The organism is Streptomyces sp. NPDC000075 (assembly GCF_040301925.1).
Lineage (GTDB): Bacteria > Actinomycetota > Actinomycetes > Streptomycetales > Streptomycetaceae > Streptomyces > Streptomyces polychromogenes.
Window position 1 is genome coordinate 56,049 of the sequence record NZ_JBEPFL010000026.1, and the last position, 55,434, is coordinate 111,482.

Here is a 55,434-nt window from a genome sequence, read left to right on the forward strand (position 1 = left end):
CCCTGCTGGGTCAGGCCCACGCGCTCGGCGACGGAGCCCAGGGAGGCGCCCCGGTAGCCGCGTTCCGCGATCACCTCGACCGCCGCGCGGACGATCTCGCCGCGCCGCTCCTCGCTCTTCGCCCTGGCCATCGCCCCGCCGCACCCCTTTCGACCGGACCCGTCCGCCGGTCGTACGACCGTACGCCATCCGTACATTACGAAAACATCACAACACCTACCGTCTTACAAGGAGAAGGTCCACCATGGGCCCACCGCACCGCCACCCACAGAGCGAGGAGGCACGGCCGTGACCGCTGCCGATCAGGTCCCCGACGAGCGCGCGAGCGAGCAGCTCCGCGAAGACGCCGTCGAGGCCGCCCTGGACAAGCTGGACCTCGACGCCAAGACCCGGCTCCTGGCCGGCCGGGACATGTGGTCCCTGCCGGCCCTCCCGGAGATCGGGCTGGGCTCCCTGGTCATGTCCGACGGCCCCATCGGCGTCCGGGGCGTGCGCTGGACCGCCGACGACCCCTCCGTCGCCCTGCCCTCGCCGACCGCCCTCGCCGCCTCCTGGGACCCGGCCCTGGCCCGCCGGGCCGGCCGGCTGCTGGCCCAGGAGGCCCGCCGCAAGGGCGTCCACGTCCTCCTCGCGCCCACCGTCAACCTGCACCGCTCCCCGCTCGGCGGCCGCCACTTCGAGTGCTACTCCGAGGACCCCTACCTGACCGGGGCCATCGGCACCGGCTACGTCCAGGGCGTCCAGGACGGCGGCGTCGGCACCACCGTCAAGCACTTCGTCGGCAACGACGCCGAGACCGAACGTTTCACCGTCGACTGCGCCATCGCCCCGCGCCCGCTGCGCGAGCTCTACCTGGCGCCCTTCGAGGCCATCGTCAAGGGCGCCCGCCCCTGGGGCGTGATGACCGCCTACAACCGGGTCAACGGCATCACCATGACCGAGCACGCGCAGCTGGTGAACGGGGTGCTGCGCGGCGAGTGGGGCTTCGACGGCTACAACGTCTCCGACTGGATGGCCGCCCGCTCCACCACCGGCTGTCTCGACGGCGGCCTCGACGTGGCCATGCCCGGCCCCCAGACCGTCTACGGGCCCGCCCTCGCCGCCGCCGTCCGCGCCGGGGAGGCCGACGGCGCCGCCGTCGACGGGGCCGTGCGCAACGTCCTGCGCCTCGCCGCCCGCGCCGGCCTCCTGGAGGGCGCCCCCGCCGTGGTCACCGAGCCGCCCGCGCCGGTCGACGGCCAGGCCCTGGCCCGCGAGCTCGCCGCCCGCGGCTTCGTCCTCGTGCGCAACGAGGACGGCGCCCTGCCGCTCGACCGCACCGCCGGCCGCACGGTCGCCCTGCTCGGCGCCGCCGCCCGCGACGCCCGCGTCCTGGGCGGAGGCAGCGCCACCGTCTTCCCCGAACGGGTGGTCTCCCCGCTCGACGGGCTCACCGCCGCACTGCCCGAGGGCACCCTGACCTACGCCGTCGGCGCCGACCCCAGCGAGGAGCCCGTCCCCGCCGGAGCCGGCTTCGAGCTGCGCGCCGTCTGCCGCGACGCCTCCGGGGCGGTCCTCGGCGAGGGCGGCCTGCCGTCCGGGCAGGTCCAGTGGATCGGCGACGACCTCCCCGAGGGGGTCACGTACGAGACGATGGCCAGCATCGAGGTCACCGGGACGTTCCTGCCGCGCGAGAGCGGCGAGCACGTCTTCGGCACCCGCGGGCTCGGCGGCTTCCGCCTCGCCGTCGGCGGGCGCACCCGCTGGGAGGGCGTCCAGGAGCTGGGCTCCGAGGCCGACCCCTTCGAGGCCTTCTTCGGCGCCCCCAGCGAGCGGGCGACGGTGGCGCTGACCGCCGGTGAGCCCGTCGAGGTCTCGCTGACCTACCAGGTGCCCGACATGGCCGCGATGCCGCTCAAGGCGGTCATGTTCTCCCTGCTCCACCTCGGCCCGCGCCGCGACCCCGACGAGCTGATCGCCGAGGCCGTACGGGCCGCCCGCGCCGCCGACACCGCCGTCGTGGTCGTCGCCACCACCGAGCGGGTGGAGTCGGAGGGCTTCGACCGCACCGACCTCGCGCTGCCCGGCCGCCAGGACGACCTGGTGCGGGCCGTCGCCGCCGCCAACCCGAACACCGTGGTCGTCGTCAACGCGGGCTCCCCGGTGGAACTCCCCTGGCGCGAGGACGTCGCCGCCGTCCTGCTGACCTGGTTCCCGGGGCAGGAGGGCGGGGCCGCGCTGGCCGACGTCCTCCTCGGGGACGCCGAGCCCGGCGGCCGGCTGCCCACCACCTGGCCCGCCGCCCTCGCCGACGCGCCCGTCACCGGGGTCGTCCCCGAGGAGGGGTGCCTGGAGTACCGCGAGGGGCTGCTCGTCGGCTACCGGGCCTACGAGGCCCACGGCGTCCGGCCCGCCTACCCCTTCGGGCACGGCCTCGGCTACACCGACTGGGCCTACGAGTCCCTGGAGGCCGGCGCCGAGTCCGTCCGCGTCCGCCTCACCAACACCGGCACCCGGCCCGGCCGCGAGGTCGTCCAGGTCTACCTGGCCCCCCTCGCCGACCCGGTGGAGCGCCCCGCGAGCTGGCTCGCCGGCTTCGCGGCCGTCGCCGCCGGGGCGGGCGAGAGCGTCGAGGTGGAGATCCCGCTGCCCGCCCGCGCCTTCGAGGTCTGGGACGAGGAGGCGTACGGCTGGCGCCGCGTCGGCGGCACCTACGAGGTCCGCGCGAGCCACTCGCACGCCGACACCCGGCTGACGGCGACCCTCGCCCTGTAGCCGCCGGGGCGCCACGACACGCCGGGGCGGGGCATTGGCCGGAATTCACCCCCGTCGCGGCCGGAAGACCGGGCCGGGAGCAGCCCCTGACAGCGGCTCCCGGCCCTCTCCCGTACCCGCGCGGCGGCCCGCGTCAACGCGGCGGCTGCGCCGCCGTCACCTGCCGGTGGGCCAGTTCCGCGAGCCGCGCCTGACCGTCCCTGCCGGGGTGGAACCAGTCCCAGTGGCTCAGCTGGTCCGCCCCGAAGGGGTACTGGAAGACGGCCCCGCCGTCGTAGCGGCACAGCTCGTCCGCCGCGCAGACCTGGCGCAGCGCCTCGTTGTACTCCACCACGCGCGCCCGTACCTTCTCCCGCCGGGCCGTCGCCCCGGCGTCGGCGGCCAGCGGCTCGGCCAGCATGGACTGGCAGATCCCCAGCTTCCAGATCTGCCGCACCATCGGATTGTCCTTGCCCTGCTCCCACAGCCGTTGCAGGTCCGGCACGGAGGACACGTACACCTGGGAGGCGGGCGAGACCGACCGCAGCTCCTTGAGGGCCTGTTCGAACCCGGCCCGGAAGTCCGCCACCGAGGTCATCGACGAAGCCGTGGGCCGGCAGGCGTCGTTCGAGCCCACCATCACCGTGACCAGGCCCGGCTTGTGCTGCGCCGCCTCCGCCAACTGCCCCGGCAGGTCCGCCATCCGCGAGCCCGTCACCGCGTAGTTCCAGCTGCGCCCGGCCACCTCCGCCCCGCCCAGCAGCCGGGCGGCCAGGGAGTTGACGGCGGGATCGCTGCCGGTCGCCCAGGAGACCTCGGGGCAGTCGGCCAGTACCGAACAGGCGTCGAAACCACGGGTGATGGAGTCCCCGACGGCGGCGACCGAGGCCGGCGCCGGGTTCCAGCGCGGCTTGGCCTGCGCCCCGCGCTCGCCCGGCTTCGCGGGCGGGGTGCCGTCGTCACAGCCGGTGACCGTCGCCGCCAGGACGGCCACCGCCACGCCCGCGCCGGTGACGGTCCGGCGTACGCGGCGGCGCGCGGCGGTGGTGCGCATCGGGTGGTCCCTCCCTCGTCGCCCCGCGTCCTTCCCGGGGCGTCCTGCTGAGTGAATGCTCTGTGTTTACGGGCTTTGGAGCGACCGTACGTCACACCATGACCCCTGGCGCACGGTAGCTTTTTCCCGTGGCGTTTCGGCCGCAGGTGCCGCTACGCAATGTCCATTATTTTCCGTTACATTACATCACGTCGCATACTGTCCGTTTTCTGGAGTTTATTCCCGACCTCGTCCCACACTGGAGGTCCCGGTGACGACACGTGGAGTTCTGTACGTGCATTCCGCACCGCGCGCGCTCTGCCCGCATGTGGAATGGGCTGTTGCGGGCGTGCTCGGGGTGCGGGTGAACCTCGACTGGATCCGGCAGCCCGCCTCCCCCGGCACCTGGAGAGCCGAGTTCTCCTGGCAGGCCGAGGCGGGTACCGCCTCGAGACTCGCCTCCGCCCTGCGCGGCTGGCACCAGCTCCGCTTCGAGGTGACCGCCGAACCCTGCCCGACCGCCGAGGGCGAGCGCTACAGCTCCACGCCGGAGCTCGGCATCTTCCACGCCGTCACCGGCATGCACGGCGACATCCTGGTCCCCGAGGACCGGCTCCGCGCCGCCCTGGCCCGCTCCGCGCGCGGCGAGACCGAGCTGGAGGCGGAGATCGCCAAGCTGCTCGGCAAGCCCTGGGACGACGAGCTGGAGCCCTTCCGCTACGCAGGCGAGGGCGCGCCGGTCCGCTGGCTCCACCAGGTGGTCTGAACCCGCGGGACATGTGAGAGGCCCCCTTCCGGCACTGCCGGGAGGGGGCCTCTCACATGTCCCGCGGGTCCTGCGGGTCCCTACGCTCAGACGGTGCGGAACGCCAGGGAGACGTTGTGGCCGCCGAAGCCGAAGGAGTTGTTGATCGCGGAGATCGGACCGTCGACCGGGAGCTTGCGGGGCTCGCCGCGCACGATGTCCGCGTCGACGTCCTCGTCCAGCTCGTCGACGTTGATCGTCGGCGGGGCGATCCGGTGGTACAGCGCCAGCACGGTCGCCACGGTCTCGATGCCGCCCGCGCCGCCCAGCAGGTGACCGGTCATCGACTTGGTCGCGGAGATCGCGATGTGGTCGAGGTCGTCACCGAGGACCTTGCGCAGCGCCTTCAGCTCGGCCGTGTCACCCTGCGGGGTGGACGTGGCGTGCGCGTTGACGTGGACGAGCTCGGCCGGGTCCAGCTCCGTGTTGTCGAGCAGGTTCTGCAGGGCCGCGGCGACACCGCGCCCCGTCGGCTCCGGCTGCGCGATGTGGTGGCTGTCCGCGGACAGGCCCTGGCCCAGCACCTCGCAGTAGACCCGGGCGCCGCGCTTGGCGGCGTGCTCGGCGGACTCCAGGACCACGACACCGGCGCCCTCGCCGAGGACGAAGCCGTCGCGGGCCTTGTCGTACGGGCGGGAGGCCGTGGTCGGGCTCTCGTTGTTCTTGGACATCGCCATCATGTTGGCGAACGCGGCGATCGGCAGCGGGTGGATCGCCGCCTCGGTGCCGCCCGCGACGACCACGTCGGCACGGCCGGTACGGATCATCTCGACGGCGTAGCCGATGGCCTCGGCGCCCGACGCGCACGCGCTGACGGGGGTGTGCACACCGGCGCGGGCGTTGACCTCCAGGCCGACGTTGGCGGAGGGGCCGTTCGGCATGAGCATGGGGACGGTGTGCGGGGAGACCCGGCGCACACCCTTTTCCTTCAGTACGTCGTACTGGTCGAGCAGGGTGGTGACACCGCCGATACCGGAGGCGATCACCGTGCCCAGACGCTCGGGGACGACCGTCTCGTCGTCGCCGGCCGGGGCGGTGTAACCCGCGTCGGCCCAGGCCTCACGGGCCGCGATGAGGGCGAACTGCGCCGAGCGGTCGAGCTTGCGGGCCAGCGGGCGGGGGAGTACCTCGCTCGGGTCCACGGCGGCCTGGGCGGCGATACGGACCGGCAGTTCGGCGAAGCGCTCGCCTTCCAGGGGCGAGACGCCGGACCGGCCGGCGAGCAGACCTTCCCAGGTCGAAGCGCTGTCGCCACCCAGCGGAGTGGTTGCGCCGATACCGGTGACGACCACGGTGCGATTGGTCGGGCTCACAGGAATTCTTTCTCCACGTCTAAGGGGGTGCTGAATTGTCACGGCGCCACCGCCGGGTGGCGACAAACGCTCGTCAGGCTCAGGCCTGGTGCTTCAGGATGTAAGACGCGGCGTCGCCGACCGTCTTGAGGTTCTTGACGTCCTCGTCGGGGATCTTGACGTCGAAGCGCTCTTCGGCGGCGACGACGACCTCGACCATGGACAGCGAGTCGACGTCCAGGTCGTCGGTGAAGGACTTGTCGATCTCGACGTCCTCGACCGGGATGCCCGCGATCTCGTTGACGATCTCCGCGAGACCCTCGACGATTTCTTCCTGCGTGGCGGCCATGTGGCGCTCCTTCTGTAGCTAGCTAGCTGGTGGTTCAGGTCCGGAACTGATCCCGGGCCCTAGGGGAGGGTAACGACCGTCGCGGCGTAGACGAGCCCCGCCCCGAAGCCGATGACGAGGGCGGTGTCGCCGCTCTTCGCCGCTCCGGTCGCCAGGAGCCGCTCCATGGCGAGCGGGATCGAGGCGGCCGACGTGTTGCCGGTGGTTTCCACGTCACGGGCGACCGTGACGTGCTCCGGCAGCTTGAGAGTCTTCACCATCGAGTCGATGATCCGCATGTTGGCCTGGTGCGGGATGAAGACGTCCAGGTCATCCGGGGTGATCCCGGCGGCGTCGAGCGCCTGCTGGGCGACCTTGGCCATCTCGAAGACGGCCCAGCGGAAGACCGCCTGACCCTCCTGGGTGATGGCCGGGAACTTCTGTGCGGCGTCCGTGCTGCGGAACTCGTCCCACGGCACGGTCTGCTTGATGGTCTCGGACTTGTCGCCCTCCGAACCCCACACCGTGGGGCCGATGGCCGGCTCGTCCGAGGGGCCGACGACCACGGCGCCGGCGCCGTCGCCGAACAGGAAGGCCGTCGCCCGGTCCTCCAGGTCCGTCAGGTCCGACAGCCGCTCGACCCCGATGACCAGGACGTACTCGGCGGAACCTTCCACCACCATGCCCTTGGCCAGGGTCAGGCCGTAGCCGAAGCCGGCACAGCCCGCGGAGATGTCGAAGGCGGCGGGCTTGACCGCGCCGATCCGGTGCGCGATCTCGGTCGCGACGGCCGGGGTCTGCTTGAAGTGCGAGACCGTCGAGACGATCACGGCGCCGATCTGCTCGGGGGAGATCCCGGCGTCGGCGAGCGCCTTGCCGGAGGCCTCCACCGACATCGCGGCGACGGTCTCCTGGGGCGAGGCCCAGTGCCGGGTCGCGATGCCGGAGCGGGAGCGGATCCACTCGTCCGAGGAGTCGATCTTCTCGAGGATGACCTCGTTGGGCACCACACGGGTCGGGCGGTAGCCGCCGACGCCGAGGATGCGGGCGTACGGGGAGCCCTTGGCCGGCTTGATCTTGGACATGCTGTGTGGGCTCCTACTCTCAGGCCGTCAGCTCGGCGATGAGCTTCGCGGCCTTGTCGAGGTCGTCCGGCGTCTTCAGCGCCACGTTCGGCACGCCCTTGAGCGCGCGCTTGGCCAGACCCGTCAGGGTGCCGCCGGGGCTCAGCTCGACGATCCCGGTGACGCCCAGCTTGGAGAAGGTCTCCATGCACAGGTCCCAGCGCACCGGGTTCGCCACCTGGCCGACCAGGCGGGCGACGACGTCGGCGCCCGACTCGACCACGAGTCCGTCCTTGTTGGACACGTACTTCAGCGCCGGGTCGGCCGGGGCGAGGGCCTGGGCGGCCTCCGCCAGCGTGGCGACGGCGGGCGCCATGTGGTGCGTGTGGAAGGCGCCCGCGACCTTGAGGGCCACGACCTTCATCGAGCCCTCGGGCTTGTCGGCGACCAGGGCCTCGATCTGCTCCGCCGTGCCGGCGGCCACGATCTGGCCCGCACCGTTGATGTTGGCCGGGGTGAGCCCCAGCTTCTCCAGGTGCGCGACGACCACGTCCTGGTCACCGCCCAGGACCGCGGCCATGCCCGTCTTCGTGACGGCGGCGGCCTCGGCCATGGCCAGCCCGCGGGTGCGGACGAACGACAGCGCCTCGCCCTCGCCCAGCACGCCGGCGTAGGCGGCGGCGGTGATCTCACCGACGCTGTGGCCGGCGACGGCGCCGAAGGCCGAGGTGTTCAGTGCGGAGGCGGACAGCAGGCCGGCCGCGACCAGCAGGGGCTGGGCCACCGCCGTGTCGCGGATCTCGTCCTCGTCGGCCTTGGTGCCGTAGTGGACGAGGTCGAGCCCGATGGCGTCGGACCACCCCGCGACGCGCTCGGCGGCGCCGGGGAGTTCGAGCCAGGGAGTCAGGAAGCCGGGCGTCTGAGCGCCTTGGCCGGGAGCGACGAGTACGAGCACCCTCACACTCTCTCTTGTGGGTGGTCTCCGCCGCCCGTGGGGACAGGGACGAAGAACCGTCGGGGTAATTGTTGATGTCCGACAAAAGTCTAGGGCTGCTGATCTCCGTCGGCCAGACGCCCGAGGATCAGGGCGATCCGCAGCGTGAACGCCGAACGGACATCGGAGGGTGACCAACCGGTGACGTCGGTCACACGTCGGAGCCGGTAGCGCACCGTGTTGGGGTGCACGAACAGCATCCGCGCCGCCCCCTCCAGGCTGCTCGCCTGCTCCAGGTAGACGCTCAGCGTCTCCAGCAGCGCCGAGCCCGCCTCCTCCAGCGGTCTGTAGATCTCCTCCACCAGCTGCTCCCTGGCCGAGGGATCCGAGGCGATCGCGCGCTCGGGCAGGAGATCGTCCGCCAGAACCGGGCGGGGCGCGTCCTGCCAGGCCGTGCAGGCCTTCAGCCCGGCGGCCGCCGCCTGCGCCGACTTCGTCGCGTTCAGCAGGTCCGGGACCACCGGCCCCGCCACCACCGGACCGGCCGCGAACGGGCCGATCAGCGACTTCGCCACCTGGAGCGGGTTGTCGCTGCCGCCCGCGATCACCACCAGCCGGTCGCCCAGCACCCCGGTGAGTACCTGGAGCTTGTGGTGACGGGCCGCGCGGCGGATCGCCTCGACCGTCAGCTCGCTGTCCCCCTCCGGGGCGGTGCCCAGGACCACGCACACGTGCTCCGGGGAGTTCCAGCCGAGGGCGGCGGCCCGCGACAGGGCGCCCTCGTCCGCCTCGCCCGACAGGACGGCGTTGACGACGAGGGACTCCAGCCGGGCGTCCCACGCGCCGCGCGCCTCGGCGGCCTGCGCGTACACCTGGGCCGTCGCGAAGGCGATCTCCCGGGCGTACACCAGCAGCGCCTCGCGCAGGATCGACTCGTCGCCGGGGGCCGCCACCTCGTCGATCGCGGCCTCCATGACCTCGATCGTCGTCCGGACCATCTCCACCGTCTGGCGCAGGGTGATCGCCCGGGTCAGCTCCCGGGGGGCCGTGCCGAAGACGTCGGTGGAGATCGCCTGCGGGGTCTCCGGGTGCCGGAACCACTCCGTGAACGCGGCGATGCCGGCCTGGGCGACCAGACCGATCCACGACCGGTTCTCCGGAGGCATCGCCCGGTACCACGGCAGGGCCTCGTCCATGCGCGCGATGGCGTTGGCGGCGAGCCGGCCGGAGGACTTCTCCAGCCGGCGCAGCGTCGCGGCGTGTGGATGGGCCGGATGCGCGGGACGGGTCTCGGGGGAATGCTCACGTTCGGGTTGGGGCACGGGACAAGACTGCCTTATCGACGGCCCGGCGCGGACTCGGGTCCCGGGCCCGGCCCACCGGGGGGCGGCTACGGTGGCTCCCATGATCGATGTACGCCGCGCGGCCGACCGGTACGCGGGAGGGGATCCGGACGCCGGGATCACCACCCGGCACGCCTTCTCCTTCGGGTCCTTCTACGACCCGGACAACATCCGCTTCGGCCCGGTGCTCGCCTGCAACGAGGAGCTCCTCGCCCCCGGCTCCGGCTTCGACGAGCACCCGCACAGCCACACCGAGATCGTGACCTGGGTGGTGGAGGGCGAGCTCACCCACCGCGACAGCACCACCGGGCACACCGCCGCCGTCCGCCCCGGGGACGTCCAGCGGCTGGGCTCCGGCTCCGGGGCCCGGCACGTGGAGCGCAACGACGCCGGGCGGCCCCTGCGGTTCGTGCAGATGTGGCTCGCGCCGCTGGCCGCGGGCGGGGAGCCCTCGTACGAGGTCGTACGGGACCTCGCGGACGGCACCCCGTACGAGGTCCCGGCGGCGGGCGCGGTCCTGCACGTCCGGCGCCCGGGCGCGGGCGAGCGGGTCCCCGTACCGGACGCGGAACGGGTCTACCTGCACGTGGTCCACGGGGACCTGCGGCTCGACGGGGCCGAGCTGGGGCCCGGGGACTCGGCCCGGATCACCGGCGAGAAGGGCCTGGAGATCACGGCCGGTTCCCCGGGCGAACTGCTGATCTGGGAACTGCCGGCCTAGGCGGAGCGCAGTTCGGCGAGGACCGCGTCGGTGAAGGGGGTCCAGGCCTCCACGGCCCAGGGGCCGAAGGCGCGGTCCGTCAGCGCCACGCAGGCGGCGCGGACGTCGGGGTCCACCCACAGGAAGGTGCCGGACTGGCCGAAGTGCCCGAAGGTGCGCGGGGAGGAGCTGAGCCCCGTCCAGTGCGGGGACTTGCCGTCGCGGATCTCCAGGCCGAGCCCCCAGTCGTTGGGGGACTGGTGCCCGTAGCCCGGCAGGACGCCCTTGAGCCCGGGGTGGACCACCGCGGTGGCCTCGGCGACCGTGCGGACGTCCAGCAGCCGGGGCGCCTGGAGTTCGGCGGCGAAACGCACCAGGTCGGAGACGGTGGACACGCCGTCCTTGGCCGGGGAGCCCTCCAGGCTGGAGGAATTCATGCCCAGCGGCTCGAAGACGGCCTCGCGCAGGTAGTCCGCGAAGGGGATCCCGGTGGCCTTCGCCAGGTGGTCGCCGAGCACCTCGAAGCCGGCGTTCGAGTACAGCCGGCGCTGCCCGGGCGGGGCCGTCGCGCGGTGCTCGTCGAAGGCCAGCCCGCTGGTGTGCGCGAGGAGGTGACGGACCGTCGAGCCCTCGGGGCCGGCCGGTTCGTCGAGCTCGACGGCCCCCTCCTCGTACGCGACGAGGACCGCGTACGCCGCGAGCGGCTTGGTGACCGAGGCCAGCGGGAAACGGTGGTCCACCGGCCCGTGGGAGCCGGCCAGGCTCCCGTCGGCGCGCACGACGGCCGCCGCGGCGGTGGGCACCGGCCAGTTCTCCACGGCCCGCAGGCTCTCCAGGCTGTTGACGCCCTCCATGCTCTCCATGGCCCCGAGCCTACTTGCTTGGAGTGCACTCCAGGGTTCTAGCGTTGAGGGCATGAACCTGACGGAGACGCGGTACACGATCAGCGAGGTCGAGGCCCGGACCGGTCTGACCCAGCACACGCTGCGCTGGTACGAGCGGATCGGCCTGATGCCGCACGTGGACCGCTCCCATTCGGGACAGCGGCGGTTCAGCGACAAGGACCTCGGCTGGCTCGCCTTCGTGGGCAAGCTGCGCGCCACCGGCATGTCGGTGGCGGACATGGTCCGCTACGCCGAACTGGTCCGCGAGGGTGACCACACGGTCGACGAGCGCCGCGCGCTGCTGGAGCGGACGCGCCGGGAGGTACTGGCGCGGGTCGCCGAGCTGACGGACGCGCTCGACGTCCTGGACTGCAAGATCGCGATGTACGCGGGAACGGGGAAGGCACAGTCATGACGGAGCAGACCACCATCGCACGCGCCGAGCTGGGCAAGGGCGGCCCGGTCGTCGGGATCCAGGGCCTCGGCTGCATGGGCATGAGCGAGTTCTACGGGGACACCGACGAGACGGCGGCCCGCGCGACCCTGGACGCGGCGCTGGCCGCCGGCGTCACCCTCTTCGACACGGCCGACGTCTACGGGCGCGGGGCGAACGAGGAGTTCCTGGCACCGTTCGTGGCCGCCCACCGGGACGAGATCACCCTCGCCACGAAGTTCGCCATCGAGCGCAGCGACGACCCGGCGTACCGGGGGATCCGCAACGACCCCGCGTACGTCCGGCAGGCCGTCGAAGGAAGCCTGCGGCGGCTCGGCGTGGACGTCATCGACCTCTACTACATGCACCGGCGCGACCCGGCCGTGCCGCTGGCCGAGTCGGTGGGCGCGATGGCCGAGCTGGTGCGGGAGGGGAAGGTGCGCCACCTGGGGCTCAGCGAGGTCACCGGCGCCGAGCTGCGCGAGGCGCACGCGGTGCACCCGATCGCGGCGCTGCAGTCGGAGTGGTCGCTGTTCAGCCGGGACGTGGAGCGCAGCGCGGTGGGCGCGGCGGCGGAGCTCGGCGTGGCCTTCGTGCCGTACTCGCCGCTGGGGCGCGGGTTCCTGACGGGGTCCTTCGCGGACGCGGACTCCGAGCTGCCGGCCGGTGACTTCCGGCGCGCCCAGCCCCGCTTCACGGGGGAGAACGCCAAGGCCAACGCGGCCCTGCTGGCGCCGGTTCGGGAGATCGCCGCCGCGCACGGGGTGAGCGCGGCGCAGGTGGCGCTGGCGTGGGTGCACCAGCGGGCGGCGGTGCACGGGCTGACGGTGGTGCCGATTCCGGGGACGCGGCGGCCGGGGCGGCTCGCGGAGAACACGGCGGCGAGCCGGATCACCCTCACGGAGGCGGAGCTGGCCCTGCTGGAGCCGATCGCCTCCCAGGTCGCGGGCGCCCGCTACCCGGACATGACGTCCACGTCGGCGGCGCGCGAGGCCTGACCCCGGCGGGGGGCCGCTGCGCGGGGCGGAGGTCCCCTACCCGCCCTTCGCCCGTTCCCCGGGGGCTCCGCCCCCGGCCCCCGCGCCTCAAACGCCGGCGGGGCTGGGATGTCGCTGCGCGAAATCCAGCCCGCGCGGCGATTGAGCGCACGGACCGGGTCCCGGGCTCCGGCGGGACCTGCGGCCCCGGTCGGGCTACGCCCCGGCGGTGAAGCGGGCCCGGAGGGTTTCGTACTCCGCGTCCGTCAGCAGCCCCGTGCTGTGCAGCTCGCTGAGGTGCTGGAGCCGCTCCCCGGACACCCGTGCCCGTGGGACGGCCCCCACCGGCGCCCGCTCCCGCAGCGCGGCCAGCACCGCCGCCGCGAACGGCAGTGACTCGTGCACCGCCCCGTAGCCCACGCCGAACACCGCCGCCGCGAGGTCGTGGTCGGGGGCCGTGACGGCCTCGGCGGCGTCCCGCCGCACCAGCCGCAGGTGCCCGCCGCCCGGCCGGTCCGGGGAGACCCACTCCACCCCCGTCAGCGCCCCCAGCGCGAAGCTCTGGTCCCCGGCCCGCCACTTCGCGCTGCTGGCGCCCGTCCGCGACCAGTGGAACGTCACGGCCGAGCCGTCGAAGCCCACCCGCGCGTCGTACGCCTTCAGCTGGAGCGGCGGCCGCGGGACCGCCACGAGGAACCGTTCCGCCGGAGCGGACCCGCCCGGCCCCAGCCGCTCGCGCAGCGCCTCCGCGAAGGCCTCCGCCTGATCCGCCCGGTCCCCGGGCAGCACCAGGCGGTACGGATCGCAGGCCTCCTTCAGCTGCCCGGCGGCAGCCTCCATCAGCGGATCGGCCCCGGGCCGCGGCGTGGCGCGCAGCACCACGGTCTCCCGCCGCCCGACTCCGGCCGCGGCGGTGCCCACCGTCACCCCGGACAACGCTTCGAGGGGGATCCGGCGCTCGCCCAGCGCGTGCCAGAGCCTCGGCGTCCGTATCCCCCGTGCGAAGCGGATGAGCATCGAGTCCGAGTCGGCGTCGAACTCCCAGACGGCATGATTTCCGGCCAGTACGTCACCCATGCGGCACATGGTAAAGGGACGCGCCCCCGCGCGTCCCCCTCGTCATCGGGCCCGATTTTTCGACTTGCTACGGGTCTGCGGTGGATCAGCCCCCGTCAGTCACCGTCCGTGCCGGAAATTCCGGCCCGGCAGTCGTCGCTGCCGTTCGCGCACGCGACGGAACCGAAACCGCCGGTTCCGATCTTGGCGAAGTTCTCCAGCGAGGCGGTGCCTGGCTCGAAATAGCCGGTGTGGCTGTGGGCCCCTGCGGAGGAGAACAGCCGGGCGCCGAACCCGGGCGACACCGGGTCCGCGCCGTGGCCGACCCCGCCGACCTCCACGTGCGGCACGTCGGCGATCCAGTCGCCCTCGGCGCGCGTGGCCCACACCCGCGCGGAGGTGCGCAGCTCTCCGGCGCTGCCCACGCGCATCCCGGGGCTGCCCGCCACCACGACGTCGGTCACCCGCTGCGGCAGCCCGTGCGCGGCCACCCCGCAGACCACCGAGCCGTAGCTGTGGCAGAACAGGGCCACGCTCGCGTTCCCGGGCAGGGCCGCCGCCAGGGACTGGAGCCGTACGGCGCCCTGGACGGCGAGGCGGCCGGTGGCGGCGTCCACCCCGACCCCCGCGGGGGCGACGTAGCCGGCCCAGGCGATGACGGCGGTACGGGAGTCGGGCGCGGCCGCGCGCTCGGCCCGGTACAGGGACTCGGCCATGCCGGCGGGCGCGGTCAGCCGGCGCTGGCTGCGCTCGAAGGTGAGGGCGTCGGTGTCCACGCCGGGGATGATCACCGAGACCCGGCGGGCCGTGTCGAGGTCGCCGAAGACCTCGGCGACCAGGCCGTCGCCGGTGGGGTCGAAGAGGAGGATCTGCCGGCCGGGCTCGGCGAGCGACTCGAAGCGGTGCGCGCGGCGTATGGCGCCGGCGCGGTCGGCCGGGGTGAGCGCGACGTCCCTGCCCCGGGCCTCCTCCATCCGCGCGGTCTGGGCGAGCGCGTTGTGGTTGGCCCGGTAGCGGGTCGCGGAGGGGACCCCGTCGAGGTTGCCGACCACGAGCGGGTAGCCGTCGGCGAGGTGGGCCCGCTGGGCGGCGTCGAGGCCGGCGAAGAAGCGGGCGACCGTCCGTACGGGGGCGTCGGCGGCCGGTACCGGCCGGCCGTCCATCCGTGCCGTGGCCCACGCGGCGAGCGCGGCGGCCCGAGCCGGAACCACCGTCTCCGGGCGGTGCACGGCGGTCCAGCCGGTCGTCGCCAGCATCAGGAAGACGACGCCGAGCGCGAGCAGCATGCGCAGGACGGCCGGGCGCGCGGGCGCGTCGGCGGCGGGGTGGGCGAGGGGGCCGGGCAGGTTCACTGGAGCCAGACTAGGAGACCTCTGGAGTCAGTGGTGTCAGGGGTGACGGGACTCACGGCCGACCGTGGTACCCCTCGACCCGCACGGTCACGCTCCGTCGCCACGAGGGTGGTTGGGCTCACATCGGGGGTGGCCGGAACTCGTCGTCGCTTACTCCGGACTGCGCCAGTCCGTGGCCAGGGCGGGGCCGATCTGGTCGAGGTAGGCCTCGGTCATCCGGCGGATCGCGGTCACGCTGACGTCCTCGCCCTGCCCCCACAGCCGCCCGGTGACCCGCATCACCCCGCAGAAGGCGGCGACGGCCACGCGGGGCCGGGGGTCGGCGTCCAGGTCGAGCCCCTCGCGGCCGGCGATCAGCCGCGCGATCCGCTCCTCCATCTCGGTGGAGCGCCGCAGGTGGACGGCGAGCAGGGCCGGGGTGGACTCGATCAGCCGGTAGGACCGCATGTAGAGGTCGACGGGGACCACCTCGGAAAGGGCCTCGTCGAGGGTGTCCCAGGCGGCGAGCACGGCGCCCCGCATGGCCTCCAGCGGCGGCTCCCCGGCCGGGCGCGCGGCCAGCGCCGCGAGGAAGTGCGACTCCACCAGGTCCTGGACGGCGAAGGCGACCTCCTCCTTGTTCGCGAAGTAACGGAAGAAGGTGCGCTGGGAGACCTCGACCGTCTCGGTGATCTCGTCGACGGTCGTCCGCTCGTAGCCCTGCTCGACGAACAGGAGCAGCGCGGCGCGCAGCAGCGCGTCCCGGGTGCGCCGCTTCTTTCGCTCGCGCAGTCCGGCCGCCGGGGCGGGCCGCTCGTCGGTCATCACCGCGAGGTCCTCTCTGCCGCTCAATCTGACGCTGAGTGAGCGGTCAGGGTACCTGTGACCGAGCTGACAGCCGCTGTCGCGTTAAGCCGTTTGTGAAGTGTCAGTCGCTGTCACTAATCTGCCGGGCATGACTGGTCAGATCACCCTCGCCAAGGAATCGAGTCCGTCACCGGTCCGCGCCGGCCTGCGCGGCCATCCGTGGCTCACGCTGTTCGCCGTGGCGATCGGCGTCATGATGGTCACCCTCGACGGCACGATCGTCGCCGTCGCCAACCCCGCGATCCAGAAGGACCTCGGCGCCAGCCTGGCCGAGGTGCAGTGGATCACCAACGGCTACCTGCTGGCCCTCGCCGTCTCCCTGATCACCGCCGGCAAGCTCGGCGACCGCTTCGGGCACCGCCAGACCTTCCTCATAGGCATCGCCGGCTTCGGGCTCTCCTCGGCGGTGATCGGCCTGTCCACCGGCGTCGGGCTCGTCATCGGCTTCCGCGTCGCCCAGGGACTCTTCGGCGCCCTGCTCATGCCCGCGGCCCTCGGCCTGCTGCGCGCCACCTTCCCCGCCGAGAAGCTCAACATGGCCATCGGCATCTGGGGCATGGTCATCGGCGCCTCGACCGCCGCCGGGCCCATCGTCGGAGGCCTGCTCGTGGAGCACGTCAACTGGCAGTCGGTCTTCTTCATCAACGTGCCGGTCGGCGTCATCGCCCTGGTCTTCGGCCTGTTCATCCTGCTGGACCACCGCGCGGAGAACGCCCCGCGCTCCTTCGACCTGCCGGGCATCGTGCTGCTGTCGGCCGCGATGTTCTCCCTGATCTGGGCGCTGATCAAGGCGGCCGAGTGGGGCTGGGGCGACACGAAGACCGTGCTCTTCCTCCTCGCCTCCCTGGTGTGCTTCGGCCTCTTCGCCTTCTGGGAGACCCGGGTCGCCGAGCCGCTGATCCCGCTCGGCATGTTCCGCTCGGCGGCGCTGTCCGCGGGCACCCTGCTCATGGTGCTGATGGCCTTCGCCTTCATGGGCGGCCTGTTCTTCGTCACCTTCTACCTGCAGAACGTGCACGGGATGAGCCCGGTGGACAGCGGACTGCACCTGCTGCCGCTCACCGGCATGATGATCATCGGCTCGCCGCTGGCCGGCGCCGCCATCACCAAGGCAGGCCCGCGCGTCCCGCTCGTCGCCGGCATGGTGGCCACCGCCGTCGCCTGCTTCGGGATGTCCCGGCTCACCCCGGGCACCGGCACCCTCACCATGTCCCTCTGGTTCGCCCTCCTGGGCCTGGGCCTCGCGCCCGTCATGGTCGGCGCCACCGAGGTCATCGTCGGCAACGCCCCGCTGGAGCTCTCCGGCGTGGCCGGCGGCCTCCAGCAGGCCGCCATGCAGGTCGGCGGCAGCCTCGGCACCGCCGTCCTCGGAGCGGTCATGGCCGCCGAGGTCAGTGACACCTTCGGGGACAACTGGCAGCGGGCCGCCCTGCCCCCGCTCACCCCCGAGCAGCTGGCACTCGCCGAGAAGGGCGTCCAGGTAGGCATCGCCCCCGTCCCGCCCGGGGTGCCCGAGCCGGTCGCCCGGACCATCTCCACCGTGGCGCACGAGACCTTCGTGTCCGGTATGAGCACGGCCTTCACCTGCGCCGCCGTCGTCGCGGTCCTCGCCGCCGTCGTCGCCTGCTTCACCAAGCGCGGCGCGAACGCCGGCGCCGGGGGCGCGGCCCACATCTGAGACCGGCCGCCGCCCGTTACGGCCCCGTCAACCCCGCGCCCGCCACAGCCCCGCCGCAGCCCCGCGGCGGGGCTGTCGCCTATCAGGGTGGACCCGTCCGCAGCCCCTTCCGCTCGTACGTCGCCGCAGGTCAGCGTGGTGCCACGGAGCCCTCGGAAACCGTCCGGGGCCCGGAAGTCCACAAGGAGTTGACCCCGTCATGCGTACGTGGAGCACCCAGCGCGTCACCACCCTCGCCGCCGCCCTCCTGGCCGCCTGCGCCCTCATCCCGTCCACCGCCACCGGCGCCCACGCCGCCTCCCCGCCCTGTGCCACGGGAGAGCTGTGCCTGTGGGCGAAACCGGACTTCAAGGGCACCAGGCAGACCTACGACCTCAGCACCCTCGACATCAACAGCTGCACCACCCTGCCGCCCAAGGCCGGTTTCCAGTCTCTCGTCAACCGCACCGGGCGCCCGGTGACCACCTACCAGTCGGCCGAGTGCGCCGAGACGGGCGAGTTCCAGACCTACCCGGGCGACGGGGTCTGGCTGCCCCAGTCCCCCTACCAGGTCAGGGCGTTCAAGGTGTGGGAGCGCTAGGCCCCGCCTGGCCGGCGGCCTCGCCGGGGCCCGGTGAGGCCTGGGCGGGCATCGCGCACCGGGGGCCGCCGCCCAGCCGCGCGACCTCGGCCCGCAGCGCCCGCACCTCCTCCTGGAGCTCCCGGACGGCCGCCAGCTGGAGCCGCTCCACCTGGTCGTCGCGCTCGAACCGGGCGATGAACCAGGCCGCGATGTTGGCGGTCACCACACCGAGCAGGGCGATCCCCGACAGCATCAGCCCCACCGCCAGGACCCGGCCCAGCCCGGTGGTGGGGGAGTGGTCCCCGTACCCGACGGTCGTCATGGTGGTGAAGGACCACCACACCGCGTCGCCCAGGTTCTTGATGTTCCCGTTGGGCGCGTCCCGCTCCACGCTCAGCACCGCGAGCGAGCCGAACATCAGCAGCCCCACCACGGCGCCCGCCACGTACGTGGTCAGCCGGATCTGCGGGGCCATCCGCGCCCGCCGCCCCACCAGCATCAGCGTGGCCACCAGCCGCAGCAGCCGCAGCGGCTGCACCAGCGGCAGCACCACCGCCGCCAGGTCCAGCCAGTGCGTCCGCACGAAGACCTTCCGGTCCCGCGACAGCCCCAGCCGCACCACGTAGTCGACCGCGAACGCCGCCCACACCCCCCACTCGGCGTGGGTACACGCACGGTGCACCCCCTCGCCCGCGTCCGGCGCGACGATCGGCACGGCGTAGGCGACGGCGAAGGCCACGGCGAGCACCAGCAGGGGGACCTGAGTACGGCGCTCCCACCGCGCCTGGCGGGAGGTTTCCTTCATGAGGATCATCGTAGGGAAACGGGAAGGGGGCGCTGGGACAGGTGTCCCAACGCCCCCACGGAAGAGTGATTCCTCCGGCGGTGCCCGCGGCCGCGGCTACCGCTACGCGTCGCCGCCCGCAGCGCCCGGGTCGGCGGCCGAGACGTCCAGCAGCCGGTACCGGTCGATGGCCTGCTTCAGCGCCGACCGGTCGATCTTCCCCTCCCGGGCCAGCTCGGTGAGCGTCGCCAGGACGATCGACTGGGCGTCGATGTGGAAGAAGCGCCGCGCCGCACCGCGCGTGTCGGCGAAGCCGAACCCGTCCGCGCCCAGCGAGGTGTACGTACCCGGCACCCAGCGCGCGATCTGGTCCGGCACCGCGCGCATCCAGTCCGAGACCGCCACGAACGGCCCCTCCGCGCCCGACAGCTTCCGGGTCACGTACGGGACGCGCTGCTCCTCCTCCGGGTGGAGCAGGTTGTGCTCCTCCACCTCGACGGCCTCGCGGCGCAGCTCGTTCCAGGAGGTCGCCGACCAGACGTCCGCCCGTACGTTCCACTCCTCCGCCAGGATCCGCTGCGCCTCCAGCGCCCACGGCACCGCCACGCCCGAGGCCATGAGCTGGGCCCCGATGGCGCCCGAGGTGCCCTGCGAGACGCGGTGGATGCCCTTGAGGATGCCGTCCACGTCGACGTCCGCCGGCTCGGCCGGGTGCTGGATCGGCTCGTTGTAGACCGTCAGGTAGTAGAAGACGTCCTCGCCGGGCTCGTTCGTCTCGGTCGGGCCGTACATCCGCCGCAGGCCGTCCTTGACGATGTGCGCGATCTCGTAGCCGTAGGCCGGGTCGTACGCCACGCAGCCCGGGTTGGTCGACGCCAGCAGCTGGGAGTGACCGTCGGCGTGCTGGAGGCCCTCACCCGTCAGGGTGGTCCGGCCGGCGGTCGCGCCCAGGACGAAACCGCGCGCCAGCTGGTCGGCCATCTGCCAGAACTGGTCACCCGTGCGCTGGAAACCGAACATCGAGTAGAAGACGTAGACCGGGATCAGCGGCTCGCCGTGCGTCGCGTACGCCGAACCCGCGGCGATCAGCGAGGCCGTGCAGCCGGCCTCCGAGATGCCGTCGTGCAGCATCTGGCCGGTCGGGGACTCCTTGTACGCCAGGAGCAGGTCGCGGTCGACCGCCTCGTACTGCTGGCCCAGCGGGTTGTAGATCTTGGCGCTCGGGAAGAAGGCGTCCATACCGAAGGTGCGGTACTCGTCGGGCGCGATCAGCACGAAGCGCTTGCCGATCTCCTTGTCCCGCATCAGGTCCTTCAGGATGCGGACGAACGCCATCGTCGTGGCGATCGACTGCTGGCCCGAGCCCTTCTTGGCGGCCGCGTACGCCTTGTCGTCCGGCAGGGCCAGGGGCTTGGCGCGCACCACGCGGGTGGGCACGTACCCGCCGTGGGCGCTGCGCTGGTCGTGCATGTACTGGATCTCGGGCGAGTTGCGGCCCGGGTGGTAGTACGGCGGGGCGCCGTTCTCCAGCTGGGCGTCGGTGATCGGGATGTGCAGGCGGTCGCGGAAGCGCTTGAGGTCGTCGACCGTCAGCTTCTTCATCTGGTGCGTGGCGTTGCGGCCCTCGAAGTTCGGGCCGAGGGTCCAGCCCTTGACCGTCTGCGCCAGGATCACCGTCGGCTGGCCCTTGTGGGCCTTGGCCGCCGCGTACGCCGCGTAGACCTTCTTGTGGTCGTGGCCGCCGCGGCCCAGGTGCTGGATCTGCCGGTCGGTCATGTTCTCGACCATCGCGCGCAGCCGCTGGTCGCCGCCGAAGAAGTGCTCGCGGATGTACGCGCCCGACTCGGTGGCGTACGTCTGGAACTGTCCGTCGGGGGTGGAGTTCATTTTGTTGACCAGGATGCCGTCGCGGTCCTGGGCCAGCAGCGGGTCCCAGGAACGGTCCCAGATCAGCTTGATGACGTTCCAGCCGGCGCCGCGGAAGATCGACTCCAGCTCCTGGATGATCTTGCCGTTGCCGCGCACGGGGCCGTCGAGGCGCTGGAGGTTGCAGTTGACGACGAAGGTCAGGTTGTCCAGGCCCTCGCGGGCGGCCAGGGAGAGCTGGCCGAGCGACTCCGGCTCGTCCATCTCGCCGTCGCCGAGATAGGCCCAGACGTGGGACTTGGAGGTGTCGGCGATGCCGCGCGCCTCCATGTACCGGTTCATCCGGGCCTGGTAGATCGCGCCGAGCGGGCCGAGGCCCATCGAGACGGTCGGGAACTCCCAGAAGTCGGGCATCAGCCGCGGGTGCGGGTAGCTCGACAGGCCGTACGGGGCCTTCGACTTCTCCTGGCGGAACGCGTCGAGCTGCTGCTCGGTGAGGCGGTCCAGCAGGTAGGCGCGGGCGTAGATGCCGGGGGAGGCGTGGCCCTGGAAGAAGATCTGGTCGCCGCCGTCGCCCTCGTCCTTGCCCCGGAAGAAGTGGTTGAAGCCCACGTCGTAGAGGGAGGCGGAGGAGGCGAAGGTGGCGATGTGGCCGCCCACGCCGATCCCGGGGCGCTGGGCGCGCGAGACCATGACGGCCGCGTTCCAGCGGGTGGCGTTGAGGACCTTGCGCTCGATCTCCTCGTTGCCCGGGAAGAAGGGCTCGTCCTTCGTGGCGATCGTGTTGACGTAGTCCGTGGAGCGCATCTCGGGGACGGCCACGCGCCTCTCGCGGGCCCGCTCGATCAGTCGCAGCATCAGGTAGCGGGCGCGCTCGCGGCCCCGCTCGTCGACGGCCGCGTCCAGGGAGTCGAGCCACTCCCTGGTCTCCTCCGGGTCGAAGTCCGGGACCTGGCTCGGCAGGCCGCCAATGATGATCGGATTGCGATCGGATGCGGAAGCCACGCTGTTCCTTCGCTGTCAGGGGAGTCGTGCCTTGGGTCGCCGCCTCCCATGGTCTTACGCCCGGCCGGAATCTTCACCTCTACCACTGGGTAACACCTGGAGCGGGGAAGGAGCGCCTGGCGGGCCGTGCCGGTCCAGGACGCGGCGGGGCCAAATCGCAACCTTACGCCCAGGGCGATCACCGGGTTCGGAAGGCCGTTCGTCCCTCAAACAGGTAAGAAAGTCCTCATGCGATGCCGAATGGCCCGGAATGGTGTGGGATGAATCACCGGGGCTCCCCTCGGGAAGCCTGAAACGTACGGCAAAGTTGCGGCGAGACGGCCGCAATCGTCACCGTTTCGACGGTCTCGGCGGCCGGGTACTTGCGCGATCCGCCGCGCCCGTGTGGACTACGCCCAATGCTGCGCGTACGCGCGCCGCCGAAAGACATTCACCGAACATGAGCAGGAGGCACCCCGTGAGCGCGACCGCGGACCACGCGGAGAACCTGGCCGCCCGGCTGGGTTTCCAGTCCGAACAGGTGGTCCAGGAGATCGGCTACGACGAGGACGTCGATCAGGATTTCCGGGAAACCGTCGAGGCACTCGTCAGTGAGCTCGCCGACGAGGACTACGACGACGTCGCCGACGCCGTGCTGCTGTGGTTCCGCGACGAGGACGGCGATCTGACGGACGCCCTGGTCGACGCGACCGAGCTGGTCGAGGACGGCGCACTGATCCTGCTGCTGACCCCCAAGACGGGCCGCGACGGCTACGTCGAGGCCAGCGACATCAGCGAGGCCGCGGAGACCGCCGGCCTCTCGCTGGCCAAGGGCCTGCCCGTCGGCAAGGAGTGGACCTCCACCAAGCTGGTGACGCCGAAGGCCGCCAAGTCCAAGAAGTAAGGCGCGCCCCGCAGCCGAGCGGACGCACACCCCGCCGACCCGGATCCTTCCGGAGCGGCGGGGTGTGCGCGTTCCGGGCCCTCCGGAGCTCCTCCGGTCCCTTCCGGCACCCGCCGCGCGCGCCACGGCCCCGCCGGCGGCCCGATCCGGGGCGGCCACCCTTAGGGTGGGTCTCACCCGAACGGCCCCGTGCGGGACGGCAGGAACGAAGGGATGCGAGAGATGGCGATCGAGGTCGGACAGAAGGCCCCGGACTTCGAGCTCAAGGACAACCACGGCGCCACCGTGCGGCTCTCCGACTTCCGGGGGGAGAAGGCCGTCGTGCTGCTCTTCTACCCGTTCGCCTTCACCGGCGTGTGCACCGGCGAGCTGTGCGAGCTGCGCGACCAGCTGCCCCGCTTCCAGAACGACGACGTCCAGCTGCTGGCCGTCTCCAACGACTCCGTGCCGACCCTGCGCGTCTTCGCCGAGCAGGAGGGCCTGGAGTACCCGCTGCTGTCCGACTTCTGGCCGCACGGTGAGACCTCGCGCGCCTACGGCGTCTTCGACGAGGAGAAGGGCTGCGCGGTCCGCGGCACCTTCGTCATCGACAAGGACGGCGTCGTCCGCTGGACCGTCGTCAACGGCCTGCCCGACGCGCGTGACCTGAACGAGTACATCAAGGCCCTCGACAGCCTCTGAGGACTTGCCGACGGGTATCGAACGAAAACCGCCTGCGGGCGGGAACCCGTCACTAGGATCCAACCGTTGATCCGGTAGCAACGCACGCGGGGCACCGCCCCACACACATACATGGAGGACTCGTGGGAGTCAGCCTCAGCAAGGGCGGCAACGTCTCGCTGACCAAGGCCGCGCCCAACCTGACGGCGGTCATCGTCGGTCTGGGCTGGGACGCCCGCACCACCACCGGTGTGGACTTCGACCTCGACGCCAGCGCGATCCTGACCAACGACCAGGGCAAGGTCGCCACCGACTCGAACTTCGTGTTCTTCAACAACCTGAAGAGCCCGGACGGCTCGGTCGAGCACACCGGTGACAACCTGACCGGTGAGGGCGAGGGCGACGACGAGGCGATCAAGGTCAACCTCGCCGGCGTCCCGGCGGACGTGGCGAAGATCGTCTTCCCGGTCTCCATCTACGAGGCCGAGAGCCGCCAGCAGAGCTTCGGCCAGGTCCGCAACGCCTACATCCGCGTGGTGAACCAGGCCGACAACAGCGAGCTCGCCCGCTACGACCTCTCCGAGGACGCCTCCACCGAGACCGCCATGGTCTTCGGTGAGCTCTACCGCAACGGCGCGGAGTGGAAGTTCCGCGCCATCGGCCAGGGCTACGCCTCGGGTCTGCGCGGCATCGCGCAGGACTTCGGCGTCAACGTCTGAGCCTGAGCCGAAGCGAGTTCGTCCGTCCGGCGCCGTGCACCTCTGTGTACGGCGCCGGATCGGCTTTGCCACCATGGAGGCGGGTGGCCCGGCCACCATCACCACGCACCACGTCGTTCGGGGAGGACCACATCATGGGCGTCACACTCGCCAAGGGGGGCAACGTCTCCCTCTCCAAGCAGGCACCGAACCTCACCCGGGTTCTGATCGGGCTCGGATGGGACGCGCGCTCGACCACGGGGGCCGACTTCGACCTCGACGCCAGCGCGCTGCTGTGCCGCGACGGCCGGGTGCTCGGCGACCAGTACTTCGTCTTCTACAACAACCTGAAGAGCCCCGAGGGCTCCGTCGAACACACCGGCGACAACCTCACCGGCGAGGGTGAGGGCGACGACGAGTCGATCATCATCGACCTCACCAAGGTCCCGGCCCAGGTCGACAAGATCGTCTTCCCGGTCTCCATCCACGAGGCGGACAGCCGCCGGCAGAGCTTCGGCCAGGTCAGCAATGCCTTCATCCGTGTGGTGAACATGGCGGACGACCAGGAACTGGCCCGCTACGACCTGACCGAGGACGCCTCCAGCGAGACGGCGATGATCTTCGGCGAGGTCTACCGGTACGGGGGCGAATGGAAGTTCCGTGCGGTGGGCCAGGGGTACGCGTCGGGCCTGCGGGGCATCGCTCTAGACTTCGGGGTCAACGTTTCGTAAAGCCGTACAAGACGATGGGGTGCCAGTGGTTCTCAAAACCTTCGGCTGGTCGTTCGCAGTCACTGCGCTCGGTCTGGTCGCAGCGGTGTTCTACGGGGGGTGGACCGCTTTTGGGATCGTGGCGATCCTGTCGATCCTCGAAATCTCGCTGTCCTTCGACAACGCGGTGGTCAACGCCGGAATCCTGAAGAAGATGAATGCCTTCTGGCAGAAGATCTTCCTCACGGTCGGCGTGCTCATCGCCGTGTTCGGCATGCGCCTGGTCTTCCCCGTCGTCATCGTGGCGATCAGCGCCAAGATCGGGCCGATCGACGCGGTCGATCTCGCGATGACCGACAAGGAGATGTACAAGCAGCTGGTCACGGACGCCCACCCGTCCATCGCCGCCTTCGGTGGCATGTTCCTGCTGATGATCTTCCTCGACTTCATCTTCGAGGACCGCGACATCAAGTGGCTCGCCTGGCTGGAGCGCCCGCTCGCCAAGCTCGGCAAGATCGACATGCTGTCCGCGTGCATCGCGCTGATCGTCCTGGTCATCACCTCGATGACCTTCGCCACCCAGGCCCACCAGCACGGCGGCGCCCACGTGGACAAGGCGCAGACCGTCCTGGTCTCCGGCATCCTCGGCCTGATCACCTACATGATCGTCGGCGGTCTCTCCGGCTACTTCGAGAACAAGCTGGAGGAAGAGGAGGAGGCCGAGCACGAGGCGGAGGAAGCCGCCAAGAAGAGCGGCAAGCCCGTCTCGGCCGTCGCGATGGCCGGCAAGGCCGCGTTCTTCATGTTCCTCTACCTCGAGGTCCTCGACGCGTCCTTCTCCTTCGACGGGGTCATCGGCGCCTTCGCCATCACCAACGACATCGTGCTCATGGCCCTGGGCCTCGGCATCGGTGCCATGTACGTCCGGTCGCTGACGGTCTACCTGGTCCGCCAGGGCACCCTCGACGACTACGTCTACCTGGAGCACGGCGCGCACTACGCCATCGGCGCCCTCGCCGTGATCCTGCTCGTCACCATCCAGTACGAGATCAACGAGGTCATCACCGGCCTCGTCGGCGTCGTCCTGATCGCCTGGTCCTTCTGGTCCTCCGTCCGCCGCAACAAGCGGCTGGAGGCCGAGGGCGGCGACGGGGAGCCCGCGGAGGTCGGCGCCGGGGTGTGACCCGGCCCTGATTGCGGAACGCTCCTTGAGGAGCCGTCTCTTCTTCGGCGGGGCGGCCGCGCGGATCCCACGGGACCGTGTGGCCGCCCCGCGGCATATCCGCGGCTCGTCCGCGCACGGACCGACCAGGGGGGTTGGGGCACATGGGGTTCTTCGACGGGTTCTTCGACGGGATCAGGGGCGCCCGCGCGATGCGGTTCGACTCGGGCAACGCCTCGTCGAACGCCATCGAGCTGACCAAGAGGCAGCCGACGGTCTCGCTCACCAAACAGCAGGCCGTCCACGGCAACCTCCGGGTGAACCTCTCCTGGCGGATGCGCACCTCGGACATCGGCGGCCGCTCCGGCCAGAGCGGGCAGCTCTTCCGCCACCCGTTCAAGCTGTTCAAGCCCGACATGGTGCAGGCCCACACCCAGGGCATGGTCAACGTCGACCTCGACATGGGCTGTCTGTACGAGCTGACGGACGGCACGCGCGGCGCCGTCCAGCCGCTGGGCAACCTGCTCGGCGACCTCAACGACCCGCCGTACGTGAAGCTCAGCGGGGACGACCGGTTCGGCTCCCCGTCCGGGGAGACCCTCTACGTCAACCTCGACCACGCCGACGAGATCAAGCGGCTGCTGGTCTTCGTCTACATCTACGACCAGACCCCGGCCTTCGACCGTACGCACGCCCTGGTGACCCTCTTCCCGACCGCCGGCCCGAGGATCGAGATCCCGCTGGAGGAGCGCCACCCGCAGGCCCGCTCCTGCGCCGTGGTCTCCCTGCAGAACGTCAAGGGGGAACTGGTCGTCCGCCGCGAGGTGAAGTTCGTGTACGGGTTCCAGGCCGAGCTCGACCGGCTGTACGGCTGGGGGCTCCAGTGGGGGCGGGGCTACAAGACCAAGGCCTGAGCCCCGCCCGGGCCGTCAGCGGCGGATGAACTGCGGGCCCTGCACCGGCAGCCGGAACGACGGGTCCCCGCCCGGCGCGGGCACGGGTACGGGGGAGACCTGCTGGGGGTAGCCGTACGCGGGCTGCACGGGGGGCGGGGCCTGCGTGACGGGGGCCGGGGCCGGGACCGGCGGGCGCATGGCGGCGGTCCGGTCGTCACCGGGCGCGGCGGACGGCGCGGCGGCGGCCTCACCGGCCCCGGCCGCGGCGTTCTCGTCGACCGAGATCCCGTGGTCCGTCGCCAGACCCACCAGGCCGTCGGAGTAGCCCTCGCCCAGGGCGCGGAACTTCCACCCCTCGCCCCGGCGGTACAGCTCGCCGCACATCAGCGCCGTCTCGGCGCCCGTCTCCGGACGCACGTCGAAGTGGGCCAGCGGCTCTCCCCCCGCACCGGGGGAGGCGTCGTACAGCTGGATCCGCAGGTCGTGGACCCGGCGGAAGGGAACGTCCTCGGCGGAGGCCACCACCAGGATCCGGTCCACGACCGCGGGCACGGCCCGCAGGTCCGCCTGGACGGCGTCGGTGACCTCGTCGCCGGCCTGCTTCTTGCCCAGGCGCCAGACGGACCCGGAGGGGTGGCGGGGCTGGTTGTAGAACACGAAGTCCTCGTCCGAGCGCACGCGCCCGTCCGCCCCCACGAGCAGCGCGGAGGCGTCCACGTCCGGCACCTCGGGCCCGGTGGTCCAGCGCAGCACCGCCCGGACCGCCGTGGCGGCCACCGGGATGTTCGAGCCCTTCTGCATCGCGTGCGTCATGCCGGTCATCCTGCCCTCCCGGGCGGTGCGGGAACAATGCGGCCCCCCGTAGGGCCTTGTCCCCGACCGGTCGGCTGGGCATTGTGCGAGAGGGTTACCGGAACTTCATGTGCTTGAGGAACTCTTGACTCACGTTCGTACGTACTATTACCGGCCACGCCAGTCGGGCCGCCGAGGCAGTACGGGGGAAGCACATGCGTCACTTCGGGCACATTTCGCCCACGGTCAGTGAGGGACTCTTCCACCAGGAGCCCGCCGACTTCACCCTGGCCTCCCCCGCCCGCACCCTCGCCGCCGCGCTCGGGGCCACCCTCTACAGCCCGGCCACCCGCCCGCGCCTGGCCGCCGACATCCGCAAGCAGGCCGGCCGCGGCGTCGTCTCGATGGTCCTCTGCCTGGAGGATTCGATCAGCGACGCCGACGTCGTGGACGGCGAGGAGAACCTCGTCCGGCAGTTCGCCCAGCTCGACGCCGAGGGCCCCGACGCCGGGGAGCTCCCGCTCCTCTTCATCCGCGTCCGCACCCCCGAGCAGATACCCGACCTCGTACGCCGCCTCGGCGCCTCCGCGCGGAACCTGGCCGGATTCGTACTTCCCAAGTTCACCGAGAGCCGGGGCGCCGCCTTCCTCGACGCAGTGGCCCACACCGAGGCCGTCAGCGGCCTGCCCCGGCTGTACGCGATGCCGGTCCTGGAGACCCCCGACCTCCTCCACCTCGAAACCCGCGTCGAGGCCCTCGCCGGCATCTCGCGCACCGTCGGCCGCCACCGCGAGCGGGTCCTGGCCCTGCGCCTGGGCGTCACCGACTTCTGCTCCGTCTACGGGCTGCGCCGCACCCCCGACATGACCGCGTACGACGTCCAGATCGTGGCCGGCGTCATCGCCGACGTGGTCAACGTCCTCAGCCGCGCCGACGGCACCGGCTTCACCGTCACCGGCCCCGTCTGGGAGTACTTCCGCAGCCAGCAGCGCCTCTTCAAGCCGCAGCTGCGCCGCAGCCCCTTCCTGGAGGAGGGCGTCGAGGAGCTGCGCACCGCGCTGATCGAGCACGACCTGGACGGGCTGCTGCGCGAGGTCGAGCTGGACCGGGCCAACGGGCTGCTGGGCAAGACCTGCATCCACCCCGCCCACGTCACGCCGGTGCACGCGCTGTCGGTCGTCTCCCACGAGGAGTTCAGTGACGCCCAGGACATCCTGCGGCCCGAACGCGACGGCGGCGGAGTGATGCGTTCCGCCTACACGAACAAGATGAACGAGGTGAAGCCCCACCGGGCCTGGGCCGAGCGCACCATGCTGCGCGCCGAGGTCTTCGGTGTGGCGAAGGAGGAGGTCGGCTTCGTCGACCTCCTGACGGCCGGGCTCCAGCTGTGAGCGGGCCGCCGCAGCCGACGACGAGGATGACGATGAAGGGCAAGACGATCGACACGGTGTGGCCGGGCACCTGGGTGGCCGAGCGGCTGGGCGTACGCCTGGAGGACGCGCGGGGACCGCGCGGCGCGGTGAGCCTGACGGAGCTCCTCGGACTGGCCCTGCGGCGCAACCCCAAGCGCGCGCACCTGCTGGTCTCGCAGGTGCTGGGCAAGCACGTGCCGCAGTCGCCCGCGACCGTGTACGCCGCCGGGCACGGGCTCGGCGAACGGGTCCGGGAGCTGCTCGGTGACCGCGCCGCCTCCGCCGTGGTCCTCGGCTACGCCGAGACCGCCACCGGGCTCGGCCACTGCGTGGCCGACGGCCTGGGTGCGGCCCCCTACCTGCACTCCACGCGCCGCCCGGTGCCGGGGATGCGGCCCGCCGGCGGGTTCGAGGAGGCGCACTCGCACGCCACCTCGCACCTGCTGCTGCCCGAGGACCCCCGGCTGCTGGCGGGGGAGGGGCCGCTGGTCCTCGTCGACGACGAGTTCTCCACCGGCAACACGGTCCTGAACACCATCCGCGATCTGCACGCCCGCCACCCGCGCGGCCACTACGTGGTCGTCGCCCTGGCCGACATGCGCTCGGCCGCCGACCGGGACCGGCTCGCGGCCTTCGCCGCCGAGCTGGGCGCCCGCGTGGACCTGATCGCCCTGGCCTCGGGCACGGTCTCCCTGCCGGAGGGCGTCCTGGCGAAGGGGCAGGCCCTGGTGGAGGAGTACGAGTCGTCGTCCCGGGACACGGGCGGGGCGGCCGGAGCCGTCTCCGTGCCGGTCCCCGCCGGGCCGGACGCGGGCGGCGGGCCGTCGGCCGCCGGATGCCCGGCCGGGCCCGCCGCCGTGCCGTACGCGCGGGTCGCCCTGGAGTGGCCCGCCGGGCTGCCCGACGGGGGACGGCACGGGTTCACCGCCGGCCACCGGGCGGCGCTGGAGTCCGCGCTGCCCCGGCTCGCCGGGCAGGTGGCGGCCGCGCTGGGCGAGGGGCCCGGGCGGGTCCTCGTACTCGGCAACGAGGAGCTGATGTACCTGCCGCTGCGCCTCGCGGCGGCCCTGGAGGAGCGCGGGGCGGCCGCCGAGGTGCGGTTCTCCTCGACGACCCGCTCGCCCGTCCTCGCCGTGGACGACCCCGGCTACGCCATCCGCACCCGCCTGGTCTTCCCCGCCCACGACGCCCCGGCCGACGGTCCCGGCGACCGTTACGCCTACAACGTGGCGGGCGGCGGCTTCGACGCGGTCGTCGCGGTCGTGGACTCCGCCGGGGACACCCCCGAGCTCCACTCCGGACTGCTCGCCGCCCTGGCCCCGCACACCGGCCGAGTCGTACTGACCGTGGTCCCGTCGTACGTCCCGGACGAAACCACCGCGCACGCCCCGGGCCGTCCCGACGCGCACGCGTGCGGCATACCCGAGACCCCCCACCGGCAGGAGCCGACCATGCCCGAGCCCCTGCGCGGGCCCGCCTTCTCCTCCTACGCGCCCGAGGACGTCGGCTGGCTGCTCCAGGACCTCTCCGCCGTCGAGCTGGAGGCCCCGACCGAGGAGCGCGAGGAGGCCATCCAGGCCGGCGGCGCCCACTACGCCGAGTCCCTGCCCGTCGAGTACCAGCCCTCCGAGCGCTACCAGGCCCTCTACCAGGACGCCCTGACCGCCTCGGCGGCCCGCGTCGCCCGCGCGGTCGGCACCGTCACCGAGACCGTCCTCGCCGAGCGGTCGCCCTCCCCGGTCCTCGTCTCCCTGGCCCGCGCCGGAACCCCGGTCGGCGTGCTGATGCGCCGCTGGGCCGCCGCCCGGCACGGCCTGGACCTGCCGCACTACGCCGTCTCCATCGTGCGCGGCCGCGGCATCGACGCCAACGCCCTCCGCTGGCTCGCCGCCCACCACGACCCGGCCGACGTGGTGTTCGTGGACGGCTGGACCGGCAAGGGCGCCATCACGCGCGAGCTGCGCGAGGCCCTGGCCGCGTTCCCGGGCTTCAACCCGGAGATCGTCGTCCTCGCCGACCCCGGCGCCTGCGTGGACACGTACGGCACCCGCGAGGACTTCCTCATCCCCTCCGCCTGCCTGAACTCCACCGTCTCCGGACTCGTCTCGCGCACGGTCCTGCGCTCCGACCTGGTCGGCCCCGACGACTTCCACGGCGCCAAGTTCTACCGCGAGCTCGCCGGCGCCGACGTCTCGACCGCCTTCGTGGACGCCGTCGCCGCCCGCTTCGACGAGGTCGCCGACGCCGTCGACGCCGAGGTCAAGGAGCTGCTCGCCGCCGACCGCACCCCGACCTGGGTCGGCTGGGCGGCGGTCGAGCGGATCAGCGAGGAGTACGGCATCCACGACGTCAACCTGGTCAAGCCGGGCGTCGGCGAGACCACCCGGGTGCTGCTGCGCCGCGTGCCGTGGAAGATCCTGGCCCGGCGGGGCGCCGGCCCCGACCTGGACCACGTACGCCTGCTCGCCGGACAGCGCGGCGTGCCCGTCGAGGAGGTCGACGACCTCCCGTACAGCTGTGTAGGACTCATCCACCCCCGCTTCACGCGCGGCGCCACCGGCGCCGACGGAAAGGCAGTGGCCGCCAAGTGACCCGCCAAGGAAACGTCCTCGTCGCCAGTGACCTCGACCGTACGCTCATCTACTCGTCGGCCGCCCTCGGCCTGACCATGCCCGACCAGCAGGCCCCCCGGCTGCTGTGCGTCGAGGTGCACGAGGGCAAGCCGCTGTCCTTCATGACGGAGACGGCGGCGGCCCTGCTGGCCGGGCTCGCCGCCGACCCGGCCGCGGTCTTCGTCCCGACCACCACCCGCACGCGCAAGCAGTACCAGCGGATCCGCTTCCCCGGCCCCCCGGCCCCGTACGCGATCTGCGCCAACGGCGGCCAACTGCTGGTGGACGGGGTCCCCGACCGGGACTGGCGGCGCGCGGTGGCCGCACGGCTCGCGGCCGAGTGCGCCCCGCTGGAGGAGGTCCACCGGCACCTGCTCGCCGTGTCCGACCCGCAGTGGCTGCGCAAGACGCGGATCGCCGAGGACCTCTTCGCCTACCTGGTCGTCGAACGGGCCCTGGTCCCCGAAGAGTGGCTCAAGGCCCTCACCCGGTGGGCGGAGGAGCGGGGCTGGACCGTCTCGCTCCAGGGCCGCAAGATCTACGCCGTCCCCCGCCCGCTGACCAAGAGCGCCGCCGTGCGCGAGGTCGCCCGCCGCACGGGCGCCACCACCACCCTCGCCGCGGGCGACTCGCTGCTCGACGCGGACCTGCTGCTCGCCGCCGACCGGGCCTGGCGGCCGGGCCACGGCGAACTGGCCGACGCCGGCTGGACCGCGCCGACGGTGACCGCCCTGCACGAGGCCGGCGTACTCGCCGGTGAGGAGATCGTCCGCTGCTTCGGGCAGGCGGTTGCGACACTGACCGCATGACCAAGGGCAACAGCACCAAGATCACCGACGAGCTCTACCGCTACGTCCTCGCGCACAACCCCCCGCTGGACGAGTTCCAGCGGGGGCTGGTCGCCGTCACCTGGGAGAAGTTCCCCGACTCCGCCGGCATGCAGTCGGCGGAGGAGCAGGGCCCGCTGCTGGCCTTCCTGGTCCGGCTGACGGGCGCGAGGCACATCGTGGAGGTCGGCACCTTCACCGGCTTCTCCGCCCTGTCCATGGCCCAGGCCCTGCCGGCCGACGGCCGCCTCATCGCCTGCGACGTCTCGGAGGAGTGGACCGCGTACGGCCGCGCGGCGTGGGAGGCGGCGGGCGTCGCCGACCGCATCGACCTGCGCATCGCCCCCGCCCTCGACACGCTGCGCGCGATGCCGCAGGAGCCGCACGTCGACCTGGCCTACGTCGACGCGGACAAGCAGAACCAGATCCTCTACTGGGAGGAGCTCGTCCCGAGGATGCGCCCGGGCGGGCTGATCGTCACGGACAACACCCTCTTCCACGGGACGGTCCTGGACGAGTCGCCCGAGAGCCGCGGTGCGGCCGTCCGCGCGTTCAACGACCACGTCATGGCCGACACCCGCATGGACTCCGTCCTGCTGGCCGTCTCGGACGGCCTCACGCTCTCACGCAAGCGATAGGCCCCCAAGGAGGCGGCTCAGCAGCAGCCGCCCCCACCGCAGCAGCCCCCGCCGGAGGGCGCGGGGGCGCTGCTGGTCCCGCCGACCGCGACGGCGGACAGCAGCTTGACGGTATCGCCGTGCCCGGCGGGGCAGTCGGCGGGGGCGGACGACTCGGCCATGGGACGGCTGACCTCAAAGGTGTCGTCGCAGGTCCGGCAGCGGTATTCGTAACGAGGCATGGTGCCAAGAGTAGGCTTCCGAGGCCTCGGAGCGGTATCGGCCCGGCTGCTTGACCGCCGTCACTGCCCAACGGCACCGAGATAGCCGCGGACCTGCCGGTACCGCGGCGAAGCGGGATCCTCCAGGGCCGCAGCGGTCTTCGAACCGCTGTCCTTGATCCCGCCGGCGAGCGACAGCATGGGGGCTCCGGTGCGCGCGCTGGTCGTGGCCTTGCCGACGCTCCCGTCCCACAGCTTGGGGTCGCGCTCCCAGCTGATGTCGGACAGCAGCGCGAGCAGCTGGTCGATGCTGCGCCGGGGCTCGCCGGCCCACGGCATGGACCGGTGGACGACGGCACCGAGCGCCGCCAGCATGGCCGGCGCGGCGATGACCGTGTCGGCGCGCTCGTCGAAGTGCTTCGCGAACGTCCTGAAGAGCAGGGCGGCCGCCTCGGCGATGGCGCTCTGGGCCACTTCCATGGTGCAGCCCGCGGGAAGTTCCGAGAGGGGGCCGCTGGTCTTGTCGAAGCCCGGACGGCCGAACAGGGCCGTGACCACGAAGGCGCGGAGGGACGAAAGGGTCATCCACTCCGGGTCGGTGGCCTTCAGCTGCCGGGGGCGGGTGGAGACCAGCCGTTCCAGCGGGACGTCCCGCCCGGCGGCCGACTCGGGGATCACGACCTGTTCCAGCAGGCCGAACGTGATGTCCGTGGCCAGGTTGCTCGAGTCGGCGGCGAGAGCGACGTTCTTGTTCGGGATGACGCCGAGGAGGTTGCGGTCGTGGAAGATCTGCCGGGCGTCCCGCAGGCCGATGCGGTGGTAGATCTCGACGCTGACCAGCCGGGTGGTGACCTGCGGCTTCACCAGGCCGTAGGCGCCGGGGTCCTCCTGCAGAAGGATGTGGGCGAGGTGCTGGGTCTCCGCGTCGACCAGGATCCCGGTGGCGTCGAACGGCATGTAGGCGAGGAGGTCGTCGCCGAAGGGACTCTTGAACCGGACGATGTCCATGTCCCCGGGGAGCCACAGCGCGAACGGGGGAGTGGCCCAGCGCTCTCCCCGGTCTCCGCGAAGACCGGCCGCGATGTAGCGGGCGTAGTCCTTGGCGTTGGCCTTCTTCTTCGTGCCCTGGATGGTGCGCTGGATCTCGTTGCGGAGCTCCGCCTGCTCCCGCTGGGCGGTGGAAAGGTACTGGAGCGCGCGCGGGACCTCAGCCTGGCGGGGGTCGGGGACGATGCCGAAGAGCTGACCCCAGGGCATGATCGCCAGGTACCTCTGTGACGTGACCTGTTGGATGCGTACGGGGCGCCCGCGGGTCAGGTCGACCTGGTCCACGTACTCCGGGTCTGTGGCAGTGGTGTTCATCGGATTCCTCTCGAACGTGGACCGGTCTGTGACGGAACACGGCCGTCTGAACATGCCGCGGCCGCGGCCCGATGCGGCCGCGTGGAAGTCGGCGCAGGGCTGTGAGATCCGTCTGAACGCGCCGAAGCCGGAGGCGCCGGGCTGGTCCGGGCACTCGGGTGGTCGCGTTTCGAGTGACTGTAGGTGCCGGAGAGGCGGCAAAAGGGCCTGCTGAGGGAATCCCGGGGATTTATATGAATGTTGCCGTCCTCATGCCCCATGAGGACGGCAACATTCATATAAGCATTGCCGACTGGGCTGCGGGACACGACAGTTGGCGGGGTTCACCCCGTCCCCGTGCCGTGGAGGTACCCATGTTTTTCCCCGTCGCCGCCTCGCCGGTGCACCGCGACCGTGCATCGGCCGCACGGGCCGCAGGGGCGGCCGAGTGAGTGTGGGCGGCGCCGGAATTCCGCGCCTTCAGGACCTCGCCTACGTCGAGGTCGCCGCCCTCGGTGTGGCCGGCGGGTTCACCTTCGAACAGATTCGCTGCGCGTTGGTGAACTGGGCCGCGGCCGTCTCGCGGGAGGGGGACACGGACGGGTCCTTCGACGAACGGAAATGGGACCTGGCCAGGGAGGACAGCAGGAAACACGTCCACAACACGGTCGAGGTGCTGAAGGAACTGATGCGACTGGGATGGGTCGAGAAGCACATCCTGCCCTCGACCCGGAAGTCCGCCTACGCGCATGCACAGGTGACGTTCTCGCTCACCGAAGCCGGGCAGGCGTGGGCCGAGCTGGTCGGCGGCGACCGGCTGGCCGGATACAACGCCCTGACGGCCGCACTCCTGGACGCCCACCCGCAGTTCGCCGGATATCTGCAAGTGGTGGGCGCGACGGGCTCGCGCCCCGGTACGGGGGCCGGGCACCTGACCATTCCGCTCCTGCGTTCCGACAGCGGTGCCCGGCTCTCGCACGAGCAGTTCCTCGGTGAGTTCGTCGAGTACGCGGCCACGGCGGCACAGCACGGAAATCTCGGCTGGACGGCGTCCCGGGCGGCGATCGATGCCGGGGTGCGCGGCTACGTGACACAGGCCGAGCAGCGCTGGCAGGCCCGGGAGCGGGTCATGAACCGCAAACAGTTCATGCTCACCTGTGAGGAGGCGATCGTCCGATTCGCCTTCCAGGCCGCCGGATGCCGCCTCGACTACATCAGTCATGAACTGCTGCGCAGGTGGACCAGGTTCCTCGGCCTCGCCAACTTCAGCTACTACGCACCCGGGCCGTCCGCCCTGAGGTTCTGGGCGACCGCCGACCTTGCGCGGCGGGGCGAGTCGCTGGAGATCCACAGGGCCGTGGGCCCCCAGGCCCGGAGGGCCGCGCTCGAAGCCCTCCTCCAGGTGTGGCAGGAACAACGGGCCGACACGGCAGGGGACATGTACCTGCCGATCTGGAAGGTGCGTGCCGCCGTCTCCTGGCGACAGCGCATCAGCGACGACGAGTTCGACGCGGCCATCGTGGAAGCCCTCGCCGGTGACCACACCGGGCTGGGACTCCGCATCCACCTCGACCAGGCATCCCACGGCGCCACTCCGGCGTCCACCCGACCTCTGGTGATAGCGACGCAGGGCGGCCTGCCCCGTGTCTTCAACGTCATTCGCGTCGTCCCGGCGCACACGGACGACGAGAAGGAGTCCCGATGAGTCCCTCACCGACCCCGCTGGCCGGCCCCGTCTGGCTGAAGAAGCGGTGGCACCTGCGGAACAATCCGTTCCCGAGCACGGGCATCGCCCGGCTGGGAGGCACCGACCTCCGCGAGAACGGACTGCTGTACGAACCGGACGTCAACGCCGCGCAGTTGCGTGAAGCGATCGACAAGTTCGTCCTCGGTGCCGCCTTCTCGGGACTCAAGTTCGGATACCTCTGGTCGACGGGTACGGCGCCGGGCGACTCCGACGCCCGCGGATTCGGGAAGTCCGTCTTGATGCAGCATCTGACGGGGATCCTCAACAAGGACTTCGGGAAGGAGGCCTTCCTGTCGGCCGGGCTGGACGAGGAGGACGCCGCAGAGCTTCCGATGTGCGGCCTGCTGACGAGCTTCGACACGGCGCAGATCCGTTCGCTGGGCGCGGCCCTGTTCACGGCGGTGGAGTACGCGACCGACTTCAGGGTGAGCGACGACGACCTCACCCTCGCCCAGCTGCTTCGCAGGCAGCTGATCGACAGAACGGGCAGCGACGACCCCAGCACCCTGCTCAAACTGGTGGCGGACGAGCACCGCGCACTGCGCGGACGCACGCTCGGACCGCCCGACGACAAGCTCATCGTGGCGCTGTGCGACGAGGACCCGCAGGTCGCGGTCGACTACCTCGACAAGGTCAAGCCGGCCTCGCGGACCCGCAACGGATCGGTGTACCTGGCCACCTTCCTGTTGTTCGCGGCGGCCGCCGGGATGAAACGCGTGCTGTTGTGCTGCGACCAGTTGGAGGACCTGGCCAGCACGACCACGGCGCGCGCCAAGCGGGACCTGGAAACCGAACGGTTCCGCGACGTCATCGTGGAGACCCTGCCGATGGCGGACATGCTCAGCGTCGTCGTCACCATGCACCCCCGTGCCGCCCTCACCATCGGCACCGCCTGGGAACTGGCCGACCTGCCGCCCTTCGAGACCACCGAGGCGAACAAGCACCGCACCGTGATCCTGCCGGGTCTGCGCGACGTCGCGGAGGCCACCAAGCTGCTGACCAGGTACCTGGACGCTGCCGTCAAGACGGGATCCACGCGCCTGCAGGGGGACCTCTACCCCTTCACCGAGGCTGCCGTCGCCGCGTTGTTCGGCCGGTCGAACCGCAAGCCGAGGGACGTGCTCCGCAAAGCGCATTCGGTGATGGACGCCGCAGCCGGAGAGAACCTGGAGGTTATTGAGGTGGCTGATGTGAGCCGATTCCTGGACGCCCTGACCCCCTCGACGGGCGACGAGGCCACCCCGGGCTTCCCGGCCCCCTCCGGCACCCTCGACTGGAGCCGTGGATGATCCGGCAGAGCGTCCCGGAAGGCCACGCCCGCACCAGGCGTGCCGCACTGCGACGAGGCCGAGTCCGGTGACGGAGGTCTTACCAGGGGGGTCCGGCGATGCGGGGCGCTGCACCCGCTGCGGTGCCGAGCTCGGGGTGTGGGAGGGCGGTCGCTGTGCGTGTGCGGGCCCGCTGGGGACCAGGCAGGCCGAGTTCCTCTACGCCGTCGCGTGCACCCTTCCCGCGCCGGCTCACGTACGGGACCTGGTGCGGCTCGCCCACCACGATCACGGGCAGGTGATCGCGGAGGCCTCCGCGAAGGTCGCGGTTGCGGCCGACCGGCGCTTCTGCTGGTCGGGCTCCGGGATCTACGGTCTGTACCGGCACGGTCCGCTCCCCGGCCCACGGAACCTCGAACACGTGGGCCGGCTCGTCCTGGCCACGACCGGCGAACCACTGACGGCGGCCGCCCTCGAATACTGCCTGAAGGCCTCGGGGTACCGGTACAACCCTGCTTCGCTGAAGAACGCCCTGCATCAGTCGGCGCACATCGCACCCCTCGTGGACGGGCGGTGGACGCATCCGGTGGGAGACGAGGCCGAACACCGGCTGCTCAGGGAGGTACGCGTCGTACCGCCCTCCCGCCACCGGGAGTGGCCCGCGCTGCGCGACGCCCTCGCCCGCCGGTTCAGGGAATCCCTGATCAAGCGCGAGGCGCGGCTGCGGGTGCCCATGCGGCCGTGCCGGCCGGGCCTCGACTGGGGCAGCCAGCCGACTCTGTGGTCATGAGCCCGGCCTGACTCGGGGGCCCGTGGCAGTGCCCGTTCTGGCGGCAGGGGTCCTCACCCAGCCGCCGCCCTGCCCCGGGCCCGGTCCTCGCGGGCCGCCTGGTCGGGGTGGCGGGCGCGCCAGTACGGGTTGTCGTGGGGGAGGGCGCTGCCCACCCGGCCGTACATGCCGAACCACATCAGCATCACGCCGACGACGAAGCTGAACAGCACGTTCTGGATTTTGAAGGCCAGGAAGTTCAGACCGGTGTCCAGCAGGGCCAGGTTGACGAACCCGCTGGCGATGAAGAGCAGCCCCAGCACGATGTTGAGGGTGGAGGCGAAGGTCCCGCCGACCACCATCCCGGCGAAGAGCAGGCCGCCGATGCAGATCGACAGCAGGCTCAGCGCACCGTTGGTGTTCAGGGCCAGCACCGTGTCGCCGCCGGTGTCGAAGAAGCCGATCCGGTGGACCAGCCCGAGGATCCCGAAGGCGACGAGCAGCAGTCCCGTCAGCCCGGCGCCCACCCGGTAGACCTGGCTCAGCTTGTGGTCGCTGGGCAGGTGCTCGTCGAGCCGTGCGTTGACCGGGTGCAGCACGCGCTCCACCAGCCGGGGTCCCTGCCGCTCGGGGGGCGGACCGTAGGGCTCGTGGGGGACGTAGGGCGCGTAGTGCTCGTGCGGCTCGGTGCAGCCGTAGGCGGCGTGCGGCACGTAGGACTCGCGGGGCACGGGGGGCGCGTGGCGCTCGCGGGGCCTGTGGAAAGTGTGGGCAGCCATGGCGCCCTCCTCTGTTCCGTTCCCGGCACCCTCCAGCATCCGCCGCCGCCGTCACACGGACAACTCCGGACGCCGACCGGTTTCACCCGCCGGCGCGGCGTCCCCGCATATCGGCCACCACACGGCCCACCGCCGCCCGGACCTCCTCCATCTCCTGGAGGAAGTGCCAGTAGTCGGGGTGGCGGCCCTCCAGCCCGGCGAGCGCCCGCTCCATCCGGGCCACCGACTCGTCCAGCGGACGCGCGTGCCGCGGGTCGGGCACGCTGCGGCCCTCCATCGCCAGGCGCTGCGCGTCCCGGATCGCGAACCGGGTCCGCCGCACCTCCGCCTGCGGGTCCCGCGCCACCGCCTCCAGCCGCGACAGCCGGTCCTGCGCGGCCGACACCGCCTCGTCGGTGGCGTCCAGGCCCGTCCGCACCGCCTCGACCAGCTCCGTCACATCGGCCCAGCGCTGCTCGTCACGCGCCCGGCCGGCCTCCGCCAGCCGCTCCTCGGCCTGCGCGACCTCACGTACGGCCTGGTCGGGGACGTGCTGTAGGTCCTGCCAGCAGGCCGCGCTGAACCGGCGGCGCAACTCGCTGAGCACCGGATCCACCCGGTCGGCCCGGTTGCGCAGCGCCTGCGCCCGGGTCCGCAGGCTCACCAGCCGCCGGTCGATCTCCGCCGCACGCTCCGGCAGCCGCTCCGCCTCGGCCCGTATGCCCTCCGCGTCCCGCAGGATCCGGTCCGCCCGCTGGACGGTCTCCTGCACGCCGTGCCGCGCCGCGCCCTGGTTCAGCTTCGTCAGCTCGGGCCCCAGCGCGGCGAGGCGCGCGGCCAGGTCGTCGGCCCGCATCCCCTTGGCCCGGACGGAGTCCAGCGCGTCGCTCGCGGCCAGCAGTGCGGCCTTCGCCCGCTCCCGCGCCGGCGCGACCCGCGCCAGCTGCGTCTCGGCGGTGTCCAGCAGCGGCCGCAGCCCCTGCGCGAACCGCTCCAGCTCCCCCTTGACCCGCACGAGCTCCTCCCGGGCCCGGGTCAGCTGCTGCCGGGCCTGCGCGGCGACGGAGCCCTCCAGGTCGACCCGGTCCAGGTCGTGCGCGTCGACGGCCTCGATGTAGACCTGGCTGACCTCGTCGATCCGCCGCCCGAGCGCGGCGAACCCGTCGGCGGCCTGCCGCGCGGCGGGAGACCCGTCGGCGGCGGCGATGGTCTCCATCGAGATCCGCAGGTCCCGCTGGGCGGTGTCCAGCTCGTAGAACGCGGCCGCGGCGGCATCCTTGGCCGCCTGCGCGTCGGCCCGCCGACCCTCGTCCCGCCCTCCGAACCACCGCCGGGATGCCGTCGTCACAATCCCTCTCCCGTGCCCCGTCCGCCAAGCCCCGGTCCATTCTCCCCCACGGGAACGCGTTTGCGTGGGGGGTGCGCCCTGCATGTAGGCTGTCCACTCGTCCACGGGTGCGTAGCTCAGGGGTAGAGCGCTGCTCTTACAAAGCAGATGTCGGCGGTTCGAAACCGTCCGCGCCCACCAGTGCAGAGGCCCCCAACCGATCATGGTTGGGGGCCTTTCGTGTCTGCCGGATCACCAGGAGAGGTCGCGCAGGCGGGGTGGGTGGTCCGGGGTGAAGCGGATCAGTTTGGTCGCCGGGTCGTTCAGGGGGTCCGAGAAGCGGGCCGGCCAGGTGTGGGGGCCGGGGCCCAGGTAGCGGGTCAGTTTGCGGAGGGCCCGGGGGAGGTCCAGGGGGACGGCCTCGGCCGTGCCCCGGCAGGTCACCGACAGGACCTCGCCGGCGGCGAGGTCGCAGGTGTCGATGACCAGTGCGACGCGGGGGTCGGCCGCGAGGATCCGTTCCATGCGGGAGTAGGACCCGGTCAGCCACCAGAAGGCGCCGTCCTCCCAGAGGAACCACACGGGGCGGACCTCGGGGCCGTTTGTGGCGACGCGGGCCACGAGGGGGCGGGCGAGGAAGTCGTCGACGTCCACCGGACGTGCCTTTCGATCGGGTGCGGGGATCGTCCGATCAGATCCGGCGGATGGTTCGCGGGTCATGCAGGCGCGGGCCGGTTCGTCAAGTCACGTTCTTCCGGGGCGTGACCCGGAATGCCCGGATTGTGCTTACTTGAGGTCCGGTCGCTACGGAACGGCGGAGCGACGGAGAGCGCAGAGGAGCAGCAGGCATGTCCCATCATGTGCACACCCCGAACCCTGCCCCGGCCAAGCGCCGGATGTTCCGCTACACGATGGTCCTGACCTCGGCGGCCTTCATCGCCGGCGGGATCGCCTCCCTGGCGACGCCCCACGCCTCGGCGGCGACCGCGCCCCGGGCTCCGGCGGTCCAGGAGCGACTGATCGACAACGGGCCGACTCTGATCGGCGTACCCGGGAGGTGATCCTCTATCTACGAGCCCCCGGCCGGTTGCGGCCGGGGGCTTCGGGTGTGCGGGGTGCGGTCAGGCGTTGGGGCGCTTTCCGTGGTTGGCCTTCTTCTTCTTGCGGGCGCGCTTCTTGTTTCCTCGCTTGGCCATCGGGCGTCTCCTCGAATCACCTGTACGTGGATGTTCCGGGCGTTCGCCAGTCTAGGGTCCGGGCCGGTTTCCCGCGCGGCCGCGCGGGGACCATCCCGCAGGGGGGTGAGGGACGTGGCCGGTGCCGGGGAGTGGGTCTGGCCCGCGGCCTTCGGTCTGGGCGCCGGCTGGCTGGGGCTGGCGGCCTGGTGGCCGGGCCGGGGCCGGTTCGAGCGGGAGCGGGACGCCGAGCGGGAGCGGCTGCTCGCCCGGCTGGGGGAGTGGCAGCCGGAGGACGGGGACGAGCCCCGGCTGGTAGACGCCTCGACGGGGCGGGGGGCGGGGCCCGGGGAGCGGCGCGACGACTTCACGACGGTCCTCGTCGAGTACTACGCCTACGGGCTGGCCCAGGCGCGCAGCAGCTTCGCCACCAGCCAGCGGTTCGCCGGAGTGGGGGCGGCCGTGCTGCTCTTCGGGATCGCGCTCGGGGTGTGGAAGGCCGAAAGCGCCGGGGACGCGTACATCGGGGTGGTGACCAGCTCCGTCGGCCTGGTCGTCACCCTCGTCGGGCAGCTGTTCCACCAGCGGGCCGACGCCGCCCTGCGGCACATGACGGCCCAGACGGCCTCCCTCCGGCAGGACCGGCGGGCCGAGGAGAACACCCGGCGGGCGATCGCCCTGCTGGAGGAGGTCGCCGACCCGGACCTGCGGGGGCGGCTGCAGGCCGGGCTCATCATGCGGCTTTCCGGGGCGGAGCTGCCGCCGCCGGGGCCATAGTGGAGGTATGTGCCGCTCCATCAAGACCCTGCGCCCGCCCGCCATCCCCGAGAAGGCCACCGAGGAGGAGATCCGCGCGGCCGCGCTCCAGTACGTACGGAAGGTCTCCGGGTTCCGGGCGCCGGCCGCGCACAACCGGGAGGTGTTCGACGCCGCCGTGGACGCCGTCGCCGAGGCGACGCGGCTGCTGCTGGACGGGGTGCAGGTCCGCGGGCGGGCCGCCACCGCCGTCTGAGGTCCGGGGCGGGGGTCAGCGGGCCTCCGCCGCGCGGCGGCGCAGCAGCCAGATCCCGGCACCGAGCGCACCGGCCGCGAGGGTGCCGCCGACGACGATCTGGGCCCGGCTCATCGAGTCCATGCTGCCGCCGAGGCCGCCACGGGCGGCGCCGGGGGCGACCTGGAGGGTGACGGTGACCCGGCGGCCGCCGGGACCGCCGCACTCGAAGGAGACGGGGTAGGAGCCGGGCGCGGCGTCGCTGAAGACGGTGGCCGAGCCGAAGAGGTTGGAGGCGCTCGCGCTGCCGGGGGCCAGGGCGACGTCGTTGAAGACGCGGGAGGAGGCCCGGGCGGTCCGGGTGCCGCAGCCGTCGACGTTCAGGCTGACGCGGCCGCCCGGCGAGACGGTGCCGGGGGAGACGGTGGCGGAAGGGGTGGCGCCGCCGGCGGGTGCGGCGGAGGCGAGCGTGGCGGGTGCGGCGGCTGCGATGACCAGTGTCGCGGCGGCGACTCCGGTCAGGCGATGCCGGATGCGCGTGGGGGGCATGGCGGGGATCTCCTCGGGCTCCTGGAGCGGCGCGGCCGGGGCACGGATGTGACGCCGATTCGGTGTCGCGCCGTGTTCTGGACGCTAGAAGCCCGGGCGGGAGGCGGCGATCGCTGCCGGGTGAACGGGTGACCCGCTGCCCCACCCGGCCTAGTACGGGAGGAGGCCGCGCCGGGTGACCCCGTCGCGCCGGCCGGGGTCAGGCCGCTGCCGCCGGGCCGCCGGGCCGCCGGGCCGCCGGGGTCAGGCCGCGGCCGCCGGGGTGGGGGACGGGCGGCGCAGGAGGACGGCGGCCAGGGAGCCCGCTGCGAACAGGGCGACCGTCGAGACCGCCGTGCCCAGCCAGGCCGTGCCCAGCCACTGGGTGCCGAAATAGCCCAGGGCCACGCTGTAGCTCGCCCAGCTGATGCCCGCCAGCACCGACCAGGGCAGGAACTCCCCGACCTTGCGCCGCGTCTTGCCCGCGCCCAGCGAGACCACCGACCGGCCGGCCGGGGCGAAGCGGGCGAGGACCACCAGCAGGCCGCCGCCCCGGGCGAGGGCCGTGCCCAGCCGCTCGTGGGCCCGGGTCAGGCGGCGCGAGCGGGCGATGACGCGGTCCAGACGCGGACCGCTGCGCAGGGCCAGACGGTAGGCCGCCATGTCACCCAGCACCGAGGCCGTCGCCGCGACCGCCAGCAGCAGCGCCACGTCCGGCACCCGCGCGGGCGACCCGCCGGCCGCCGCCGCGGCGGCAGCCGCGCCGCTGATCACCAGCACCCCGCTCGGCAGCACCGGAAGGAACACGTCGAGCAGGACCGACACCGCCACCAGGACGTAGATCCACGGGCTCGCGGTCAGCGACCCCATCGTCTCGATCACAGCGGGACTCCCCAGTCCGGAGCGCCGCGTGGTCGCGGGGAGGCGGCAGGGGCGGCTTGACAGCCATACAGCGTAGCCCCGGCGCCCCCGCCCCGGCGCCCCGGCCTACTCACCTCCGGTGAGCCCCCGGTCCAGCACCGTCACCAGACGGGCACCGGGCCCCGGCGAGCGGGCCTGGTCGAGCCTGAGGCGGGCGTCGCGCCCCGTCAGGGTCAGCGTCATCAGCTGGTTGCCGAACCACGGCCCGCCCGTACGCCGCCAGCTCAGCGGCGGCCGCCCCGTCCGGCCGTGCCGGGAGAAGCCGCGCCCCAGCCAGCGGCCCAGCCGTGACCAGCCCAGGCGGAAGCCCCACCTGACCGCCGGGTGGATGGAGTTGTGCACCGGCGAACAGGTCAGCTGGAAGACCCGCGCCGTACTGGGTATGAGGGGCTCGGCCACGTACGCGTGGTGGACGTCCCCCGACAGGACGGAGACCGTCGCCGGAGCCTTCGGCCCCGTCCCGACCTCCTCGATCAGATCGCTCAGCGCGGCGAAGGACGCCGGGAAGGCCGCCCAGTGCTCCAGATCGCTGCGCCGCCGCACGTCCTCCCCGATCCGGGCCCATCTCGGCCCGCGCTCCCCGCGGCAGAGCGCGGCGTTCCACACCTCCGCGTCATGGATCAGCGGCGGCATCAGCCACGGCAGGGAGGAGCCGATCAGCAGATGGTCGTAACCGCCGTGTCCGGCCAGCGCGTTCTGCCGGAGCCAGCGCTGCTCCGCCGGGTCGAGCATGGCCCGCCCGTCCTCGGCCAGCACCCGCGCGGCCCGGGTGTCGACCATCAGCAGTCGGGTGCGGCCGAAGTCCCGCCGGTAGCTCCAGCGGACGGACGCCGGATCGGCGTCCGCGGCGGCCGCGAAGGCGCGCAGCGCGTCCGTGCCGTCCGGGGTGGCGCGTACGGCCGCGTAGACCGGGTCCGCCGCCAGTTCGGCGGGGGAGAGGTTGCCCAGGTGCTGGTACACCCAGTACGACATCAGCCCGCTGAGGACCCGCTCCGGCCACCACGGGGTCGCGCGCATCTCCGCCTGCCAGGCGGCGCTGGTGTTCCAGTCGTCGATGACGTCGTGGTCGTCGAATATGTGCAGGCTCGGGACGGTGGACAGCAGCCAGCGGATCTCGGGGTCGCCCCAGGACTCGTCGTAGAGGCGGGTGTACTCCTCGTAGTCCGCGACCTGCGCGCCCGGGGCCTCGCGCAGGTCCCGGCGGGCCGCCAGCCACCGCCGGGTCTCCTTCGACAGGTGGTCGGCGTAGACCTGGTCGCCGAGCAGCAGCAGGAGGTCCGGCCGGACCTCCGACGGGTCGGCGGCCAGCCGCGCCGCGAGGGTGTCGAGGGCATCGGCGCCGTGCGGTCCGCGCCGGCCGGCGGGCGGGGCGGCCTGCCGGCACGAGCCGAAGGTGATCCGCAGGCCGGGTGCGGGACGGTCGGGGCCGCCGCCCACCGCGGGGGCGGCGATGGTGCTCGGCGGGAAGCGGCCGCCGGGCTCGGGCCAGACGGGGACACCGTCGAGCAGTACCTCGTACGCCGTCACCGTGCCGGCCGTCAGACCGGTGACCGGTATCAGCGCGTAGTGGTGTCCGGTGATCTGGAAGGTGCGGGCGCTGCCGCCCGATCCGTCGGCGCACCGCACCTCGGCCGTGCACGGACGCTCCGCCTCGATCCATATCGTGGCGGAGCCGCCCGTGTCCCAGTCGACGTGACGCAGCAGCGGTCCCAGTCGCAGTCCGGCCATCAGACTCCCCCTCCTCGACAGCCCTTTCGATCACGGTACGGGGCGGGGCGGGGGCCCGGCCTCCCCCTGGCGGGGGATAGCGGGGGTGAAAAAACCCGGGGAGACGGGCGGGGTCAGCAGCCGTTCAGGACGTTCACCAGGGCGGTCTTCTCCCCGGCGTCCATGCTCAGCCCCCAGTACTGCTTCACCTCGACCCAGGCGCGGGCGTACGTACAGCGGTACGCGGTCCGCGGCGGCAGCCACTTGCCGGGGTCGAGGTCGCCCTTGGCCTGGTTGACGTTGTCCGTGACGGCTATGAGCTGGGGGCGGGTGAGGTCGTTGGCGAACTGCTGGCGCTTGGCGGTCGTCCAGGTGCTGGCGCCCGAACGCCAGGCCTCGGCGAGCGGGACCATGTGGTCGATGTCCACGTCCGAGGCGGCGGTCCAGGTGGCGCCGTCGTACTCGGAGTACCAGCTGCCGCTGACGGCGGCGCAGGAGGAGTCGGTGACGACGTTGACGCCGTCGCGCTTGAGGACCGTCTCGCGGGTGTTGCAGGTGCCGGAGATCGTGATCCAGTGCGGGAACTGGCTGCGGCTGTAGCCGGTGAGGGAGCCCTCGGCGGCCGGGGTGACGGTGGCCAGGTAGGCACGGGCCTCGGCGGCGCTGATCGGGGTGGGCGGGGAGGCCAGGGCGGCCGGGGCGTTGACGAGGGAGGTGAGGGCGGCGAGCGCGACGGCGGACGCGAGGACGCCGGCGCGTCCGGCGCGGCGGATGTGACGCGCGTAGAAGGAGGGCGTGCGGGCGGACGTGAGGGCCATGAGGGGCTCCCTGAAGCGGGGGGTGGTGACCGTTCGGCCCCGGCGGGGCGCGGCCATGGTGGCGGCGCCGGATGTCGGGGGGATGGGCGCCAGATGACAGATTGCCGACATGGGCACGTCACATCAAGAAGATCAACGGCCCCTATTCAAGGGGAAGTTGAGATTCCGCCTGTAGGGGTGGGGCAGGGTGGGGCCAAGCTCACATTCCGGGCGGACCGGCGTCACGGCCGTCGTCGCGTACCCTGAACGGAGCAGAAGGGGAGTAGCTCTTCGCCGGACCGTCGACATACTGCTGGGTCACCCCAGCCGGCGCCCGGAGGCGGACCGCGTCAGCGGTCGGCCAGCGAGACCTTCGGCCGCAGTGTCCTGTCCATGTGACGCGACGCGCGGCGCGGCATGCCCACGGGGCATGCGCGCGGCGTTCATCGCGTTGACGTACCCAGGGCGCCGCCGAGCCGAAGCGACCCCTGAAACACCCCAGGTCTCTCGGTCCCGATGGCGTCCTGCCCGACCGATCGAGGTTTCACTCCGTGTTCAGCTTCACCGTGCTGGCGATCGCCTTCGGCGTCGTCTTCCTCGCCGAACTCCCCGACAAGACCGCCCTGGCCGGCCTGATGCTCGGCACCCGCTACCGCGCCTCCTACGTCTTCGCGGGCGTGGCCGCCGCGTTCGCCGTGCACGTCGCCCTCGCCATCGCCGCCGGCAGCGTGCTCACGCTCCTGCCGCACCGGCTCGTCCAGGCCGTCGTGGGCCTGCTGTTCCTCGCGGGCGCGGCCATGCTGCTGTTCAAGAAGGGCGACGACGAGGAAGAGGTCAAGGCGCCCGCCGACCAGTCCTTCTGGAAGGTCTCCGGCGCGGGTTTCATGCTGATCCTGGTGGCCGAGTTCGGCGACCTGACCCAGATCATGACCGCCAACCTCGCGGCGCGCTACGACGACCCGCTCTCCGTCGGCCTCGGCGCCGTGCTGGCGCTCTGGGCGGTGGCGGGCATCGGCATCCTCGGCGGGCGCACCCTCATGAAGTACGTCCCGCTGCGGCTCATCACCAAGGTCGCGGCCTGCGTGATGCTGGCGCTGGCCGGGTTCTCCCTCTACGAGGCGATCGCGGGCTGACGCCGGACCCGTCGTCCTTCGCCCCCTCGCCCCGCGCGGCTACCGCGCCGGGGTGAGGGTGAGGCGGACCGTGCCGTCCTCGCCGGCTTCGACGCGGACCGACGTGAGGTCGTCGACGTGCACCGTCGGGCCGTGGGCGGCGGCGCGGGGGCCTATGCCGATCACGCGCATGCCAGCCGCCAGGCCCGCCGCGATGCCGGCGCCGGAGTCCTCGAAGACCACGCAGTCGGCCGGGTGCGCGCCCAGTTCGGCGGCGCCCTTGAGGAAGCCCTCGGGGTCGGGCTTGCTGGCCCCGACGGACTCGGCGGTGATCCGCACCCGAGGCATCGGCAGGGCTGCGGCCGTCATGCGGACCCGGGCCAGGGCGGCGTCGGCCGAGGTGACCAGGGCGTGCGGCAGGCGGGCGATCGCGGCCATGAACTCCGGCGCGCCGCCGATGGGCACGACGCCTTCGGTGTCGGCCGTCTCGCGGGCCAGCATCTCGGCGTTCTCGGCGTGGTTGAGCTCCATCGGGCGCTCGGGGAGCAGGACGGCCATGGTGGCGTAGCCCTGGCGGCCGTGGACCACCTTGAGGGCCTCCTGCGGATCCAGCCCGTGCGACAGCGCCCAGGCGCGCCAGCAGCGTTCGACCACCGCGTCGGAGTTGACGAGGGTGCCGTCCATGTCCAGGAGCAGGGCCCTGGCGGTGAGGACGACGGGGGCGGCGGAAGCGGTGCTGGCCGACATCGGCGGGGCTCCAGACGGGCGGGAGAAGAGAACAAGTGGTTCCGTCCACCGGTCAGGGGGTGTGGACGGAACCACTTTGTTCCTACAGGATACAAAACCGGGGGCGGTGCGCGCCACCACCGGTCGCGTGACCTATCCCTCCAGGGCCCGCCGGGTCGCGGGGCCATAGACGCCCCAGGAGTCCTCGTAGATCCCGGACTGCATCTGGAACTCGGCGACGGCCCGCTCCACGGAGCGGCCGTACCGGCCGTCGAACCGGCCGTCGTACATCCCCTGGTCCGCCAGCAGCCGCTGGAGCTTCAGCACCTCGGGCCCCGAGTCGCCGGAGCGCAGGGTCGCGGGCTTGGCGGGCGGCGGCTGGGGCGGGGCGACGGGCTTGGTGGAGCGGGGCGCGCTCGCGGAGGGGCTCGGCGACGGGGCCGCCGACGTACGGGAGGGGCTGGGGGACGCGGACGGCGACGCCGACCGGGACGCGCTCGCCGACGCGGACGGTGAGGCCGACGCGGAGGCGCTCTCGGTGGGTCCGGCCGGCGACTCCGACGGGCCGCCCGGGGCCGCGCCGGTCACGGGCACCGACGGCTTGGGGTCCGCCAGCGTGCCGCCGTCCTTCCCGGAGTCCGTGAAGAGCCCCAGTGCGAGCGCCACCAGGCCGACGGCCACCACCGCGCCCGCCGCGGCCAGCAGCGGGACGGCGCGCCGCCGCTTCGGCTCCGGCCGCCCGGGGCCCGGCCGGTGTCCGCGCGGGCCGGGCCCCTGCGGGGGTACGGCCCGCAGCTGCATGGTCTGGTCGGCCGCGGGCGGGCCGGGCAGGGCGGAGCCGGGGGCGTGCGGCGGTGCCGGGACGGGCGGGAACATGGCCGTCGGAGCCTCGGCGCCCCCGGCCGGCGGCGCGGCGAGGTCGGAGGGGCCGGAGGGGCCAGCGGAGTCGGCGGGGGCCGCGGCGACGGGCGGGATCATGGCGGTCGGGGCGTCGGCGTGCCCGTCGGGCCAAGCTGTCGGATGAGGCGGCAGGTGCGGGATCGCGGTCGTGGCCGCCTCGGGGCCCCCGGCCTCCCCGGCCGGGGCGGGCGGGACGGGCGGAAGGTGAGGGATCGCGGTCGTGGCCGCCTCGGGGTCCTGCGGGCCCCCGCCCGGGGCGGGCGGGACGGGCGGCAGGTGCGGCATCGCGGTCGTGGCCGCCTCGGGGCCGCCGGCCTCCCCGCCCGGGGCGGGCGGAACAGGCGCAAAGTGCGGCATCGCGGTCGTCGCTGCCTCGGGGGCCTGCGGGTTCCCGCCCGGGGTGGGCGGGACGGGCGGGATCACGGTGGTGGGGGCCTCGGCGTGCCCGGTGGGCCAGGCCGCCGGGGTGGACGGCAGGTGCGGGAGCGCGGTCGTCGGGGCTCCGGGGTCACCCGGGGGCGGTTGCTGGGGGTCGGTCGGGAGGGCCGGGAACGGGGAGCCGGGGGTCGGGCCCGGCTGAGCCACGGCGCCCAGGACCGGCTGGGGCGGGGTCTGCGCCGGGACCGTCCCCCCGGCGTCGGGCGCGGGCATGTACGGGCGGATGCGCAGCGGGTTGAACCCCACCCCCCGCGCACACGCGCAGTCGGCGCCCACGGCGCCGCATTCCGGACAGCGCTCAGCGCTCACTGATAACCCCTCCCCTGGACACTGCCAGCGATTATGCAGACCCCTTCGGCCCCACCCAACCCTTCCGACAGGCCATAACGGTGCATACCGCTCAGGATGGAGATGTTGATCCGGCGTGAGGAGGAGCCGATGGCCCAGGATGTGACCGCCTCGCCAGTGAACCCCGCCCAGGGCGCCGAGCACGCGTCGCGCGAGGTTCTCGTCTCGATCGGGGCCCTGTTGCTGGGTCTGCTGATCGCCGCACTCGACCAGACCATCGTCTCCACGGCCCTCCCCACCATCGTGAGCGAGCTGGGCGGCATGGAGCACCTGTCCTGGGTGGTCACCGCCTACATGCTGGCCTCAACGGCCGCCACCCCCCTGTGGGGCAAGCTCGGCGACCAGTACGGGCGCAAGAAGCTCTTCCAGTCCGCCATCGTCATCTTCCTCATCGGCTCCGCGCTCTGCGGCCTCGCCCAGGACATGCCGCAGCTGATCGGCTTCCGCGCCCTCCAGGGCCTGGGCGGCGGCGGGCTGATGGTGCTGTCGATGGCGATCGTCGGCGACATCGTCCCGCCCCGCGAACGCGGCAAGTACCAGGGTCTCTTCGGCGCCGTCTTCGGCGCGACCAGCGTGCTCGGGCCCCTGCTGGGCGGCCTGTTCGTGGACCACCTCTCCTGGCGCTGGGTCTTCTACATCAACCTCCCCATCGGTCTCGTCGCCCTCGTCGTCATCGCCGCGGCCCTGCGCATCCCGGCCCGCTCCTCCCGGCACACCATCGACTACCTCGGCACCGTCCTGATCGCCGGCGTCGCCACCTGTCTCGTCCTCGTCGCCTCCCTCGGCGGCAGCTGGGGCTGGGGCTCCGCCCGGATCGTGGGCCTCGCCGTCCTCGGCGCGGTCCTCCTCGTCGCCTTCCTGTTCGTCGAGCGCCGGGCCGCCGAACCCGTCCTGCCCCTGAAGCTGTTCCGGATCCGCACCTTCACCCTCTGCTCGGTGATCAGCTTCATCGTCGGCTTCGCCATGTTCGGCGCGATGGTCTACCTGCCGACCTTCCTCCAGGTCGTCCGGGGCGTCTCACCGACCATGTCCGGCGTCCACATGCTGCCAATGGTCCTCGGCCTGCTGATCGCCTCCACCGGCTCCGGGCAGATCGTCAGCCGCACCGGGCGCTGGAAGGTCTTCCCCATCGCCGGCACCGCCCTCACCGCCGTCGGACTCGTGCTCCTGCACCGGCTGGAACGGACCAGCTCCGACCTGGAGATGAGCGTCTACTTCTTCGTCTTCGGCGCCGGCCTCGGCCTGGTCATGCAGGTGCTCGTCCTGGTGGTGCAGAACGCCGTCAGCTACGCCGACCTCGGAGTCGCCACCTCCGGTGCCACCTTCTTCCGTTCCATCGGCGCCTCCTTCGGCGTCGCCGTCTTCGGCACGATCTTCACCAGCCGGCTCGGCGAGAAGCTCACCGCCACCCTCGCCGGTGTCCCGCTCCCGCCCGCCGCGAGCCCCGAACGGCTGGAGGCCGACCCCCGAGCCATCGGCGCCCTCCCGCCCGCGGTGCGGCCCCGGGTGCTGGACGCCTACTCCAGCGCCATCACCGACGTCTTCCTCTACGCGGTGCCCGTGGTCCTGCTCGCGTTCCTGATCTCCTGGTTCCTCAAGGAGGACAAGCTGCGCGCCTCCGTCACCGCGCCCGATGTGACGGAGACCCTCGCCTCCAACCCCGTCCAGCGCTCCTCCCGGGACGAGGTCGCCCGCGCCCTGTCCGTACTCGGCACGAGGGAGGGCCGCGTCCACGTCTACGAGAAGATCACCGCGAGGGCGGGCTACGACCTGCTGCCCGCCGCCAGCTGGCTGCTGCTGCGGATCAAGAAGTACGGCTCGGCGGACCCGGCGATGCTCGCCGAACGCACCACCGTCCCCCTCAAGGCCATCACGGACGCCGCCCGCCAGATCGAGGAACGCGGGCTCGCCGTCCGGCACGGGCTCTCGCTCGTCCTGACCGACCGGGGCCGCGAGCACGCGGACCGGCTGGCCGGGGCCCGGCAGGAGTCGCTCGCCGAACTGCTCGGCGACTGGTGGGGCCCCGAACGCCCCACCGACCTCGTCAAACTCGTCGAGGAACTCAACCGGGAGCTGTGCGGATCCGACGCGGAGGAGCCCTACGACTCCCTCCCGCGCCGCGACCACGCCGCGCCCTGAGCGGCGGACCCGGCCGGCAGCTCAGACCAGCGGCTTCTCGAACCAGTGCTGGGCGTACGGGCCGGAGTTGTACGCCGGTATCTCCCGGTACCCGTGACGCGCGTACAGGGCCCGGGCCTCCACCAGGTCGGTCCGCGTGTCCAGGCGCATCCGCTCCGCGCCCAGCGCGCGGGCCTCCTCCTCCAGCACGGCCAGCAGGGCCGCTCCGCCGCCCGTGCCCCGGGCGGCCGCGTCGACGTAGATCCTCGTGAGCTCGGCGGTGGCGGGGTCCAGCAGCCGTATGCCGCCGCAGGCCAGGGGCCGTCCGTCCAGCCGCCCGACCACGAACCGCCCCGTCGGCGGTTCGAGCCCGTCGGCCGGGTCGTCCAGCATCCCCTGGTCGATCTCGTCCTCGGTGACGGACCGCTTCCAGTACCGCCCGGCGACCTCCGCGTAGTACGCGCGCCGCAGCGCGGTGGCGTCGGTGGTCGTGAACGGTTCTGCGGTGACGGCCCAGCCGGAGCCGCCGTCAGCGGCCTTCGCCGTGCCTGCCATGGTGATCGAATTCCTGTCCATGACGCCATTGTGGAGACCTGGCGCAGTTCCCCGCGTGGAATATCCACAGGCGCGGGCCGATGATGAGAAAAGGCGTAAATCCCACGAACGAAGGGTGGACGGTCATGTCGGAGCATCCGGACTGTGCCCTGATCCGCCGCGGCTACGAGGCCTTCGGCAAGGGCGACATGGAGACCCTGGGCAGCCTGATGACGGCCGACGTCATCCACCACATGCCCGGCACCAGCCCCCTGTCCGGGCACCACAAGGGACGGGAAGCGGTCCTCGACCTCTACCGCCGCCTGGGAGAGGAGACCAACGGCACCTTCCGGGTCACCCTGGAACGCGTCCTGGTCGACGGCAGGGGCCACGCGATGTCCTTCCACACCGCCATGGCGGACCGCGGCGACCGGGGCATCGAGATCCACGAAGGCCTCTTCTTCACCATCGTCGGCGGCAAGATCACCGACATCGACCAGTGCACCCAGGACATCGACGAGACCGACGCCTTCTGGAGCTGACGGAGCCGAAGGAGCCGAGAGCCGAAGGAGCCGAAGGGCCCGGGGACTCATGCCCCCGGGCCCTTCCACGCGCTCACGGCGCCGCGCTCACGCCTTCTTCGGCGCCGCCTGCTGCACGACCTCGAACGACCACACCTGCGACCCCGACGCCGCCGGCTTCGGCCGGTCCCCGCCGCCCTGGTGCGCCGCCTTCATCGGGCCCTCCATCCACGCCTGGAAGTCCTCCTCCGAACGCCAGCGCGTGTACACCAGGTACTGGTCGGTGCCCTCGATCGGCCGCAGCAGCTCGAACCACTCGAACCCGTCCGAGTTCTCCACGGCACCCGCCCGCGAGGCGAACCGCTGCTCCAGCACCTCCCGCTGCTCGTCGGGAACGGTCAGGGCGTTGATCTTCACGATGCTCATGCCGCCATCCTAGGGATCCCGCAGGGGATATCGTCGACCCGGTGGTGATCCCCGGTGGCAGGGCGGGAGGACGGCGAGGCGTGGCTGACGTGGCGGAACACGGCGGTGCCCACGGACAGGCCGGGGTCATAGGGGGGAGCGCCAGACTCGGCGCTGCGCGCCTCCTGCTGTGGGCGCTCGCGGTGGTCCTCGCCGTCAGGCAGGCCGCCTCCGTCCTGCGCGTGCCCCCGGGCGAGTGGTTCAGCGGCCTGCACCTCTCGGCGGGCACCGCGGTTCCCGGCACCCTCTACGACGCCGGGCGGTTCACCGGCACCCCCTTCGCCGGCCTCGTCCTGAAGCCCCTGGCCGGGTTCGCCGCGCCCTCCCCCCTGGAGGTGGCCTGGACCTGCGTGACCCTGCTCCTGGTCGCCGCCGTCGGGGTGGTCGCCGCGCGCGGGCTGCCCGACCCGGTGCCGCGCCGGACCGCGCTGCTCGCGGCGCCCGTGCTGGTCGCGCTGATGATGGTCTCCCTGCCCGTCCGCGCGGCCGCCTTCCCGGGGCAGACCGCCGTCCTGCCCGTCCTGCTGGTGCTGCTCGCCGTCTTCCGGGTGCCCGGCGGGAAGCCCGCCGGCTTCCTCGTCGGCCTCGCCGCCGCCCTCCAGCCCGCCCTGCTGCTGTTCGCCCCGCTGCTGTGGCTGACCGGACGCCGCCCCACCGCCCGGGCCGCCGCGGCGACCTTCGCCGGGGCCACCGCGCTGGGCTGGGCCGCCCTGCCCCGCGACTCGTGGACGTACTGGATCCACCACCTCGCCGGCACCGGCCTCGGCGGCTCCCCCGACGGCCTCGCCAACCAGTCCGTCCACGGCGCCCTGCTGCGCTTCGGCCTCAGCGGGCCCGCCGAGATCCTCCTCTACGCCGCCCTCGCCGCCGCGATCACCTGGGCCGCCCTGCGCCGCGCCGCCCGCTACGCCCGCGACGGCCAGCTGCTGCTCGCGGTCGCCGTCACCGGCTGCGCGGCCGTCGCCGTGTCCCCGACGGGCTGGCGCCACCAGCTGCTGTGGGTGCTGCTCGCGGTGGCCGGCAAAGTGGGGGAGCGGGCCGCCGACCGGCGGCTCTGGCCCGTCGCCGTGGTGCTGGCCATCACCCTGCCGAGCGCGGTCCTGCTGCCCAACCTGGCCGCGCTGGCCCCCGTACGGGACAACGTGCCGCTCCTCGCGGCGGTGGCCGCGGCCTGCGCCGTGCCGTTCCTGCCGCGTTCCTCCCCGTACTGGCGCGAGCCGGTCCCCACCCTCTACGGACGTCCGGTCCCCGCCCGCTGGGCGCGGGTGCCGCTGCTGCCGTTCTGGCGGCGCGCGCTGTCGCGGCCCAGCCTGCTGCTGGAACTCCTGCTGATACGGGTCGGCTACTCGATCTACTCGCACATCCGCGCCGCCGCCCCGGCCGGCCGCTCCCTCGCCGAGCGGAACGGGAGCCGGATCCACGGGGCCGAGCGGATCCTCGGCATCGACATCGAACGGGCCGTGAACCGGGCGGTGGTGGACACGCCGTGGCTGGAGGCGTTCTTCGACTTCTACTACTCCTCCTTCCACTTCGTGGTGCCACTCGGGATCCTGGCCGTGCTCTACTGGCGCCGCCCCGGCGACTACCGCTGGGCGCGGGCCTCGCTGGGCCTGGCGACCGTCATCGCGCTGGCCGGGTTCTGGCTGTTCCCGCTGGCACCGCCGCGGCTCATGCCCGGCCTCGGCTTCGTCGACACCGTGCACGGGGCGCAGGACCTGGCGAACCCCTCGTACGGGGCGATGACCGCGATCTCCAACCAGTACGCGGCGATGCCCTCG

Annotated in this window: 55 protein-coding genes and 1 tRNA gene (2 of these 56 running past the window's edge); 28 read left to right on the forward strand and 28 right to left on the reverse strand. The window is 72.6% G+C overall.

Features of this window, described 5'->3' with window-relative positions; genetic code table 11:
* A protein-coding gene (locus ABT403_RS26740; RefSeq protein ID WP_344155830.1) for a TetR/AcrR family transcriptional regulator crosses the window boundary here: on the reverse strand, positions 1 to 131 show its 5' end (the start). Its footprint begins 445 nt before the window's first position; the window shows 131 of its 576 coding nt (coding positions 1-131); the start codon lies at positions 129 to 131; its stop codon lies beyond the left edge, outside the window.
* Positions 132 to 288: 157 nt separating this feature from the next.
* On the opposite strand from ABT403_RS26740, the gene ABT403_RS26745 reads away from it, so the two are divergent.
* Positions 289 to 2,754, forward strand: coding sequence for a glycoside hydrolase family 3 protein (locus tag ABT403_RS26745; protein ID WP_344155827.1), 2,466 nt, complete (start codon positions 289 to 291; stop codon positions 2,752 to 2,754).
* Positions 2,755 to 2,887: 133 nt separating this feature from the next.
* Here the strand turns inward: ABT403_RS26745 and ABT403_RS26750 are convergent, their stop codons facing one another.
* Positions 2,888 to 3,787: an SGNH/GDSL hydrolase family protein gene (locus tag ABT403_RS26750; protein ID WP_344155824.1), complete on the reverse strand. Its 900-nt coding sequence runs from the start codon at positions 3,785 to 3,787 to the stop codon at positions 2,888 to 2,890.
* A 250-nt stretch (positions 3,788 to 4,037) separates the two neighbouring features.
* Here ABT403_RS26750 and ABT403_RS26755 point away from each other — a divergent pair, with 250 nt between their 5' ends.
* Positions 4,038 to 4,532 (forward strand): DUF3145 domain-containing protein, encoded by a 495-nt coding sequence (locus ABT403_RS26755; protein WP_344155821.1) that lies wholly within the window; start codon positions 4,038 to 4,040, stop codon positions 4,530 to 4,532.
* A gap of 86 nt (positions 4,533 to 4,618) precedes the next feature.
* Here the strand turns inward: ABT403_RS26755 and fabF are convergent, their stop codons facing one another.
* The 5 genes from fabF to ABT403_RS26780 all read right to left on the reverse strand — a co-directional run bounded on the left by fabF (position 4,619) and on the right by ABT403_RS26780 (position 9,511).
* A complete protein-coding gene (gene fabF / locus ABT403_RS26760) occupies positions 4,619 to 5,884 on the reverse strand; it encodes a beta-ketoacyl-ACP synthase II (RefSeq protein ID WP_344155818.1) in 1,266 nt (421 codons plus the stop codon).
* Between the two features lie 79 nt (positions 5,885 to 5,963).
* Positions 5,964 to 6,212 (reverse strand): acyl carrier protein, encoded by a 249-nt coding sequence (locus ABT403_RS26765; protein WP_215013752.1) that lies wholly within the window; start codon positions 6,210 to 6,212, stop codon positions 5,964 to 5,966.
* Between the two features lie 59 nt (positions 6,213 to 6,271).
* Positions 6,272 to 7,276: a ketoacyl-ACP synthase III gene (locus tag ABT403_RS26770; protein WP_344155812.1), complete on the reverse strand. Its 1,005-nt coding sequence runs from the start codon at positions 7,274 to 7,276 to the stop codon at positions 6,272 to 6,274.
* A gap of 19 nt (positions 7,277 to 7,295) precedes the next feature.
* Positions 7,296 to 8,210, reverse strand: a complete 915-nt coding sequence (locus ABT403_RS26775) for an ACP S-malonyltransferase (RefSeq protein WP_344155809.1) — start codon at positions 8,208 to 8,210, stop codon at positions 7,296 to 7,298.
* 89 nt (positions 8,211 to 8,299) lie between these two features.
* Complete coding sequence (locus tag ABT403_RS26780) at positions 8,300 to 9,511, reverse strand: PucR family transcriptional regulator (RefSeq protein WP_042819076.1); 1,212 nt, start codon at positions 9,509 to 9,511, stop codon at positions 8,300 to 8,302.
* Positions 9,512 to 9,593: 82 nt separating this feature from the next.
* Here ABT403_RS26780 and ABT403_RS26785 point away from each other — a divergent pair, with 82 nt between their 5' ends.
* Positions 9,594 to 10,253, forward strand: coding sequence for a pirin family protein (locus ABT403_RS26785; protein WP_344155804.1), 660 nt, complete (start codon positions 9,594 to 9,596; stop codon positions 10,251 to 10,253).
* On the opposite strand, the gene ABT403_RS26790 is transcribed toward ABT403_RS26785, so the two are convergent.
* Complete coding sequence (locus tag ABT403_RS26790; RefSeq protein WP_344156803.1) at positions 10,250 to 11,068, reverse strand: serine hydrolase domain-containing protein; 819 nt, start codon at positions 11,066 to 11,068, stop codon at positions 10,250 to 10,252. The two genes, ABT403_RS26785 and ABT403_RS26790, sit on opposite strands and share 4 nt — an antisense overlap.
* A 79-nt stretch (positions 11,069 to 11,147) precedes the next feature.
* Between ABT403_RS26790 and ABT403_RS26795 the strand changes: the two genes are divergently transcribed.
* Complete coding sequence (locus ABT403_RS26795; RefSeq protein WP_344155801.1) at positions 11,148 to 11,531, forward strand: MerR family transcriptional regulator; 384 nt, start codon at positions 11,148 to 11,150, stop codon at positions 11,529 to 11,531.
* Positions 11,528 to 12,547, forward strand: a complete 1,020-nt coding sequence (locus tag ABT403_RS26800; protein WP_344155798.1) for an aldo/keto reductase — start codon at positions 11,528 to 11,530, stop codon at positions 12,545 to 12,547. The genes ABT403_RS26795 and ABT403_RS26800 overlap by 4 nt, the downstream gene beginning before the upstream one ends.
* A 195-nt stretch (positions 12,548 to 12,742) precedes the next feature.
* Here the strand turns inward: ABT403_RS26800 and ABT403_RS26805 are convergent, their stop codons facing one another.
* The 3 genes from ABT403_RS26805 to ABT403_RS26815 all read right to left on the reverse strand — a co-directional run bounded on the left by ABT403_RS26805 (position 12,743) and on the right by ABT403_RS26815 (position 15,738).
* On the reverse strand, positions 12,743 to 13,603 hold the full coding sequence (locus ABT403_RS26805; RefSeq protein ID WP_344155795.1) for a DUF4429 domain-containing protein: 861 nt from the start codon (positions 13,601 to 13,603) through the stop codon (positions 12,743 to 12,745).
* A gap of 95 nt (positions 13,604 to 13,698) precedes the next feature.
* A complete protein-coding gene (locus ABT403_RS26810) occupies positions 13,699 to 14,868 on the reverse strand; it encodes an alpha/beta hydrolase (protein WP_344156800.1) in 1,170 nt (389 codons plus the stop codon).
* A 216-nt stretch (positions 14,869 to 15,084) separates the two neighbouring features.
* Positions 15,085 to 15,738, reverse strand: coding sequence for a TetR family transcriptional regulator (locus tag ABT403_RS26815; protein WP_344156797.1), 654 nt, complete (start codon positions 15,736 to 15,738; stop codon positions 15,085 to 15,087).
* A gap of 142 nt (positions 15,739 to 15,880) precedes the next feature.
* On the opposite strand from ABT403_RS26815, the gene ABT403_RS26820 reads away from it, so the two are divergent.
* Entirely contained in the window at positions 15,881 to 17,458 is a 1,578-nt protein-coding gene (locus ABT403_RS26820; RefSeq protein ID WP_425580159.1) for an MFS transporter, read from the forward strand.
* Between the two features lie 199 nt (positions 17,459 to 17,657).
* Positions 17,658 to 18,038 carry a peptidase inhibitor family I36 protein gene (locus ABT403_RS26825; protein ID WP_344155789.1) on the forward strand — a complete coding sequence of 127 codons (381 nt, stop codon included), beginning with the start codon at positions 17,658 to 17,660 and terminating at the stop codon, positions 18,036 to 18,038.
* Here ABT403_RS26825 and ABT403_RS26830 read toward each other — a convergent pair.
* Both ABT403_RS26830 and aceE read right to left on the reverse strand, forming a co-directional pair.
* Positions 18,019 to 18,825, reverse strand: coding sequence for an ion channel (locus ABT403_RS26830; protein ID WP_344155785.1), 807 nt, complete (start codon positions 18,823 to 18,825; stop codon positions 18,019 to 18,021). The genes ABT403_RS26825 and ABT403_RS26830 overlap by 20 nt on opposite strands.
* Positions 18,826 to 18,927: 102 nt before the next feature.
* Positions 18,928 to 21,675, reverse strand: a complete 2,748-nt coding sequence (gene aceE, locus ABT403_RS26835) for a pyruvate dehydrogenase (acetyl-transferring), homodimeric type (RefSeq protein ID WP_344155782.1) — start codon at positions 21,673 to 21,675, stop codon at positions 18,928 to 18,930.
* A 457-nt stretch (positions 21,676 to 22,132) separates the two neighbouring features.
* Here aceE and ABT403_RS26840 point away from each other — a divergent pair, with 457 nt between their 5' ends.
* The 6 genes from ABT403_RS26840 to ABT403_RS26865 all read left to right on the forward strand — a co-directional run bounded on the left by ABT403_RS26840 (position 22,133) and on the right by ABT403_RS26865 (position 26,702).
* Positions 22,133 to 22,558, forward strand: coding sequence for a DUF3052 domain-containing protein (locus tag ABT403_RS26840; protein ID WP_344155780.1), 426 nt, complete (start codon positions 22,133 to 22,135; stop codon positions 22,556 to 22,558).
* A 222-nt stretch (positions 22,559 to 22,780) separates the two neighbouring features.
* On the forward strand, positions 22,781 to 23,239 hold the full coding sequence (locus ABT403_RS26845; RefSeq protein WP_344156794.1) for a peroxiredoxin: 459 nt from the start codon (positions 22,781 to 22,783) through the stop codon (positions 23,237 to 23,239).
* Positions 23,240 to 23,361: 122 nt separating this feature from the next.
* Complete coding sequence (locus ABT403_RS26850; RefSeq protein ID WP_042816748.1) at positions 23,362 to 23,937, forward strand: TerD family protein; 576 nt, start codon at positions 23,362 to 23,364, stop codon at positions 23,935 to 23,937.
* Between the two features lie 134 nt (positions 23,938 to 24,071).
* Positions 24,072 to 24,647, forward strand: coding sequence for a TerD family protein (locus ABT403_RS26855; RefSeq protein ID WP_344155774.1), 576 nt, complete (start codon positions 24,072 to 24,074; stop codon positions 24,645 to 24,647).
* A 25-nt stretch (positions 24,648 to 24,672) separates the two neighbouring features.
* Positions 24,673 to 25,809, forward strand: coding sequence for a DUF475 domain-containing protein (locus ABT403_RS26860; RefSeq protein WP_344155771.1), 1,137 nt, complete (start codon positions 24,673 to 24,675; stop codon positions 25,807 to 25,809).
* Between the two features lie 143 nt (positions 25,810 to 25,952).
* On the forward strand, positions 25,953 to 26,702 hold the full coding sequence (locus ABT403_RS26865) for a TerD family protein (RefSeq protein WP_344155768.1): 750 nt from the start codon (positions 25,953 to 25,955) through the stop codon (positions 26,700 to 26,702).
* A 15-nt stretch (positions 26,703 to 26,717) separates the two neighbouring features.
* On the opposite strand, the gene ABT403_RS26870 is transcribed toward ABT403_RS26865, so the two are convergent.
* Positions 26,718 to 27,497 (reverse strand): TerD family protein, encoded by a 780-nt coding sequence (locus ABT403_RS26870; RefSeq protein ID WP_344156791.1) that lies wholly within the window; start codon positions 27,495 to 27,497, stop codon positions 26,718 to 26,720.
* 194 nt (positions 27,498 to 27,691) lie between these two features.
* On the opposite strand from ABT403_RS26870, the gene ABT403_RS26875 reads away from it, so the two are divergent.
* The 4 genes from ABT403_RS26875 to ABT403_RS26890 are packed head-to-tail and all read left to right on the forward strand — an operon-like array spanning position 27,692 to position 32,965.
* Positions 27,692 to 28,867 (forward strand): HpcH/HpaI aldolase/citrate lyase family protein, encoded by a 1,176-nt coding sequence (locus tag ABT403_RS26875; RefSeq protein WP_344155765.1) that lies wholly within the window; start codon positions 27,692 to 27,694, stop codon positions 28,865 to 28,867.
* 26 nt (positions 28,868 to 28,893) lie between these two features.
* The gene (locus tag ABT403_RS26880) at positions 28,894 to 31,479 is read left to right on the forward strand and encodes a phosphoribosyltransferase (RefSeq protein ID WP_344155762.1); all 2,586 of its coding nucleotides are present in this window, start codon (positions 28,894 to 28,896) and stop codon (positions 31,477 to 31,479) included.
* Entirely contained in the window at positions 31,476 to 32,309 is an 834-nt protein-coding gene (locus ABT403_RS26885; protein ID WP_344155759.1) for an HAD family hydrolase, read from the forward strand. The genes ABT403_RS26880 and ABT403_RS26885 overlap by 4 nt, the downstream gene beginning before the upstream one ends.
* The gene (locus ABT403_RS26890; protein WP_344155756.1) at positions 32,306 to 32,965 is read left to right on the forward strand and encodes an O-methyltransferase; all 660 of its coding nucleotides are present in this window, start codon (positions 32,306 to 32,308) and stop codon (positions 32,963 to 32,965) included. Before ABT403_RS26885 ends, ABT403_RS26890 begins: the two co-directional genes overlap by 4 nt.
* A 17-nt stretch (positions 32,966 to 32,982) precedes the next feature.
* On the opposite strand, the gene ABT403_RS26895 is transcribed toward ABT403_RS26890, so the two are convergent.
* Positions 32,983 to 33,186: an FmdB family zinc ribbon protein gene (locus ABT403_RS26895; protein WP_344155753.1), complete on the reverse strand. Its 204-nt coding sequence runs from the start codon at positions 33,184 to 33,186 to the stop codon at positions 32,983 to 32,985.
* 60 nt (positions 33,187 to 33,246) lie between these two features.
* Positions 33,247 to 34,527 (reverse strand): DNA sulfur modification protein DndB, encoded by a 1,281-nt coding sequence (locus ABT403_RS26900; protein WP_344155750.1) that lies wholly within the window; start codon positions 34,525 to 34,527, stop codon positions 33,247 to 33,249.
* Between the two features lie 427 nt (positions 34,528 to 34,954).
* Here ABT403_RS26900 and ABT403_RS26905 point away from each other — a divergent pair, with 427 nt between their 5' ends.
* The 3 genes from ABT403_RS26905 to ABT403_RS26915 all read left to right on the forward strand — a co-directional run bounded on the left by ABT403_RS26905 (position 34,955) and on the right by ABT403_RS26915 (position 38,311).
* Positions 34,955 to 36,211: a hypothetical protein gene (locus tag ABT403_RS26905; RefSeq protein WP_344155747.1), complete on the forward strand. Its 1,257-nt coding sequence runs from the start codon at positions 34,955 to 34,957 to the stop codon at positions 36,209 to 36,211.
* Complete coding sequence (locus ABT403_RS26910; RefSeq protein ID WP_344155744.1) at positions 36,208 to 37,542, forward strand: hypothetical protein; 1,335 nt, start codon at positions 36,208 to 36,210, stop codon at positions 37,540 to 37,542. The genes ABT403_RS26905 and ABT403_RS26910 overlap by 4 nt, the downstream gene beginning before the upstream one ends.
* Positions 37,543 to 37,678: 136 nt before the next feature.
* A complete protein-coding gene (locus tag ABT403_RS26915) occupies positions 37,679 to 38,311 on the forward strand; it encodes a hypothetical protein (protein ID WP_344155741.1) in 633 nt (210 codons plus the stop codon).
* Between the two features lie 53 nt (positions 38,312 to 38,364).
* Here the strand turns inward: ABT403_RS26915 and ABT403_RS26920 are convergent, their stop codons facing one another.
* Both ABT403_RS26920 and ABT403_RS26925 read right to left on the reverse strand, forming a co-directional pair.
* Complete coding sequence (locus ABT403_RS26920) at positions 38,365 to 39,069, reverse strand: DUF4383 domain-containing protein (RefSeq protein WP_344155738.1); 705 nt, start codon at positions 39,067 to 39,069, stop codon at positions 38,365 to 38,367.
* 82 nt (positions 39,070 to 39,151) lie between these two features.
* Complete coding sequence (locus tag ABT403_RS26925; RefSeq protein ID WP_425580149.1) at positions 39,152 to 40,396, reverse strand: hypothetical protein; 1,245 nt, start codon at positions 40,394 to 40,396, stop codon at positions 39,152 to 39,154.
* A 105-nt stretch (positions 40,397 to 40,501) separates the two neighbouring features.
* Between ABT403_RS26925 and ABT403_RS26930 the strand changes: the two genes are divergently transcribed.
* Positions 40,502 to 40,576: transfer RNA gene (locus tag ABT403_RS26930), tRNA-Val, on the forward strand.
* A 51-nt stretch (positions 40,577 to 40,627) separates the two neighbouring features.
* Here the strand turns inward: ABT403_RS26930 and ABT403_RS26935 are convergent.
* A complete protein-coding gene (locus tag ABT403_RS26935) occupies positions 40,628 to 41,029 on the reverse strand; it encodes a pyridoxamine 5'-phosphate oxidase family protein (RefSeq protein WP_344155736.1) in 402 nt (133 codons plus the stop codon).
* Positions 41,030 to 41,223: 194 nt separating this feature from the next.
* Here ABT403_RS26935 and ABT403_RS26940 point away from each other — a divergent pair, with 194 nt between their 5' ends.
* A complete protein-coding gene (locus tag ABT403_RS26940) occupies positions 41,224 to 41,436 on the forward strand; it encodes a hypothetical protein (protein WP_344155734.1) in 213 nt (70 codons plus the stop codon).
* A gap of 60 nt (positions 41,437 to 41,496) precedes the next feature.
* On the opposite strand, the gene ABT403_RS39085 is transcribed toward ABT403_RS26940, so the two are convergent.
* Positions 41,497 to 41,571, reverse strand: coding sequence for a 50S ribosomal protein bL37 (locus ABT403_RS39085; RefSeq protein WP_099895366.1), 75 nt, complete (start codon positions 41,569 to 41,571; stop codon positions 41,497 to 41,499).
* Positions 41,572 to 41,685: 114 nt separating this feature from the next.
* Here ABT403_RS39085 and ABT403_RS26945 point away from each other — a divergent pair, with 114 nt between their 5' ends.
* Positions 41,686 to 42,327, forward strand: coding sequence for a TRADD-N-associated membrane domain-containing protein (locus tag ABT403_RS26945; protein ID WP_344155731.1), 642 nt, complete (start codon positions 41,686 to 41,688; stop codon positions 42,325 to 42,327).
* 7 nt (positions 42,328 to 42,334) lie between these two features.
* Positions 42,335 to 42,562, forward strand: coding sequence for a DUF2277 domain-containing protein (locus ABT403_RS26950; RefSeq protein ID WP_344155728.1), 228 nt, complete (start codon positions 42,335 to 42,337; stop codon positions 42,560 to 42,562).
* A gap of 15 nt (positions 42,563 to 42,577) precedes the next feature.
* Here ABT403_RS26950 and ABT403_RS26955 read toward each other — a convergent pair whose 3' ends face one another.
* The 4 genes from ABT403_RS26955 to ABT403_RS26970 form a co-directional block, all read right to left on the reverse strand.
* Positions 42,578 to 43,090, reverse strand: a complete 513-nt coding sequence (locus ABT403_RS26955) for a hypothetical protein (protein WP_344155725.1) — start codon at positions 43,088 to 43,090, stop codon at positions 42,578 to 42,580.
* 243 nt (positions 43,091 to 43,333) lie between these two features.
* Positions 43,334 to 43,951, reverse strand: a complete 618-nt coding sequence (locus tag ABT403_RS26960) for a DedA family protein (protein ID WP_344155722.1) — start codon at positions 43,949 to 43,951, stop codon at positions 43,334 to 43,336.
* Positions 43,952 to 44,056: 105 nt separating this feature from the next.
* Entirely contained in the window at positions 44,057 to 45,718 is a 1,662-nt protein-coding gene (locus ABT403_RS26965; protein ID WP_344155719.1) for an alkaline phosphatase D family protein, read from the reverse strand.
* Positions 45,719 to 45,831: 113 nt separating this feature from the next.
* Positions 45,832 to 46,515, reverse strand: coding sequence for a GmrSD restriction endonuclease domain-containing protein (locus tag ABT403_RS26970; protein WP_344155716.1), 684 nt, complete (start codon positions 46,513 to 46,515; stop codon positions 45,832 to 45,834).
* A 530-nt stretch (positions 46,516 to 47,045) separates the two neighbouring features.
* Between ABT403_RS26970 and ABT403_RS26975 the strand changes: the two genes are divergently transcribed.
* Positions 47,046 to 47,627: a TMEM165/GDT1 family protein gene (locus ABT403_RS26975; protein ID WP_344155713.1), complete on the forward strand. Its 582-nt coding sequence runs from the start codon at positions 47,046 to 47,048 to the stop codon at positions 47,625 to 47,627.
* Positions 47,628 to 47,666: 39 nt separating this feature from the next.
* On the opposite strand, the gene ABT403_RS26980 is transcribed toward ABT403_RS26975, so the two are convergent.
* Entirely contained in the window at positions 47,667 to 48,353 is a 687-nt protein-coding gene (locus tag ABT403_RS26980; RefSeq protein WP_344155710.1) for an HAD-IA family hydrolase, read from the reverse strand.
* 132 nt (positions 48,354 to 48,485) lie between these two features.
* Positions 48,486 to 49,979 carry a peptidoglycan-binding domain-containing protein gene (locus ABT403_RS26985; protein ID WP_344155707.1) on the reverse strand — a complete coding sequence of 498 codons (1,494 nt, stop codon included), beginning with the start codon at positions 49,977 to 49,979 and terminating at the stop codon, positions 48,486 to 48,488.
* Between the two features lie 129 nt (positions 49,980 to 50,108).
* Between ABT403_RS26985 and ABT403_RS26990 the strand changes: the two genes are divergently transcribed.
* Positions 50,109 to 52,157 (forward strand): MDR family MFS transporter, encoded by a 2,049-nt coding sequence (locus tag ABT403_RS26990; RefSeq protein WP_344155704.1) that lies wholly within the window; start codon positions 50,109 to 50,111, stop codon positions 52,155 to 52,157.
* 21 nt (positions 52,158 to 52,178) lie between these two features.
* Here ABT403_RS26990 and ABT403_RS26995 read toward each other — a convergent pair whose 3' ends face one another.
* Positions 52,179 to 52,712 carry a GNAT family N-acetyltransferase gene (locus ABT403_RS26995; RefSeq protein ID WP_425580148.1) on the reverse strand — a complete coding sequence of 178 codons (534 nt, stop codon included), beginning with the start codon at positions 52,710 to 52,712 and terminating at the stop codon, positions 52,179 to 52,181.
* A gap of 104 nt (positions 52,713 to 52,816) precedes the next feature.
* Between ABT403_RS26995 and ABT403_RS27000 the strand changes: the two genes are divergently transcribed.
* A complete protein-coding gene (locus ABT403_RS27000) occupies positions 52,817 to 53,212 on the forward strand; it encodes a nuclear transport factor 2 family protein (RefSeq protein WP_344155701.1) in 396 nt (131 codons plus the stop codon).
* 87 nt (positions 53,213 to 53,299) lie between these two features.
* Here ABT403_RS27000 and ABT403_RS27005 read toward each other — a convergent pair whose 3' ends face one another.
* A complete protein-coding gene (locus tag ABT403_RS27005; protein WP_042815147.1) occupies positions 53,300 to 53,617 on the reverse strand; it encodes an antibiotic biosynthesis monooxygenase family protein in 318 nt (105 codons plus the stop codon).
* An 80-nt stretch (positions 53,618 to 53,697) separates the two neighbouring features.
* Between ABT403_RS27005 and ABT403_RS27010 the strand changes: the two genes are divergently transcribed.
* Positions 53,698 to 55,434: the 5' portion of a phosphatase PAP2 family protein gene (locus ABT403_RS27010; RefSeq protein WP_344155696.1), read on the forward strand. The gene runs 285 nt beyond the window's last position; only the first 1,737 of its 2,022 coding nucleotides appear in the window; the start codon lies at positions 53,698 to 53,700; its stop codon lies beyond the right edge, outside the window.

Coding starts and splice junctions, on each gene's coding strand:
- ABT403_RS26880 (WP_344155762.1), top strand. CDS start 28,894: ATGACGATGAAGGGCAAGACGATCGACACGGTGTGGCCGGGCACCTGG.
- ABT403_RS26955 (WP_344155725.1), bottom strand. CDS start 43,090: ATGCCCCCCACGCGCATCCGGCATCGCCTGACCGGAGTCGCCGCCGCG.
- ABT403_RS26805 (WP_344155795.1), bottom strand. CDS start 13,603: ATGGGTGACGTACTGGCCGGAAATCATGCCGTCTGGGAGTTCGACGCC.
- ABT403_RS26845 (WP_344156794.1), top strand. CDS start 22,781: ATGGCGATCGAGGTCGGACAGAAGGCCCCGGACTTCGAGCTCAAGGAC.
- ABT403_RS26965 (WP_344155719.1), bottom strand. CDS start 45,718: ATGGCCGGACTGCGACTGGGACCGCTGCTGCGTCACGTCGACTGGGAC.
- ABT403_RS26810 (WP_344156800.1), bottom strand. CDS start 14,868: ATGCTGCTCGCGCTCGGCGTCGTCTTCCTGATGCTGGCGACGACCGGC.
- ABT403_RS26920 (WP_344155738.1), bottom strand. CDS start 39,069: ATGGCTGCCCACACTTTCCACAGGCCCCGCGAGCGCCACGCGCCCCCC.
- ABT403_RS26890 (WP_344155756.1), top strand. CDS start 32,306: ATGACCAAGGGCAACAGCACCAAGATCACCGACGAGCTCTACCGCTAC.
- ABT403_RS26990 (WP_344155704.1), top strand. CDS start 50,109: ATGGCCCAGGATGTGACCGCCTCGCCAGTGAACCCCGCCCAGGGCGCC.
- ABT403_RS26875 (WP_344155765.1), top strand. CDS start 27,692: ATGCGTCACTTCGGGCACATTTCGCCCACGGTCAGTGAGGGACTCTTC.
- ABT403_RS26815 (WP_344156797.1), bottom strand. CDS start 15,738: ATGACCGACGAGCGGCCCGCCCCGGCGGCCGGACTGCGCGAGCGAAAG.
- ABT403_RS26940 (WP_344155734.1), top strand. CDS start 41,224: ATGTCCCATCATGTGCACACCCCGAACCCTGCCCCGGCCAAGCGCCGG.
- ABT403_RS26995 (WP_425580148.1), bottom strand. CDS start 52,712: ATGGACAGGAATTCGATCACCATGGCAGGCACGGCGAAGGCCGCTGAC.
- ABT403_RS26800 (WP_344155798.1), top strand. CDS start 11,528: ATGACGGAGCAGACCACCATCGCACGCGCCGAGCTGGGCAAGGGCGGC.
- ABT403_RS26865 (WP_344155768.1), top strand. CDS start 25,953: ATGGGGTTCTTCGACGGGTTCTTCGACGGGATCAGGGGCGCCCGCGCG.
- ABT403_RS26750 (WP_344155824.1), bottom strand. CDS start 3,787: ATGCGCACCACCGCCGCGCGCCGCCGCGTACGCCGGACCGTCACCGGC.
- ABT403_RS26830 (WP_344155785.1), bottom strand. CDS start 18,825: ATGAAGGAAACCTCCCGCCAGGCGCGGTGGGAGCGCCGTACTCAGGTC.
- ABT403_RS26765 (WP_215013752.1), bottom strand. CDS start 6,212: ATGGCCGCCACGCAGGAAGAAATCGTCGAGGGTCTCGCGGAGATCGTC.
- ABT403_RS26870 (WP_344156791.1), bottom strand. CDS start 27,497: ATGACGCACGCGATGCAGAAGGGCTCGAACATCCCGGTGGCCGCCACG.
- ABT403_RS26910 (WP_344155744.1), top strand. CDS start 36,208: ATGAGTCCCTCACCGACCCCGCTGGCCGGCCCCGTCTGGCTGAAGAAG.
- ABT403_RS27000 (WP_344155701.1), top strand. CDS start 52,817: ATGTCGGAGCATCCGGACTGTGCCCTGATCCGCCGCGGCTACGAGGCC.
- ABT403_RS26900 (WP_344155750.1), bottom strand. CDS start 34,527: ATGAACACCACTGCCACAGACCCGGAGTACGTGGACCAGGTCGACCTG.
- ABT403_RS26770 (WP_344155812.1), bottom strand. CDS start 7,276: ATGTCCAAGATCAAGCCGGCCAAGGGCTCCCCGTACGCCCGCATCCTC.
- ABT403_RS26895 (WP_344155753.1), bottom strand. CDS start 33,186: ATGCCTCGTTACGAATACCGCTGCCGGACCTGCGACGACACCTTTGAG.
- ABT403_RS26950 (WP_344155728.1), top strand. CDS start 42,335: ATGTGCCGCTCCATCAAGACCCTGCGCCCGCCCGCCATCCCCGAGAAG.
- ABT403_RS26980 (WP_344155710.1), bottom strand. CDS start 48,353: ATGTCGGCCAGCACCGCTTCCGCCGCCCCCGTCGTCCTCACCGCCAGG.
- ABT403_RS26825 (WP_344155789.1), top strand. CDS start 17,658: ATGCGTACGTGGAGCACCCAGCGCGTCACCACCCTCGCCGCCGCCCTC.
- ABT403_RS26970 (WP_344155716.1), bottom strand. CDS start 46,515: ATGGCCCTCACGTCCGCCCGCACGCCCTCCTTCTACGCGCGTCACATC.
- ABT403_RS27005 (WP_042815147.1), bottom strand. CDS start 53,617: ATGAGCATCGTGAAGATCAACGCCCTGACCGTTCCCGACGAGCAGCGG.
- ABT403_RS26795 (WP_344155801.1), top strand. CDS start 11,148: ATGAACCTGACGGAGACGCGGTACACGATCAGCGAGGTCGAGGCCCGG.
- ABT403_RS26855 (WP_344155774.1), top strand. CDS start 24,072: ATGGGCGTCACACTCGCCAAGGGGGGCAACGTCTCCCTCTCCAAGCAG.
- ABT403_RS26785 (WP_344155804.1), top strand. CDS start 9,594: ATGATCGATGTACGCCGCGCGGCCGACCGGTACGCGGGAGGGGATCCG.